Origin of the sequence: Aestuariimicrobium sp. Y1814 (genome assembly GCF_050113895.1) — a bacterium.
GTDB lineage: Bacteria > Actinomycetota > Actinomycetes > Propionibacteriales > Propionibacteriaceae > Aestuariimicrobium.
Window position 1 is genome coordinate 1 of sequence record NZ_JBNJRW010000005.1, and the last position, 55,746, is coordinate 55,746.

A 55,746-nucleotide genomic window follows, 5' to 3' on the forward strand; every position below is an offset into this window, starting at 1 on the left:
GTATGAAAACACCCCCTGGTGTGTCCCGATCAGGGGACTCACCAGGGGGTGTGTTGAAGTCCGGCAGCGTCCTAGTCTCCCACAGGATCCCTCCTGCAGTACCATCGGCGCTGAAAGGCTTAACTTCCGGGTTCGGAATGGAGCCGGGTGTTTCCCTTTCGCCATGGCCACCGTAACACTATGGAGATATCAACCAGAACCCCTGCCAGCCAGACCCACAAGGGCCGGCCGGACCGGGTGCTTGGTTGTTCCTCGAGAACAACACAGTGGACGCGTAGCATCTTTGTAGACAAATTGAGTGTGAGGGACAAGCCCTCGGCCTATTAGTATCGGTCAGCTCCATGCCTCTCAGCACTTCCACATCCGACCTATCACCCGGTGGTCTGCCGGGGGCCTTACCAGATTCATCTGTGGGAACCCTCATCTTGAAGCGTGCTTCCCGCTTAGATGCTTTCAGCGGTTATCACTCCCCAACGTAGCCAACCAGCCGTGCCCTTGGCAGGACAACTGGCACACCAGAGGTTGGTCCGTCCCGGTCCTCTCGTACTAAGGACAGCCCTTCTCAAGATTCCTACGCGCGCAGCGGATAGGGACCGAACTGTCTCACGACGTTCTGAACCCAGCTCGCGTGCCGCTTTAATGGGCGAACAGCCCAACCCTTGGGACCGACTACAGCCCCAGGATGCGACGAGCCGACATCGAGGTGCCAAACCATGCCGTCGCTGTGAGCGCTCGGGCAAGATCAGCCTGTTATCCCCGGGGTACCTTTTATCCGTTGAGCGACGGCGCTTCCATGTGCCACCGTCGGATCACTAGTCCCGACTTTCGTCCCTGCTCGAGGTGTCCCTCTCACAGTCAAGCTCCCTTGTGCACTTACACTCAACACCTGATTGCCAACCAGGCTGAGGGAACCTTTGGGCGCCTCCGTTACCTTTTGGGAGGCGACCGCCCCAGTCAAACTACCCATCAGGCACTGTCCCTGATCCAGATAATGGACCTAGGTTAGATAACCAGAACGACCAGAGTGGTATTTCAACGATGACTCCACGAACACTGGCGTGCCCGCTTCAAAGTCTCCCACCTATCCTACACAAGTCGTCCCAATCACCAATACCAAACTATAGTAAAGGTCCCGGGGTCTTTCCGTCCTGCTGCGCGTAACGAGCATCTTTACTCGTAATGCAATTTCGCCGAGTTCATGGTGGAGACAGCGCCCAAGTCGTTACTCCATTCGTGCAGGTCGGAACTTACCCGACAAGGAATTTCGCTACCTTAGGATGGTTATAGTTACCACCGCCGTTTACTGGGGCTTAAGTTCAGTGCTTCGCTCACGCTGACACTTCCCCTTAACCTTCCAGCACCGGGCAGGAGTCAGTCCGTATACATCGTCTTACGACTTGGCACGGACCTGTGTTTTTGGTAAACAGTCGCTTGGGCCTGGTCTCTGCGACTTTCAACGCATCAGCCAGCAAGTGGCATCACGTATCCAGTCCCCCTTATCCCGAAGTTACGGGGGCATTTTGCCGAGTTCCTTCACCATGATTATCTCGATCGCCTTGGTATTCTCTACCTATCCACCTGTGTCGGTTTGGGGTACGGGCGGCTAAACAATACTCACGAAGCTTTTCTAGGCAGCATAGGATCACCCAGTCACAGACCAAAGTCTGCTCCCCCTCATGTCTCAGGCACACGCATGGCGGATTTACCTACCACACACCCTACACACTTAGCCCGGGACAACCATCGCCCGGGATGGGCTACCTTCCTGCGTCCCTCCGCAGCTTGCCTACTAAAGCATTGGGTCAGAGAGTCAGCACCATCACCCCGAAGGGATCAAATGCCTTCCGTCCTTAGCATCAACTCATTCGACACTTGCTCGTTTTCGCCGGTACGGGAATATCAACCCGTTGTCCATCGACTACGCCTGTCGGCCTCGCCTTAGGTCCCGACTTACCCAGGGCAGATTAGCTTGACCCTGGAACCCTTGGATATTCGGCGGACGGGTTTCTCACCCGTCATTCGCTACTCATGCCTGCATTCTCACTCGTGTGCACTCCACCACCAGGTCACCCCGCAGCTTCACCGCACACACGACGCTCCCCTACCCATCCACACACCTGGACCCAAAAGGGTCAGGTACACGCGTGAATGCCACAGCTTCGGCGGATAACTTGAGCCCCGCTAAATTGTCGGCGCAGAATCACTTGACCAGTGAGCTATTACGCACTCTTTCAAGGATGGCTGCTTCCAAGCCAACCTCCTGGTTGTCTCCGCGACTCCACATCCTTTTCCACTTAGTTACCACTTAGGGGCCTTAGCTGATGATCTGGGCTGTTTCCCTCTCGACTACGAACCTTATCGCCCGCAGTCTCACTGCTGCGCTCTCACTTACCGGCATTCGGAGTTTGGTTGATTTCGGTAAGCTTGTGGGCCCCCTAGACCATCCAGTGCTCTACCTCCGGCAAGAAACACGCAACGCTGCACCTATATGCATTTCGGGGAGAACCAGCTATCACGTAGTTTGATTGGCCTTTCACCCCTATCCACAGCTCATCCCCTCGGTTTTCAACCCAAGTGGGTTCGGGCCTCCACGAGGTCTTACCCTCGCTTCACCCTGGCCATGGATAGATCACTACGCTTCGGGTCTAGAGCATGCGACTCAACGCCCTGTTCGGACTCGCTTTCGCTACGGCTCCCCCACACGGGTTAACCTCGCCACACACCACTAACTCGCAGGCTCATTCTTCAAAAGGCACGCCGTCACCCCGAAAGGCTCCGACGGATTGTATGCGATCGGTTTCAGGTACTATTTCACTCCCCTCCCGGGGTACTTTTCACCTTTCCCTCACGGTACTTGTCCGCTATCGGTCACCAAGGAGTATTTAGGCTTAGCGGATGGTCCCGCCAGATTCACACGGAATTTCAGGGGTTCCGTGCTACTTGGGAAAACACTCAGGAGTGACGAACTTACGTTTACGGGAGTCTCACCCTCTACGCTCGGCCTTCCCAGACCGTTCAACTTCACCCATCATTTCTAACTCCCTGCCAGGATGACAGTCCCGACTGAATGCTCCCACAACCCCGCACATGCAACGCCTGCCAGCTCTCACACACGCACGGTTTGGCCTCTTCCGCTTTCGCTCGCCACTACTCACGGAATCACTATTGTTTTCTCTTCCTGTGGGTACTGAGATGTTTCACTTCCCCACGTTCCCTCCAACTGCCCTATATATTCAGGCAGAGGTCGCCGGACATGACTCCGGTATTCCAGGTTTCCCCATTCGGAAATCCTCGGATCACAGCTCGTTTACCAGCTCCCCAAGGCTTATCGCAGGTTACAACGTCCTTCATCGGCTCTTGGTGCCTAGGCATCCACCGATCGCACTTAGTAGCTTGTCCAACAAAAAACAAAAATCTACAAAGATGCTCGCGTCCACTGTGAAGTTCTCAAACAACAACCGAGCCCACCCCCACACCCCCCAACAACCAGGGACGTGCAGACCATGGTCCGCCAAGAAACACAACCACACACACCCACAAGAAGTGTGAACGGTCGGCCCCTCAGGACCCAACAACGTGTCCAGGACCCATAACTGACACCGTCGACTTCCACACCCAAACCCACCAGCGTCCGAAGACGAAACGAGTTGGGCAGTACTGAACGAACAGCATCACCACAGATCCGCAGGTCAATGCTCCACAAAGTGCCTGCGCCGGCCGGGAACACACGCCCCGGAACCAGCACTTGGACCAAACACCCCTCAAGAGGTGGTGCCGGCCAAACAGACTCCTTAGAAAGGAGGTGATCCAGCCGCACCTTCCGGTACGGCTACCTTGTTACGACTTAGTCCTAATTACCAGTCCCACCTTCGACGGCTCCCTCCACAAGGGTTGGGCCACCGGCTTCGGGTGTTACCGACTTTCATGACTTGACGGGCGGTGTGTACAAGCCCCGGGAACGTATTCACCGCAGCGTTGCTGATCTGCGATTACTAGCGACTCCGACTTCATGGGGTCGAGTTGCAGACCCCAATCCGAACTGAGACTGGCTTTTTGGGATTCGCTCACCCTTACAGGTTCGCAGCCCTTTGTACCAGCCATTGTAGCATGCGTGAAGCCCTGGACATAAGGGGCATGATGACTTGACCTCATCCCCACCTTCCTCCGAGTTGGCCCCGGCGGTCTCCCATGAGTCCCCGGCATTACCCGCTGGCAACATAGGACGAGGGTTGCGCTCGTTGCGGGACTTAACCCAACATCTCACGACACGAGCTGACGACAGCCATGCACCACCTGTATACCGACCCAAAAGGGGGCACCCATCTCTGAATGTTTCCGGTACATGTCAAACCCAGGTAAGGTTCTTCGCGTTGCATCGAATTAATCCGCATGCTCCGCCGCTTGTGCGGGGCCCCGTCAATTCCTTTGAGTTTTAGCCTTGCGGCCGTACTCCCCAGGCGGGGTACTTAATGCGTTAGCTACGGCACGGAGAACGTGGAAGTCCCCCACACCTAGTACCCACCGTTTACGGCGTGGACTACCAGGGTATCTAAGCCTGTTTGCTCCCCACGCTTTCGCTTCTCAGCGTCAGGAAAAGTCCAGAGAACCGCCTTCGCCACCGGTGTTCCTCCTGATATCTGCGCATTCCACCGCTCCACCAGGAATTCCGTTCTCCCCTACTTCCCTCTAGTCAACCCGTATCAGAAGCAGGCTCAGGGTTAAGCCCTGAGTTTTCACTTCTGACGCAATCAACCGCCTACAAGCTCTTTACGCCCAATAATTCCGGACAACGCTCGCACCCTACGTATCACCGCGGCTGCTGGCACGTAGTTGGCCGGTGCTTCTTCTCCTACTACCGTCACAAAAAGCTTCGTCATAGGTGAAAGCGGTTTACAACCCGAAGGCCGTCATCCCGCACGCGGCGTTGCTGCATCAGGCTTGCGCCCATTGTGCAATATTCCCCACTGCTGCCTCCCGTAGGAGTCTGGGCCGTATCTCAGTCCCAGTGTGGCCGGTCGCCCTCTCAGGCCGGCTACCCGTCGAAGCCTTGGTGAGCCACTACCTCACCAACAAGCTGATAGGCCGCGAGTTGATCCAAGACCGCAAAAGCTTTCCACCCAACCCCATGCAGGACCAGGTCATATCCGGTATTAGCAGCTGTTTCCAACTGTTATCCCAGAGTCAAGGGCACATTACTCACGTGTTACTCACCCGTTCGCCACTCGTGTACCCCGAAGGGCCTTACCGTTCGACTTGCATGTGTTAAGCACGCCGCCAGCGTTCGTCCTGAGCCAGGATCAAACTCTCCGTTGAAAAATATCGCCAAACACCAACCACCCAAAGGCAGCCAGCATCACGACGTCAACAAGTTCGATGCCCAGCAAAAGAAAACCAAGCTGGTCTTCAACTGTCCATCAATCAAAGGAACCCAAACCACACCCAAAAGGCATGGCACGGGAAAAAACACACCCCAACCCCACCACCACAAAGATGGCACAGTCAGGATGCAAAAATAAAACTATGCATTGACTTTAGACACGCTGTTGAGTTCTCAAGATCCGACCGCGTCCCACACCTCAACCCTCAAATCCGAGAGCCTCAGCAAGGGGCAACCTGAAAAACACTACCGATCCACCCGCAGGCTGTCAAACCCACCGGCCCACCGGCCACCCCCAACCCCGAGCCACTGAAAACCAGTGAAACCCCTAGCCAGGAGCTACTTCCGCTGCCTCGCGACAACCTCAGCAACACTACCCGGGCCCCCCACCAGAGTCAAATCCGGCTTCCGACCCACACCATCCGGTGTCGCCAACTTCGAGACCTCAAGTGGGTTCTGTCCTGAACGCACACTCTGCCCCGCATGGGTGACTGGTGGTGTTCCCCGGGGTTCGTCCAGAGCCTCTCGGCCTGTCCGTTGCACCCTCAGGGCTTCGTAAACATTACGCGCGTCGCCCCGACTTCGCAAATCGGCGCGACGTGATCTGTGTCACACCAGCGAACACCCTAGTCACAGCAGTGTTGGTCAGGCCTGTGCGGCAGTGGCACCGCGGCGAAGCACCCCGACGGTCTTCTTGCCGCGGCGCAGCACTGCGTGCCCGCCGGCCAGGAAGTCGTCCTCACCCAGCCGGGCCTCCACGTCGGTGACCTTCTGGTTGTTCAGGTAAGCGCCCCCCTCCTGAATGGCGCGCCGGCCGGCAGAGCGTGACTCCACGACGCCGGCAAGCCTGAGGGCCTCGGCCACGTCGGGCAGCTCGGTCCCCGGCTCCAGCAACGCTCCCCCGACTTCGGCGGCGACATGGCTGAGCGTGCTCGACGGCAGGTCGGCGAGTTCACCGCGCCCGAACAGGGCGGCCGCAGCAGCGGTGGCGGCCTCCCGTTCAGCCACTCCGTGGACCAGGTCGGTCAGGTCGTCGGCCAACGCCCGCTGGGCTGCCCGACGATGCGGTTCCTGGAGCGTCAGCTGCTCCAGTTCGTCGATCTCGGCGCGGGTGCGGGGGCTGAACACCTTGATGTACTCGATGACCTTGCTGTCCTCGGCGTTCAGGAAGAACTGGTGGAAGGCGTAGGGAGAGGTGAGTTCGGGGTCGATCCAGACTGTGCCGCCTTCGGTCTTGCCGAACTTCGTGCCGTCCGCCTTGGTCAGCAGTGGGGTGGCCAGGGCGTGGACGTGGGTTCCCTCCACGCGGCGGATCAGGTCGGCGCCGGCGGTGATGTTGCCCCACTGGTCCGACCCACCGGTCTGCAGCACCACGTCGTGGCGACGGTGCAGTTCCAGGAAGTCCATCGACTGCAGCAGGACGTAGCTGAACTCCGTGTACGAGATGCCCTGCTCGAGCCGCTTGGCCACCACGTCACGGGCCAGCATCCGGTTGACCGGGAAGTGCTTGCCGATGTCGCGCAGGAACTCGACGACGTTCATCGAGCCGGTCCAGTCCAGGTTGTTGACGATGGTGGCGGCGTTGTCCCCGTTGAAGGTGACGTAGCGGGCCACCTGCCCGCGCAGCCGGTCGACCCAGCCGGCGACCACCTCTGGTGAGTTCATCACCCGCTCGCCGCTCTCCTTCGGGTCACCGATCATGCCGGTGGCCCCACCCACCAGGAGGACGGGCCGGTGCCCGGCGTCCTGCAGGCGACGTGCGGTGATGAGTTGGATCAGGTGGCCGATGTGCAGTGAGGGGGCGGTGGGGTCGAAACCGACGTAGAAGCGCACCGGGCCCTTGTCCAGCTCGGCCCCGAGCTCCTCGAGGTCGGTCGAGTGCGCGATCAGGCCGCGCCAGGCAAGTTCGTCCAGGACTTCATTCATGCGGCAAGCGTAGCGATCAGGGCGTGCTGGACGAGAACTCGCGGGCGGTGGCCAGGGCGGCGGCCACCTCGTCCAACTGGGCGCGGACCTGCGTGGGCGCGGTGCCCCCGCGACCGTCGCGGGAGGCGACCGACCCTTCGACGGTCAACACCTCGAGGACGCCCGGCTGCAGCAGCGGGTCGATCTCGCTGAGCTGCTCGGGGGTCAGGTCGGACAGTTCGGTGCCGGCGCTCTCGCAGTAGCGCACGGCATGGCCGGCGATCTCGTGGGCCTGGGCGAAAGGCACCCGCTGGCGCACCAACCAGTCGGCGACGTCGGTAGCCAGGGAGAAGCCGCGCGGTGCCAGGCTCGCCATCCGGTCGTGGTGGAAGGTGAGGGTGCCCACCATGCCCGCCACGGCCGGCAGCAGCACCACGAGCTGGTCGACCCCGTCGAAGAGGGGCTCCTTGTCCTCCTGCAGGTCCCTGTTGTAGGCCAGCGGCAGCCCCTTGAAGGTGGCCAGCAGCCCGGACAGGTTCCCGATCAGGCGACCGGCCTTGCCGCGGGCGAGCTCGGCCACGTCGGGGTTCTTCTTCTGCGGCATGATGCTTGAGCCCGTCGACCAGGCGTCGTCCAGAGTGGCGAAGCCGAACTCGTGGGTGCACCACAGGATGACGTCTTCACTCAGCCGGGACAGGTCGACGCCGATCTGTGCCAGCACGTAGGCGGCCTCGCTGACCAGGTCACGGGCGGCAGTGCCGTCGATCGAGTTGGGCACCGAGTCAGCAAAGCCCAGTTCACGGGCCACCAGCTGCGGGTCGAGTCCTAGTGAGGTGCCGGCCAGCGCACCGGAGCCATAGGGGCTGATGGCCAGCCGTTCGTCGAGGCTGACCAGCCGCTGGACGTCGCGCAGCAGCGGCCAGGCGTGGGCCAGCAGGTGGTGGCTGAGCAGCACCGGCTGGGCCGACTGCAGATGGGTGCGCCCGGGCATGATGGCGGTGATGTTGCTGCTCGCCTGGGCATGCAGGGCGGCCACGACCTCGGCCACCTCTCCGGCGATCAGGCGCACCTGCTGGCGCAGCCAGGCCCGGATGAGGGTGGCGATCTGGTCATTGCGGGAACGCCCGGCGCGCAGTCGTCCGCCCAGTTGTGGGCCGACGATCTCGGTCAGGCCGCGTTCGAGGGCGCCGTGGACGTCTTCGTCGCTGGGGGCGGGGCCGAATCGTCCGTCAGCGACCCGGGCGTCGAGCTCAGCGATGCCGGCCTGCATGTCGGCGAGTTCCTGGTCGGTGAGCAGCCCGGCAGTGTGCAGGGCCAGGGCGTGGGCGCTGGAGCCGGCCAGGTCGAGGCGGGCGAGCCGCCAGTCGAACTGGGTCGACTTCGACAGCGCGAACATCGCCTCGGCGGGGCCGCCCTCGAACCGGCCGCCCCAGAGCTTGCCCTCGTGCTCGGCCTCGTGCTGGGTCTGCTCGGCCTGTTCGTTGCTCATTCGGTGTCCCTTCTCCTGCCGTGGAGCGGCCAGTCGTACACGGTGCCGCGTAGCGGCCAGTCTTGCGCAGTGGGGCTGGTCGGGCCAGCTCGGTCATCGGGTCGGACTGCTCAATCGGGTCGGCTGCCGGCGGCCAGGTCACGCAGCCGGTCGGCGACCGCCGTGCCCTGGTCGGCATCGGCGGCGATCAGCAGCACGGTGTCGTCGCCGGCGATGGTGCCGACCACCCCCGGCAAGGAGGCCTTGTCGATCGCCGAGGCGAAGTACTGGGCCGCCCCGGCGGGCGTGTGGGCCACCACCAGTCCCCCGGCCGGCACCGCGTCGAGCAGCATCTCGGTGCACAGCCGCTGCAGCCGGGCCAGGTGGTTCTGGTCACCGACCGGTTCCTCGTCGGGGATGACGTAGCGCAGTGCCCCCTCGCTGTCGCGTTGGCGCACGGCCCGCAGGTCGAGCAGGTCCTTCGAGATGGTGCCCTGGGTGACCTGGACGCCCTCCTCGGCCAGCAGTTCGGCCAGCTCGGTCTGGGAAGAGACCGGGTGGTTCTCGATCAGCGACTGCACCAGCGCCCGGCGGGCGGCCCGGGACAGCCCTCGCTCAGCTGCTGCCATCGCCGTCGTCCCAGCGGGGGTCGGACAGGACCTCGCCGAGGGCCTCGACGAACCCGAGGGCCTGGGCCTCGGTGATCACCAGCGGCGGGGCCACCCGCAGCACGTGCGGCCGCGGGGCATTCGAGATGAAGCCGCGCTGCAGCAGTTCGGCGTTGACCGCGGCGGCGAAGTCACCGTCGAGGTTGACCCCGCGCAGCAGGCCCGCGCCGCTGACGTGGGTGACGTGCGGCAGGGCGGCGAGGCGTTCGGCGAGCAGGTCACCCAGGTCGAGGGTGTTCTGCAGCAGCCCGTCGCGTTCGATCACGGCGATCACGGCCAGGCCGGCGATGGCGGCCACCGGGTTGCCGCCGAAGGTGGTGCCGTGCTGGCCGGGTTGCAGCAGGTTGGCGGCCTCGCCGCGGGCCAGGACGGCCCCGATCGGGAAGCCGTTGCCCAGTCCCTTGGCCAGGGTGACCAGGTCGGCGTCGACGTCGCCGCCGGCCAGCCAGCGGCCGGTGCGACCCATGCCCGTCTGGACCTCGTCGAACCACAGCAGCGCACCGTGGGCGCGCGTGGCCCGCCGGACGGCCTGCAGGTATCCCTCGGGTGGGTTCACCACCCCGTTCTCGCCCTGAATCGGTTCGACGATGACCGCCGCGACGGTGTCGTCCAGTGCTGCGGAGAGGGCGTCGATGTCGCCGTAGGGGACGAAGGTGACCTCGCCGGGCAGCGGCTCGAACGGGGCGCGGTACTTCTCGTTCCAGGTCAGCGCCAGGGCTGCGGCGGTGCGGCCGTGGAAGCTGCCCTCCATGGCGATGATCCGGGTGCGGCCGGTGAGCCGGGTCAGTTTCCAGGCGGCCTCGTTGGCCTCGGTGCCGGAGTTGGTGAAGAACACCCGGGCGCTGCCGGGCTCGGCGCCCAGCACGGTGCCGACCAGCTTCTCGGCCAGCGCGACCTGGGCCGGGGTGGCGAAGAAGTTCGACACGTGGCCGAGCGTCATCAGCTGGCTGGTGATGGCCTGCAGCACCGCCGGGTGGGCGTGGCCCAGGGCGGTGACGGCCAGGCCCGAGAGCATGTCCTGGTAGCGGTTGCCGTCGGCGTCCCAGACATGGATGCCCTCGCCGCGGACGAAGACCCGCTGGGGGGCGCCGAAGGCGTTCATCATCACCCGGGAGTACCGCTCGCCCAGGTCGGCCTGGGCGCCGGGGGCGGACTGGAGGTGGGTGAGTTCGGTGCTGCTGTACTCGCTCATGCGTCAGTGTCCTGGCCAAGGTCGGGAATGGTGATGGCCCGCTGTTCGCGGGTGGTGTCGGCGTCGCCGTAGACCATGGTGCCGACGCCGGCGTCGGTGAAGATCTCGAGCAGCAGGCAGTGCTTGACGCGGCCGTCGATGATGGTCGCGCGGGGCACGCCCTGGGTGACCGCCCGCAGGCAGGCCTCCATCTTGGGGACCATGCCGCTCGACAGGCTCGGCAACATCTCTTCGAGTTCCTGGGCGCTGATCTGGGTGATCACGTCCTCCGACTCGGGCCAGTTGGCGTACAGGCCGGCGACGTCGGTGAGCATCACCAGGCGTTCGGCGCGCAGGGCGCTGGCCAGCGCGGCGGCGGCGGTGTCGGCGTTGATGTTGTGCACCTGGCCGGCCTCGTCGGGGGCGACGCTGGCGATCACGGGGATCCGGCCGGCCTCGAGCAGGTCGCGGATCGAGTCGGGACGCACGTGGGCGACGTCGCCGACCAGTCCGATGTCGAGGTCCTCACCGTCGACGTGGACGCTGCGCTTGGTGGCGGTGAACAGGCCTCCGTCCTCACCGGACATGCCGATCGCCAGTGGCCCGTGGGCGTTGATGAGCCCGACCAGGTCGCGACCGACCTTGCCGACCAGCACCATCCGGACGACGTCCATCGCTTCGGCGGTGGTGACCCGGAAGCCACCCTTGAACTCCGAATCGATGTCGAGGCGCTCGAGCATGCTCGAGATCTGCGGTCCGCCGCCGTGCACGACCACCGGCAGCACGCCACAGCGCCGCAGGAAGACAATGTCTTCGGCGAAGGCCTTCTTGAGGTCCTCGTCGACCATGGCGTTGCCGCCGTACTTGATGACGACGACCTTGCCGGCGTACTCGGTCAGCCAGGGCAGCGCCTCGATGAGGGTGGAGGCCTTGCTGATCAACTGGGCCTGGTCGTCCTTGCGTGTGGTGCTCATGAGGAGTAGTCCGCGTTCTCGGTGATGTAGCCGTGGGTCAGGTCACTGGTCAGGATGGTGGCGGTCTCGGTGCCGGCGTGCAGGTCGACCAGCACGTGCACCTCGCGGCCGGTCAGGTCGACGTTCTCACGGGGTTCACCGATGCCGCCGCCGGTGCAGACCTGGACGCCGTTGAAGCTGACGTCGAGCCGGTCGGGGTCGAACTCGGCGGCGGTGGTGCCGATCTGGGCCAGCACACGGCCCCAGTTCGGGTCGTTGCCGGCCACGGCGGTCTTGAACAGGTTGCTGCGCGAGATGGCGCGGCCCACCTCGAGGGCGTCCTCCACCGAGTCGGCGTTGACCACCTCGATGGTGATGTCATGCTCGGCGCCCTCGGCGTCGGCCATCATCTGCCGGGCCAGGTCGGCGCAGATGGCCACCAGCACGTCGGCCAGTTCGGGTTCGTCGACGGCCACGCCCGAGGCGCCCGAAGCCATCGCCACCACTGTGTCGTTGGTCGACATGCAGCCGTCGGTGTCAAGGCGGTCGAAGGTGAGCCGGCAGGCGGTGCGCAGGGCCTTGTCGAGCACGTGGGGTTCGACGACGGCGTCGGTGGTGATGACGCACAGCATCGTGGCGAGCCCGGGCGCGATCATGCCGGCACCCTTGGTCATGCCGCCGGCGGTCCAGCCGTTGTCGGTGGTGATCTCGGCCTGCTTGGCGCGGGTGTCGGTGGTCATGATGGCCGCAGCGGCGTCTGGGCCGCCCTGCGGAGAGAGCTCCTGGGCGGCCTGCTTCACCCCGGCCACCAGCCGGTCCATCGGCAGGCGGACCCCGATGAGCCCGGTGGAGGCCACGGCAACCTCGTCGGCGGGAATGTCCAGGGCCGCGGCGGTGGCCGCGCTGGTCTCGCGGGCGTCGGTCAGCCCGCCCTCACCGGTACAGGCGTTCGCCCCACCGGAGTTCAGCACGATCGCGCGGGCGGTGTTGTTGGTCAGGACGACGCGGCTGTGCACCACGGGGGCGGCGGTGACGCGGTTGCTGGTGAACACCCCGGCGGCGGTGTACTGGGGCCCAAGGTTGCGCACCAGCGCGACGTCGGGCTTGCCGCTGGTCTTGAGGCCGGCGGCCACGCCGCTGGCGGTGAAGCCCTGGGCTGCGGTGACGCCCCGGCCGTCACGGATCAGGTAGTACTCACTCACGGCGCGACTCCCACAGTGGTCAGCCCGGTGGTCTCCTCGATCCCCAGGGCGATGTTCATGGACTGGATGGCACCACCGGCGGTGCCCTTGGTCAGGTTGTCGAGGGTCGAGACCGCGACCAGACGGTTGACCGACTCGTCGACAGTGACCTGCATCTGGACGGCGTTCGACCCGACCACCGACTGGCTCATCGGCCACTGCCCCTCGGGCAGCAGGTGGACGAAGGGCTCGCCTGCCCAGGCCTGTTCGTAGGCCGGTCGGACGGCGGCGGCCTCGACGCCGGCGGCCAGGGGTGCGGTGCACACGGCCAGGATGCCGCGTGCCATCGGCACCAGCATGGGGGTGAAGCTGATGCTGGGGTCGACCGCGCCCAGGACGCGCAGGTTCTGGGTGATTTCGGGGGTGTGACGGTGCACACCACCGACGCCGTAGGCGCTGGCCGAGCCGAACAGTTCGGCGCCGAGCAGGTGCGGTTTGGCGGCCTTGCCGGCCCCGGACGAGCCGCTGGCGGCGGCAATGGTGATGTCGCGGCCGTCGATCAGGCCGGCGCTCACCGCCGGCGCCAGCGCGAGGGTGGCCGTCGTGGGGTAGCAGCCGGGCACCGCGACCCGCTTGGCGCCGGCCAGCCGGGCACGTGCGCCGGGCAGTTCGGGCAGCCCGTAGGGCCAAGTGCCGGCGTGGTCGCAGTGGTAGAAGCGCTGCCAGTCCTCGGCGCTCTCGAGGCGGTGGTCGGCCCCGGCGTCGATGACGAGCACGTCGTCACCCAGCTGGGCGGCGATCTCGGCGCTGGCGCCGTGCGGCAGGGCCAGGAAGACGACGTCGTGCCCGGCCAGGTTCTCCGCCGTGGTGGGCAGGATCTCGCGGTCGGCCAGCGGCACCAGGTGCGGGTGGTGGGCACCCAGCTTCGAGCCTGCGCTGGAGTGGGCGGTCAGGTTGCCCAGCCGGACCTCGGGATGGCCCAGCAGCAGCCGGAGCACCTCTCCCCCGGCGTAACCGGTGCACCCGGCCACGGAAACTGTGATCATGGAATAACTATTGCACAGTCGGAATGGTTATTCGAATCCTCGGACGGTCCGTGGCCGTGCGCCGGGCACAGTCCCCGGGGTCAGGAGCGAAGCACCGCGCCGAACCGCTCGGACGCCACGGCCACCGCCGCGTCCCGCGCGGCCGCGGCCTCGGCATCGGTGAGGGTCGTGGCACCGCGGAACCGCAGCGCGAACGCCAGCGACTTCTTGCCCTGGCCGACCTGCGGGCCAGTGTAGACGTCGAACAGGTGGATCTGCTCGAGCAGCTCGCCAGCACCTTCGGCCAGCGCCTGCTGCACGTCACCGGCGGCCACCTCGGCGTCGACCACCAGGGCGACGTCCTCCTTGGCGAGCGGGAACGGGCTGAGCGGGGCGATCGTCCCCGGCCCGGGCACGGCATCGAGCAGGCGGTCCAGGTCGAGCTCCAGGGCGGCGGTGCGCTCCGGCAGGTCGAAGGCCTCGACCACGCTCGGGTGCAGTTCACCGGCGACACCGATCACCACGCCGTCGACCAGGAGCTCGGCGCATCGTCCGGGGTGCCAGGACGCCGCCTGGGCGCTGCGCCGCTGCAGGCGAATGCCCACGGCGGCCGCGACCCGGTCGGCCAGGTCGACGACCTGGGCCCAGCCGGCCTTCGGGCCGGGAGCGAGCCGCTCACCGTTCCAAGCCGGCGCATGCCACTCACCGGTGACCACGGCGGCCAGCAGTCGGGGCTGGTCGGGCAGGGAGTCGGCCAGCGCCTGCAGTTCCTCGTCGCTCGGGCGCTGGGCCACCGTCACGGTAGGCGCCGCCGGACGATCGGCACCGCGGAAAACACGGCCGCACTCGAACAGGGCCAGGTCGTCATTGCTGCGGCTGGTGTTCCTGGTCACGGCGGCGAACAGGCCCGGCAGCAGGGTGGTCCGCAGGTAGCCGTGGGTTTCGTCGAGCGGGTTGGCGAGCTTGACGGCGTCGCGGCGCGGGTCACCCTCGGGCAGGCCCAGCGCTTCGAGCTGGTCGGCGCCGAGGAACGGCAGAGTGATCTGTTCGACGAAACCGGCTGCCACCGCGGCGGCGAGCGCGTCGCGGCGTCCCCGCAGGCGGGCGTCCAGCCCCCGACCGGCGCCCAGCGGGGGGCTGACCGACGGGATGTTGGCGTAGCCGAGCTTGGTGCCGACCTCTTCGACATAGTCGTAGGCATCGACCAGGTCGGGGCGCCACGTCGGCGGCACCACGGTCAGGCTGTCGCCGATGGCGGTCACGTGGACACCGGAGGTCTCCAGGACCTTGATCACCTGCTCACGGCTGATCGGGAAGCCCATGACCCGGCCGGGCAGGTCGGCGGCCAGCACCTGGCGCGGCATCGGGGGCACACCGCCGGTGATGGTGACCTGTTCGGCGACGGCGCCACCGGCGTACTGGGCGAGCAGGTCGGCGGCACGCTTGCCGGCGGCGACAGCCAGAGCGGTGTCGACGCCACGGTCGTAACGTTTGGACGCCTCCGAGGGCAGGCGGTGGCGGCGGAAGGCTCGTCCGATCGTGGCCGCGTCGAAGTGGGCGGCCTCCAGCACGACGGTGGTGGTCTGGTCAGACACCCCGGTGTGCTCGCCACCCATGACGCCGGCCAGGCCGATGATCCCCGAGTCGTCGGTGATCAGCAGGTCGTCGGCAGCCAGGGCGCGGTTCACGCCGTCAAGGGTGACCAGGGTTTCGCCCTCGGTGGCCTTGCGGACGACGATGGGGCCGCTGAGCTTGTCACCGTCGTAGGCGTGCAGGGGCTGGCCGGACTCGAGCATGACGTAGTTGGTGACGTCGACGACCACCGAGATGGGGCGCATGCCGGCCTGGGTGAGGCGCTTGGCCATCCAGTCGGGGGTGGGTGCGGTGGCGTCGAGGCCGGTGATCGTCCGGGTGACGAACAGGCCGCAGGCCGGGTCCTGGACGACCACGGGGTAGCCGCCCTCCACGGGCTCGACGGGTTCGGGGGCCGGCTTGTAGGGGTCGACGAAGCGCACGTCGAAGGCCTGCGCGGTCTCACGGGCGATGCCGCGCAGCGACAGGCAGTAGCCGATGTCGGTGGTGATCTCCGTCTCGAGCACCTCGGCGCGGGCCTGCAGCACCTCCATGGCGTCGGCGCCGGGGACCGCGCCGGGGGTGGTGGGGTCGATGACCATGATCCCGGAGTGGTCCTCACCCAGGCCCAGTTCGTCCTCGGCGCAGATCATGCCGTCGGAGATGTGGCCGTAGGTCTTGCGGGCGGCGATCTGGAAGTCGCCGGGCAGGGTGGCGCCGGGCAGGGCGACCACGACCAGGTCGCCGGCCTCGAAGTTGTCGGCCCCGCAGATGACGCCTCGTCCGGTTTCGCCCTCGACCTCGTTGCGTGGGTCCTGCTCGGCGACGAAGTCGGGGCCGACGTCGACGCGGCACCAGTTGATGGTCTTGCCGTTCTTCTGTGGCTCGGCCTGCTTCGACAGCACCCTGCCGATCACCACGGGTCCACTGACCTCAGCGCCCAGGGTGACGATCTTCTCGACGGTGACCCCGACCTCGGTGAGGCGGTCGGCGACCTGGGTGGTCGTGACCTCCTCGGGCAGGGCGACCAGGTCACGCAACCAGGAAACGGGAACCTTCATCGGGCACCTCCGAGCAGGGAACGGCTGAAGCGGATGTCGCCCTCGACGAAGTCACGCAGGTCGGTGGCGGAGTTGCGGTTCATCACGGAGCGCTCGACGCCCATGCCGAAGGCGAACCCGGAGTAGACTTCCGGGTCGATCCCGGCGGCGACGAGGACGCGGGGGTTGACCACGCCGCAGCCACCCCATTCGATCCATCCTTCGGAGCGGCAGGTGCGGCAGGGACGGGCGGGGTTGCCGACCGACTCACCGTGGCAGACGAAGCATTCGAGGTCGACCTCGGCGCTGGGTTCGGTGAACGGGAAGTAGTGCGGGCGCAACCGGGTGCGCACATCGCCGAACAGGGCGCGCGCGAAGTGGTCGAGAGTGCCGCGCAGGTGGGCCATGCCGATGCCCTTGTCGATGCACAGGCCCTCGATCTGGTGGAAGACCGGCAGGTGGGTGGCGTCGTACTCGTCGGCGCGGAAGACCTTGCCGGGGCTCACCACGTGGATCGGGGGCTCACGGCGTTCCAGCATGGTGTGCAGCTGGGTCGGTGAGGTCGAGGTACGCAGGCACTTGCCGTCGGCGACGGGGTCGATCCACAGGGTGTCCTGCAGGGCGCGCGCCGGGTGGTCGGGGCCCAGGTTCAGGGCGTCGAAGTTGAACCACTCCGATTCCAGCTCGGGGCCTTCGACGACCTCCCAGCCCAGGGCGAGGAACACCTCGGACATCTTGTCCATCAGCGCGGTCACCGGGTGCGGTGCGCCGACCGGGGCGGTGGCGACCGGCACGGTCACGTCGACGGCTTCGGCGGCCAGCTGTGATTCCAGCTCGGCGGCCTTCAGCTCGGCCTCGCGCCGGGCGATGGCGGCGTTGATCTCGCCGCGGGCACGACCGACGCGCTGGCCGGCCTCCTTGCGGGCCTGCGGCGGCAGGGCACCGATCTCACGGTTGGCCAGGGCGATCGGGGAACGGTCCCCCGCGTGGGCGATCCGGGCCTGCTTCAGGTCGGTGGTGTTGCCGGCCGCCTCGATCGCGGCCAGCGCCTCGGCGAGCATCGCCTCGACCTGGTCGGCGTTCAGTGGCGTCACCTGCACCGGGTCAAAGTTGGTGTTCGGCCCGCTCATGGACTTTCCCTCTTTTCAGGTCTTCAGATTCTGTATTCCGGCCCGGCGGGGTTGGGCCCGCGCTGGGCGCTGGCCGTGGCGTACAGGCACACGGCCGCGGCGGTCGACAGGTTCAAGGACTCGGCCTGGCCCCACATGGGCACACCGACGACGCGGTCTGCCAGGGAGCGTTCCAGCTCCGGAAGCCCCCACGCCTCGTTGCCCATGATCCAGGCGGTCGGACGAGACAGTTGGTCGAGTTTGGCCATCTCGTCGAGGCTCGCTCCCCCGCCATCGGCGGCCAGCACCTGCAGGCCCTGGCCGCGCAGCTGGTCGACGGCCTCGGCCAGGTCGACGCCGGTGACCACGGGGACGTGGAAGATGCTGCCGACGCTCGAGCGGACCGTCTTCGGGTTGTGGAGTTCCACCGAGCCCTTGGTGAGCACCACCGCGTCGGCCCCGAAGGCGTCGGCGCAGCGGATGACGGTGCCGGCATTGCCGGGGTCACGCACCTGGGCGCAGATCACCACCAGCTTGGGTGAGACCACGTCCGCCCAGGTGGACTGCACCTGGCGGGCCACCGCGAAGACGCCCTGGCTGGTGACGGTGTCACTGAGCTGGGCGGCGTCCTCGTCGTCGGCGCGCCAGACCTCGGCGGGCCGGCCGATGTCAAGAAGCTCGGCGTGGCGGGTCGGGTCGGTGGTGATCAGTGCCCCGACCTCGCCGTGCAGCAGGGCCTCCCGCACGGCCTGGACCCCCTCGACGAGGAACCTGCCCGACTCCTCACGCCCACGGCGTTGCAGCAGACGACGGGCCGACCGCAACTGGGTACGCGGAATCGGCTCGAGGTCCGCAGTACCAGTGTCGGTCGGCCCGGTCATGTCCACTGTGGCGACTGCGCGGCTCAGGCCGCAGCTGCAGTCTGGTTGTCCTTCGCGGTCTGGACGAGCGCGGCAAAGGTCGCCGGGTCGCTGACGGCCAGGTCAGCCAGGATCTTGCGGTCGACCTCGACCCCGGCGTTCTTCAGGCCGTTGATGAACCTGTTGTAGGTCATGCCCTCGGCGCGAGCGGCAGCGTTGATGCGCTGGATCCACAGGGCGCGGAAATCACCCTTCTTGGCACGACGGTCACGGTAGGAGTAGGTCATCGAGTGGAGGACCTGCTCCTTGGCCTTGCGGTACAGGCGCGAACGCTGGCCGCGGTAGCCCGCCGCCTGCTCGAGGACCTCGCGGCGCTTCTTGTGGGCATTCACAGAACGCTTGACGCGTGCCATGGTGTATCTCCTTGTTCTGGCGACCCGGACGGGTCAGGTATGGGGGTGGGTGCCAGCGGGGCTGGCTGCGGGCCCTGCAGGCACCGCCGGAAGATCAGCGGGTCTTGTAGTTCCCGAGCAGCTTCATGACCTTCTGCGCGTCACCCTTCTCGAGGGCGGCGTCACCGGCAAGGCGACGGGTGCGGGTCGAGGTCTTGTTCTCCAGCAGGTGCTTGCGGCCAGCCTGGCGGCGCATGACCTTGCCCGAGGCGGTCACGCGGAACCGCTTCTTGGCACCCGAGTGGGTCTTCATCTTCGGCATGTTGCCGCTCCTGTCATTTCGTGGCTCCGCGGCACGGAGTCATGTGGTGCATGGTGGTGCTCCGCGAGCGGAGCGGGTGGGCCGCTGGGAGGCCCGGTAGGTCACCGGCAGGTGTGCCGGGTGGCCTGGGGAACTGGTGACCCGGGGCGGTGTCGCCCGCGGGTCAGGGGCTCACAGGTCGATGTCGGGGTCCATGTTGTCGGCCGGCCCCTTCTTCTTCTTGGTCGAGGGCTGGTGCTCTGCGCGTAGCTTGGCCTCCGCTGCCCGGTCGGCCTCCTGGTTGGCGGCCCGCTCAGCGATCCGGCGGTCACGCTCGGCGGCGAGGTCCTTGCTGGCCTCGGTCTTCTTGCGCACGGGCGCCAGAACCATCAGCATGTTGCGGCCGTCCAGCTTGGGAGCCGACTCGACGAAACCGAACTCGACCACGTCCTCGGCGAGCTTGTTGAGCAGGTTGACACCCAGTTCGGGGCGCGACTGCTCGCGTCCGCGGAACATGATGGTGATCTTGACCTTGTCGCCGCCCTTGAGGAAGCGCACGACGTGACCCTTCTTGGTGTCGTAGTCGTGCTGGTCGATCTTGGGACGAAGCTTCATCTCCTTGATGATGGTGTTCGTCTGGTTTCGGCGTGACTCACGGGCCTTCTGCGCGTTCTCGTACTTGAACTTGCCGTAGTCCATGAGCTTGGCAACCGGCGGACGCGCCTCGGCAGCGACCTCGACCAGATCCAGGTCATGCTCCCGGGCAAGCTGCAGCGCCTGCTCGATCCTGACGATGCCGACCTGTTCGCCGGCGGGGCCGACCAGTCGAACTTCGGGAACTCGAATCCGGTCGTTGATGCGCGGTTCGGTGCTGATGGTGCCTCCAAGGTTGAAATCAGTGCTGTGTGCCGGCCCCCTGCCGCCCAGCACTCTCCCCTGAACCCAAGGTCACTCAAACACAAAGGCCCTCGCGGGGACGCGAAGGCCTGACACACCTGCTCGACGATGCGAGCACGCAACCATGGGTGAACATGGTTGCCCACCACCACGGGGGTGGTGCGGTACCGACCCGTCGAGTTGACCCGATCAGGTGGGAGGTCAGGCCTCCACTTGGCTGGACGAGGCAGATTGCCCGGTCACGGTCACCCACATTACCCGACGACCCCCGTGGCCGTGAAATCGCGGGTGAGCATCATTCCTGGGCGAACATCCAGCCGAAGCCCCCGTCGTCCAGTTCGACCAGGCGTCGGCCCTGGGCAAGTTCCGAGACCAGGTCGGCGCCGACCAGCAGCGGCGCCGGCCCGGCGGCGTCGACGAGCAGCAGCTGGCAACCGGTCTCGGCGGCGGTGGCCGCCACCTCGGACAGGTCCCCAGGCACCGGCCGGGCACCGCTCTGCCAGGCGTTCATGGAGTCCAGCCCGGTGAACGCGAGCAGCGCCTCCTCACCGGCGGCGTTGCGCACACTGACCGCCGCCAGCTCGGCGTGCCGGTCGGGGTCGGGGCCGTCCATCGTCTCATCCCCGCTGGCGGCAATCGGCATCAGCAGCCTGGCCCCACCGAGTGCCACGACGGCACGCAGGTAGCCGGTGCGCGGGTCGGGCACCTCGGCCCGGGCCAGCGCTGCCCGGACCGCCGGGTCGGCCTCACCGGTGTCCCCCAGCCACCGGGCATTCGGTTGGGCGAGGGTGCGCCCGGAGCCGAGCAGGTGCTCGGGCAGGGCGGCGGGGTGGGCATCGTCGTGGGCCATGCGGCAAAGGTTAGCGGTCCGGCCGCGGGGCGGATTCGGGGGGCAGTTCAGGGCCGAAGACCTCGGGAAGTCGCGAGGAAATGCGGGGTGGATGTGGAAGGCTTGGGCCCATGGACAACTCCACGATCGCGATCATTGTCACAGTTGTGCTCAGCCTCGCCGCCCTCGGCTGGACGATGCTGGGCGTGCAGCGGATGCGCGGCACCCGCCACCTGCTGCAGGGCATCGGACTGGTGCTGCTGCCGGTGGGCCTGTGGCTGCTCGGCGTGATGGAACTGCTGGTGGACGGCGCCCAGGCGATCTACCGGTTCTTCGCCGACGGCACCCTCGACTCGATGGCGATCGCCGGCCTGGTGGTCGGCGGGCTCGGTGTGCTGGTCTTCCTGTCCTCGGCCGCGGTCAAGCCGGTGACCCGCGCCGATTCGAAGGAGCGTCGCGTCGCCCGCAAGCAGGCCAAGCAGCAGCTGTTGCAGGCACAGGCCGCCCAGGAACAGCGTGCCGTCGGGGCCGGGTCCCCGAGTCGTCCGGCTGCCCAGGAACCTGCCCGCACACGTCCCCAGCAGCCGACCGGCACCGCCAAGGGCGGCGGCCTGTCCAGTGAGGACGCCGAGATCGAGGCGCTGCTGAAGAAGCGTGGGATCGAGTAGGCCTCAGGCCTCGGCTACCGCGTGGTGGGCCAGGATGTAGGCGCGCACCTCACGCACCCGCTCCGCGGCGGCCGGACCCTCCTGGCGCTGGATGCCGAGCACCATGCGGCTGCGGCGTTCCTGGTCGTCCGGCCCGGGGACGAGCTGCAGGTAGGCCCAGGTGTCACCGGGGCCGTAGGTGGCGTCGATGATTTCGTCCCAGGGGTGGAACTTGCTGACCACCCCGTTGCGCAGCCGGGCGCCCTCGCTGGTCAGGGTCAGGTGGGACAGTGCGGTGCCCATCATGAACGCAATCATGAACACCAGGAAGAACAGCAGGGTGCCGATCTGCGGCCAGGTGAACATCTGGCGGATCTCTCGTTCCAGCAGGAACCACAGGCCCAGGAAGCACACCGCCAGGCTGATGCTGAGCATGGTCGCCATCCGCAGCACCGGGGCTGAGCGGTAGACCTTGCGCTCACCGGGTTGCAGGGGTTCGACCTGCGGCAGGGGTGGCTGCTTGCGGGCGCGTTCCTCGAACTCCGGCAACAGCGATTCCGGGACGGCGCCCTCATGGGGCTTGGGGTGCTGCTGGTCCATGGTCACCACCTCACAGGCGGCAGGCGGCCAGGTCGGTCAGCAGGATGCCGCGGGCACCGACCTGGTAGAGGTCGTCCAGCAGGCGCTGGCTGTCGGCCCGGGGCACCAGGGAGCGGACCGCCACCCAGCCCTCCTTGGCCAGCTGCGAGACGGTGGGACCGGACAGTCCGGGGGTCAGTTCGCAGGCGGCCTCGAGGTCGGCCTGGGCGACGTTGTAGTCGACCATCACGTAGCTGCGGGCCACCAGGACCCCGTCGAGGCGGCGCAGCAGTTGCTGCACCGAGGCATTGTCCAGCGACAGGTCGTGGTGGCGGATGACGATCGCCTCGGACTCGCAGATGGCCTCACCGAAGACGGCCAGGCCGGCCTTGCGCAGGGTGGAGCCGGTTTCGACGACGTCGGCGATGGCATCGGCCACACCGAGCCGGATCGCCGACTCGACCGCACCGTCCAGCGGGATCAGCCGGGCCGACAGGTTCTTGCCGGCCAGGTACTGCTCGACCAGTCCGGGGTAGGAGGTGGCGATGCGGCGCCCGTGAAGGTGCTCGATCTCGTTGATCCCACCGTCGGCGGGGGCGGCGAAGCGGAAACGGCTGCGTCCGAAGCCCAGTGCGGTGACCTCGACGGCGCTGGTGTGCGAGTCGATCAGCATGTCACGCCCGGTGATGCCCAGGTGCAGGGTGCCCTCCCCGACGTAGACCGCGATGTCGCGGGGCCGCAGGTAGTAGAACTCGACCCCGTTGGCCTCGTCGGTCAGGACGAGTTCCTTGGGGTCGGTGCGCTGCCGGTAGCCGGCCTCGCGCAGCATGACGGCGGCAGCCTCGCTCAGGGCACCCTTGTTGGGCACGGCAATCTTGATCGGCCCACCATTGGGGGTGGTGGACGCGGTGGGGGTCTGGGTCATTGCTCTCTCACAGGTAGCGGTAGACGTCGTCAAGGTCGAGGTCGAGGGCCAGCATCATCACCTGCAGGTGGTACAGCAGCTGGCTGATCTCTTCGGCGGCAGCTTCCTTGGACTCGTGCTCGCTGGCCATCCACACCTCGGCGGCCTCTTCTACGATCTTCTTGCCGATGGCATGGACGCCGGCATCGAGTCGCGCCACGGTTCCCGACCCCTCGGGGCGGTCACGGGCGGTCTGCGTCAGTTGGGCGAAGAGCTCTTCGAACGACTTGCTCACCGGGCCACCCTACCCGTCACGGGCGGGGGTCGACCCCACCGGCCACCGCCACGGACGACGCCGCGGCGCCGCGTTGCACCTTGACCCACTGGGTGAAACCCCAGATGACGAAGGCGCCGTAGATGGCGTACATGATCGCCGAGGGGTAGAAACCGGCCACCAGCAGCAGCGGCACACCGACGAGGTCGACGGCCAACCAGATCAGCCAGAACTCGGTCCAGCCGCGGGCCATGCCGTAGGTGGCCAGGATTGACCCGGTCAGGATCCAGGCATCGGCCGCCGGGCCCCAGGAGCCCAGGGCGTCCAGGGCCAGGTAGAACACGACGAAACCGACCACGGCCATGGCCAGCAACTGCAGGCGGCCCCGGGCGCCGGCCCAGCGGGGTTCGACGGCGACCCCGCCCTGGTCGCGGTGGGTGTGGCGGTAGCGGGCCCACAACACCCAGCCGTAGACGCTGGTGACCAGGAAGAAGACCTGCCGCCCGGCCTGGCCCCACAGGTCGAGGTTCTGGGGTGTGTTGAACACCCCACCCAGGAAGACGGTGAACAGGATGATGTTGCCGGCGATGCCGATGGGCCAGGCCCAGACCCGACGTCGGGCGCCGAGCAGCGCCGAGGCCAGGCCGAAGCCGTTGCCGATGATTTCACGCCACAGCACCGGCGCCCCGAAACCGAGGTCGAGCTGAGCATTCAGCAGGCGGGTCAGCAGGTCGAGCATGGCCCTGCCTCAGCGGGTCACAGCTGGACGCCCAGCAACGCGTCGACCAGGTCGACGAACTGCCCCGCGCCGTCGTCGTCACCCTCGATGTTCAGGCTGGCACCGGCCCAGGCATCGATCGCGGCGATCGCGGCCGGCGCGTCCAGGTCGGTGCGCAGGTGGGTGCGCACCTCACTGACCAGGGCGGCCACATCCAGGGTCTGGGCCAGTCCGGCGGCTTCGCGCCAGCGGGCCAGGCGTTCGGTGGCGGCATCGAGCTGGTCGGGGGTCCACTCCCAGTTCTCGCGCCAGTGGTGGGTGAGCATGGCCAGGCGCACGGCCATCGGGTCGGCACCCTGCTCGCCGACCAGCCGCGACACCAGTTCGAGGTTGCCCTTGGACTTGCTCATCTTCTCGCCGTGGAGGCCGACCAGCCCGGAGTGCAGGTAGGTCCTGGCGAAGGGGGCGCCGGTGGCGGCGTGGGCCTGGGTGGCGCATATCTCGTGGTGGGGGAAGACGAGGTCGGCTCCCCCGCCCTGCACGTCGAAGGACTCACCCAGGTGCTGCAGCGCGATGGCGGTGCACTCGATGTGCCAGCCGGGTCGTCCGGTGCCCAGGGACGACTCCCAGCTCGGCTCACCGGGGCGGGCCTGCATCCAGACCAGGCAGTCCATCGGGTTGCGCTTGCCCGGGCGCTCGGGGTCCCCGCCGAACTCGACGAACCGGGCCAGGGCCGCCTGCTCGTCGAGTCCCGAGACCGCCATGAAGGTGTCGTCGCTGGACACGTCGAAGTACCAGTCCGGGTACTGCTCGTCGTCGAGCTGGTAGACCTTGCCCGCCGCGACCAGCGGTTCGATCAGGTTGACGACCAGGTCGATCGTCTCGGTGGCCCCCACGTAGTGGGCCGGCGGCAGCACCCGCAGGTTGGTCATGTCGTCGCGGAACAGGTCGGTCTGCGACCGGGCCAGGTCACGCCAGTCGACGCCGTCGCGTTCAGCCCGTTCCAGCAGCGGGTCGTCGACGTCGGTGATGTTCTGGACGTAGTTGACCTCCAGCCCGAGGTCACGCCAGACCCGGTTGACCAGGTCGAAGCTGAGGTAGGTGTTGGCGTGGCCCAGGTGGGTCGCATCGTAGGGGGTGATCCCGCAGACGTACATCCGCGCCGTGCCGTGGTCCGGGCCGGTCTCGACCAGGGCCCCGGTGGCCGAGTCGTACACGCGCAACCGGGTGGGTGCCTCGGGGGTCTCGACATCAAGCCGGGGAACGGTGGGGTGGGGCCACGAGTGCATGGGGTTCAGGCTAGCCGCCCGACCGGGAACACTGCCCACCTGCCGACGATTGTTGAGACCACGACGACCTGCGGTACTGGGACGTGCTGGTGGGTGGCCCGGGTCACAGCGGCGGCCAGGGGATCACCGGCCACCGGTCCCCCGGCGAGGGGAACTGGCCGGCCTCGAGCAGGGCCATGGCGCGCAGCCTGGTGGCGACGACCTCAGCGGGGTCGAGCCATTCGTCCAACACCTCGACCGATTCGATCGCGGCCGACACCAGGGCGAGTTCGTCGGTGTCCAGATCGTCGCCCGACCAGCCCCACAGCACGGTCCGCAGCTTGTTCTCGATGTGGAAGGTGAGGCCGTGATCGACCCCGAGGACGAGCCCGGACGCCACACCCGGCTCGGCCCCCTCGGTCTCGTCGGCCTCGTCCTCGTCGGCCCCGGGCTGGGCGTGGATGATGTGGGCGCCCTTGCGGTCGGCGTTGTTGGCGATGACGTCGAAGATGGCCATCCGTCGCAGGGGCGCAGCGTCGGCATGCACCAGGACGACCTCGCGTTCCTCCTGGTCGAGGCCCACGACGATGCCGAACCAGTCGTCCGGGATGTCGTGGCGTGCGACCAGGTCGACCAGGTCGGTCTGGGACCCCTCGATCCAGGCCTGCACCGACCCGGGGCCGTAGGGGCCCTCCAGGAACCAGGTCGGGGGGACGACGTCGAAGCCCGCGGCCCGCGACAGTTCCCAGGCCGCGACCTCGCGGCGTCCCAGTGTGTTGTCGGGGAAGTCCCACAGGGGCCGTTCCCCGGCGACGGGCTTGTAGATGAACCGGGCACCGTCCTGGTCCTCGGCCAGGAAGGTGGCGTTGCTGGCCTGGACGAGCCGCCCGACAAGCGTCAGTTCGCCGGCCGGTGGGCCGGGCTCATTCGAACCCATCGGAGTCATCGTCGTCGGGGTCATCGTCGTCGGGGTCATCGAACAAGGGGGCCCGGTACCCGTTGGCGCGGGGACACAGGTGCCCCTCGGGGTTGATGGGCTGTTCGCAGAAGGGGCACTCGGGTCGGCCCGAGACGATCAGGGCGCGGGCGCGGCTGATGAACTGCCGGGCATCGGCGGGGGTGAGCCGCACGTGCATGGAGATCTCGGCGTTCTCGACCGTCTGTTCGACCGCGTCGGACTCGTCGTCGGCGTCCATGTCGACAACGCTGAAAAGTTCGATGGCGATGCATTCCTGGGCGGTGTCCCAGGCCAGGGTCATGGTGCCGACCCGGAACTCCTCGTCCAGCGGCTGGTCCAGCGGGCCGAGGTCGTCGGCGCGGGAGACCGGGCCGGGGATCGCGTCGGCACCCAGCTTGGTCAGCTCGTCGAGGATGCGTTCGAGGTGGTCGGCCAGGATCGAGACCTGCTGCTTCTCGCAGACGACGCTGACCAGGCGGCTGGCCGAGCGGGCCTGCAGGTAGAAGGTGCGCTGTCCGGGCGTCCCGATCGTCCCGGCGACGAACCGGTCGGGGAAACTGAAGCGATGGGTCACGCGGGCCATGGCCCCAGACTAACGGCTCGGTCCAGCAGCCCGGTCCAGCGGCGCCGCCCAGCGCCTCAGTCCTGTGGCTCGGTCCCCTGGCCCGGTCCGGCGGCGCCGCCCACCACGGGTTGGCGCTCCGGTAAGGTGGTCCACCGGGTGAGGGCTCCTTCCACGGAGTTCATGGTGAGGATGCGGGGTTGCTTGGGCGATGGCTTGGTGTCGTCCGGGGATGGCTGCGCGCCGGGCAAGAGGATGACGCTTGCCGAGGCTGGTTCGACGCCCAGTCGTTGGACGTGGCGGAAGTCGGCGCCGCAGGCCCAGTTCAGCAGGGCCGCCAACGGGTCGCCGTGGCTGGTCAGCAGCCACACGTCGTGGTCGCCGAGCCGGGAGTTCCAGTCGAGGACGGCATCGACCACGCGGGTCCGGACGTCGGCCATCGCCTCCCCGCCGGGGAAGCGGGCCCGGTCGGGTGAGCCCTGCACGGTGACCCACAGCGGCTCGTCGGCGAGGTCCTTCAGCAGCTTGCCCGACCACTGTCCGTAGTCGGTCTCGATGACCCGTTCGTCGACCTCGGGGGTGAGGTCCAGCCCGGCGGACTCAAGCACCAGCCGGGTGGTCTGCAGGCACCGCTCCAGGGGTGAGGTGATGGCGCGGGTGACCGGCACACCGGCCAGCCGCCGACCCAGGGCGCGGGCCTGCTCGACCCCGGTGTCGTCCAGTTCGACCCCCGGCGTGCGGCCGGCGAGGGTGCCGGCGGAGTTGGAGGTGCTGCGGCCGTGACGGATGGCGATCAGGATGCTCACCGGTTCAGGCTATGTCACGGGTGATCGACAGGTCCGGTCGACGACGGACGAGGGCGATGAGGGGTCGGGGCGATGACAGGGCATTGGGCTCTGGGGCAGGATGGCCACCATGCCCTCGTCCTGTGCCTGCTCCCGGTGAGCCGCGCCGCCGAACCCGTTGAGAGCTTCGGTGCCCTGGTGCGCCAGCTCGGGTTGCCGGTGTACCTGCCCACCCTGTCGCAGGCCTCCGGGTTCACCGCGCTGGCGCCGGTGTTGCCGCTGATCGCGCTCGACCTCGGTTTCGGGGTCGCCGCGGCGGCAGCGCTCGGTTTGATCACCGGGGTGCTGGGGGTGCTCGGACCGGTGCCGGCCGGGCGGGTGATCGCCTGGCTGGGTGAACGGGTCGCCATGGTGATCACCGGCGTGCTGGTCACGTGCGCGCTGCTGGGAGGCTGGTTGATCGTCGGCCACAGTGAGGCGAACGGCGCCGGATCCGCCCACCGCTACGGGCTGGTGGCAGCGTTGATCGGGGTCGGCGTCGGCCAGCAGGTGTGGATCCTGGGACGGCAGTCCTATGTCGGGTCTGCGGTGCACCCCCGGCTGCGGGCCCGGGCGATGTCGAGCTTCGGCGGCATGATGCGGATCGGGCAGGTGATCGGCCCCGCCCTGGGCGCCGTGGCCGCCGCCGCGTCGGGCATGGCCGCGGTGTTCCTGCTGTCGGCCGGGCTGATGACGCTCGCCACGCTGCTGGTGACCGTGTTCCTGGTGCCGCGGGCCCAGGCCGGTCCCGCCCCGGACGAGGCATCCGGCGGGACCGGGGACCAGCCGGGGGTTGCGGCGGGGTTGGACGGGGCCTGGTGGCGTGACCCGCGGGTGGTGACCATGGCCAAGGTGGCGATGGGCACCGCTCCCCTGCAGATGGCGCGGGTGGTGCGGCCCACGCTGCTGCCGCTGGTCGGGGCCGGGTTGGGGCTGGGCGCTGAGACCATTTCGCTGGTCTTCGCGGTCGCGGCCGCGGTGGAGATCCTGCTGTTCCTGCCCGCCGGCTCCTACATGGACAAGTTCGGTCGCACCGCGGTGCTGGTGCCCTGCCTGCTGACGCTGGGTGTGGGTTACGTGGTGCTGGCGGTATTGGCGGTGACGGTGGGTGAGTCCTCCCCCACGATGGCGTTGGTGACCGTGGGCGGGGTGGCGCTGCTGCTGGCGCTGGGCAACGGGTTGGGGGCCGGGATCGTGATGACCCTGGGCCTGGACCTGACCCCCGAGCAGGACCGCGCCCGCCACCTGGCCCGCTGGATGACGATGACCGGGGTGGGCCCGCTGGCGGGGCCGCTGCTGGTCTCCCTGGTCAGCCTGGTGGCGCCGATCGCCCTGGCCGGGGGCGTGCTGGGCAGCCTGTGCCTGGCCGCCGGGGTGTGGATCCTGAGGATCCTGCCCGGGGTGACCCCGAACCCGCCTGCCGGGCCGTTCCACCGGCCCGAGCCGCAGCAACAGCACTAGGCTTTCCGAAGAGCCGCTGTCCCCGCAGACGCTGTCCCCGCAGCGGCACTGACCGCAGACCCATCGTCCAGACACCCCAGGAGGCCCCACATGCAGACCCGCCGAGCCGGATCGAGCGGTTTGCAGGTGTCCCGGTTGGGGCTGGGGACCCTGACGTGGGGCCGCGACACCCAGCCCGCCGAGGCGCGGGCGATGGTGCGGCGCTTCAGGGAAGCCGGTGGGACCCTGGTCGACACGGCCCCGGCCTACGGCAACGGGGTCGCCGAGAAGATCCTGGGCAAGCTGGTCCACACCGATGTGCCCCGGTCGGAGCTGGTGATCGCCACCAAGGGCGGTTTCGGGGTGCGCAACGGACGACGGGTGGTGGACACCTCACGCTCGGCCCTGCTCAATGACCTGGCGGCCTCCCTGCGGCGCCTGGCCACCGACCATGTCGACTTGTGGCAGGTGCATGCCTGGGGGGACGCGCCCCTGGAGGAGACGCTCGGCGCGCTCGACCAGGCCGTCCGCTCGGGGATGGCCCGCTATGTGGGGGTGTCCAACTTCATCGGCTGGCAGACCGCCCGGGCCGCGACCTGGCAGGAGGCCATTCCCGGGCGGGCGCGGCTGGTCAGTTCCCAGGTGGAGTACTCGCTGCTGGCGCGCCGCTCCGAGATCGAGGTGATCCCGGCGCTGCGGGCGATGGGCATGGGGTTGTTCCCGTGGTCGCCGATCGGGCGCGGGGTGCTGACCGGCAAGTACCGCCACCAGGTGCCCAGGGGCAGCCGTGGGGCCAGCGACCACTTCTCCTGGTTCGTCGAGCCGTACCTGGAGGAGAAGTCGCGGGCCATCACGGACGCGGTGGCGAAGGCCGCCGAGGGGCTGGGCATGTCACCCGAACAGGTGGCGCTGCTGTGGGTGCGTGATGCTCCCGGGGTCACCGCCCCCCTGCTCGGGGCCCGCACGGGGGAGCAGTTGGAGTCGTACCTGGGACTGGACGAGATGTCGCTGCCCGACGAGATCACCGCAGCCCTGGACGATGTCTCGGGCGGCCCGAACCTGGGCCGGGGGACGAACCGCGTGCTCGATTCGTAGGGCGCGTCCGGTCGGTGCTATAGTCCAATGGCTGTCCGAGCGATCGGGCACCCACTCGTCCGGGTGGCGGAATAGGTAGACGCGCTAGCTTGAGGTGCTAGTGGCCGTAAAGGCTGTGGAGGTTCAAGTCCTCTCTCGGACACACACAATGTGAAGTCCCGGGACATCGTTGACGGATGTCTCGGGACTTCGTTGCATTTCGGGCGCTGGTGGTGGTCCTGGCTGGCGCCGAGCGGCTGGGACCGTGTGGCTGACGAGCGGCTGGGACCGTGTGGCTGGTCGGGCTGGGGCACTGGGCTCAGGTTTGCAGCGCGGCCCCCGTCTACAACGCCGCCCCACGTCTGCAGCCCCAATCCGCGTCTGCAGCCCGGGCGCTGGCCTGCGGCCTATCGCTTGCTGGTGCCGGCGAGGCGTGCGGAAATCAGGCGGTTGAGGGAGACATTTTGTTCAGCGGCCGCAATCGCGAGCTCACGATGAGCCTCAGGAGTGAGTCGCAGCATGAAGTTACCCGAGTACTCCCGATCAGCCATCGCCTCCGGCGGAGTCTCACCGCCTGCCTGCATGTCCTCCAGAACGTCGTCGACGAGCGTTCGCAAGCCCGCCAGTGCGTCACCATGGCTGTCTGCGGCCCAGGACAGCGACGGCATCTCCGCCACGGTGGCGATGTAGGCCTCGTCCTCGGCCGACCAGCGCACGCGGTAGGTGTAGTGGTCACCGTTCAAAGTCACAATCCTTCTCCCTCCAGCCTGTCGATCGCCGCCAGCACCTGCCGCACTTGGTACGGCTTGGCCTCGCCGCGGTCATCTTGGATATTCACTCGCGGGTCGCCCCGCCAGGGCATTCGATAGACCCGGTGCGAAGAGCCCTGCTGTCGTGGCTCGCCGAAGTAGTGATCGCACACCTTCGCCAGGTCCGCAAACCTCACCCCCTTCGGGGTGCTGCGCATCTGGTCGACGAGCTTCTCTCTCCGAGCCACGAAGCCATGGTATCAATAATGATACCGCTGTGGGCATGGACAGGGAACGCTTCGACGGGGGGGCGACTCCTGGCGGCCGTACACTCGGGGCCATGATGCCCCCCGTTGAGCCGGCTCCACCGCCCAGGCGCTCCAGACTGCTCACGGTCTCCTGGGGCCTGATCATCACCGCGATCCTGCTCGGCCTCTACGCCAACAGCATCATGACGCCCTACCGCAGCGGCTTCAGTGCACCGCCGAAGTGCTACGTGGAGGAGACCTGCACCTCGGCGGACATCCGGTCGGCCGAAGACCTGTCCGACCGGTGGTTGTTGGCGGCCTTCATCGTGTTCCTGGTGGCGATCGTGCTGCACTTCATCGCCACCCCCAGCCGGGTCACCCCACGCCAGCCGCTCACCGTGCCGTGGCTGCGGGCGTTCATGTCGTCGGTGATCGGCGCCGCTCTGGTGGTCGCGCTGGTGGTGCCGTTCATCGTGCTGGCATTCTCGGGCCAGACCGCAGCGCTGATCCTGCTGGTGATGGTGGGGACCTTCCTGCTGGCAGCGGTGCCCTCGCTGTCACATGTCGGCACCTGGGCGCGACCGCGGATGGCCAAGCTGGTGGTGGCCCTGGTGACCCTGGCAGCGCCGGCGGCGGCCATGGCGGTGAACCTGGTGCTGGCAGCGCTGCCGGTGCCCGACACCGACACCATGCAGACCGTGGGCGGCGCGCTGATGGTGGTGGCGACGGTGGCGGCCCACACCGCCGGCCACCGGCTCGCCATCCTCGTCGGGGGTGGCACGCCGGCACTGCCCACCGCGCCACTCGCAGCCGGCTAGAGCCACTCCCCCGACCCGAAGCCTTCCTGACCCGGCAGCCGCTCAGGACCGGGGCCGGGCCAGCGCCCACGTCCCATCCGGGAGCCGCTTGACCAGGCCCTGCAGTTCCAACGCCGCCAACGCCCCCAGCACCTCGGGCACCGTCATGCCGGTGTGCCCGGCGACCATCGGTGCCGGCAGCGACCCCCTGCCCGGCAGCGCCTCCCGCACCGCGAGCTCGTCATCATCCAGACCGTCCAGCAGCCGTGGCTGGGCCGGTGGACGCGGTTGGTCGGGTTCGATCACCAGGTCATGGACGACCTGGGCTGCCGTGCACACGAGAGTGGCTTGCCCGTTGCGCAGCAGGTCGTTGGGTCCCTGGGACAGTGCGGAAGTCACCGGGCCCGGGATGGCCATCACCGTCCGCACCATCTCGTGGGCCCAGCCCACGGTGTTGAGCGCACCGGAGCGGTGGGCGGCCTCCACCAGCACGGTGACCCTCCCACCGGCGGCGAGCAGGCGGTTGCGCGCGAGGAACCCCTTCTTGGTCGGCCGCACCCCCGGCGCCACCTCACTGATCACCAGGTGATTGTCGGCCACCTGCTCGAGCAGGGACGAGTTGCCCCGCGGGTACCACTCGTCCAGGCCGCCGGCGAGCACGGCCACCGTGGCGCCGTCGACCGTCAGGGCCCCGCGGTGGGCGCTGGCGTCGATGCCATAGGCGCCCCCGGACAGCACCGTCCACCCCAGTTCGGCCAGGTCGGCGCCCAGCCCGCCAGCGACGTGGGTGCCGTAGCGGGTGGCGGCCCGGGAGCCGACGACGGTGATGCTGCGGTCGATCAACCGGGCGGGGTCGGCCGGGCCGGTGACCCAGATCCCAACGGGGCTGCCCCCCATCCCCCGGTGGCTGACGTCCCCGTCCAGCACCTGCCAGCTGGTCGGCCACCCGGGGTCCCCCGGGACCAGGAAACGCAGGTCGGCGTGCCTGACCAGTGACAGGCTGCGGTCGAGGTCGAAGGCCTCGGCGCGCCGCTGCCAAGGGGTCTTGCCGCCTGCGGCGCGCAGCGCCTCCCACACCGCCGGAGCACCCTCCTTGCGGAGCAGGCCGACCAGGCGCGGGTCGGCAGGGTCGACCACCCCGGTCAGGCAGGCCCGGGCGGTGCGGTCCTCGCCCCAGTCGCCGCGGATGCTGCCCACCGGATGCCCGCTCATGCCGCGGCCTGGTCGGTGCGCATGCCCAGGGCCTGGGCCAGGTGGCTCTTGGTGATCCGATCGCTCCCCGCGAGGTCGGCAACCGACCACGCCAGCCGCCAGACCTTGTCAACCCCACGAGGGCTCAGCTGGCCGTTGCGCAGGGACCGTTCCAGGATCTCGACCCCCTGCGGGATCGGCAGGTCACGCAGGGCCGGGCCGGGCACTTCGGCGTTGGTTGTCCACGGGGTGGCCGCCAACCGCCGGGCCTGCCGCTGCCGGGCCTCCATGACCCGCGCCAGGATCGCGGCCGATGGCTCCCCCTCGGCGCGTTTTCGCATCACCCTCGGGGGCTGCTGAAACAGGGTCTGGTGGATGTCAATCCGGTCGAGCATGGGTCCACTGAGCCTTTCCTGGTAGCGCCGCACGGTGTAGGGAGCACACCGACATTCCTGCTGCACCGCACCCCAGTGCCCGCACGGGCAGGGATTCGCAGCCATGACGAGTTGGAAGCGGGCCGGGAACCTCGCCCTGGCCTCGGCGCGGGCGATCATCACCTCACCGGACTCCAAAGGTGTGCGCAGCGACTCCAGCACCCGGGTCGGGAACTCCGGGGCCTCGTCGAGGAAGAGCACTCCCCGGTGCGCCAGCGAGATCTGCCCCGGACGCAGGGTCCGGGAACCACCGCCGATCATCGAAACCAACGAGGCCCCGCGGTGGGGGTCGGCGAACGGCGGGACGTGGCTGATGCCGTCGACCCGGTTGCCGTGCAGCGACTGGATGCTCGCCACTTCCAGGGCCTCGGAGTGGGTCAGCGGCGGCAGGATGCTGGGCAGCCGTGAGGCGAGCATCGTCTTGCCGACCCCCGGCGGACCCTGCAGCAACACGTGGTGTCGTCCGGCGGCCGCCACTTCGAGTGCCCAGCGGGCTTCCTCCTGCCCGCTGACCTCGGCGAAGTCGGGCGCTTCGGGGTTGACCACCACCGGACGCGGGACCGGTCTGGCGGCGGCACCGGGACCACCCTTCAGCACCGCCATCAGCTCGGCCAGGGAGTCCACCCCGAACAGTTGCAGGCCCTCCACCAGCGCCGCCTCGGCCAGTTGCTCGGCCGGCACCACCGCCGTGGTGAACCCGGCCGCCCGCGCTGCCTGCAGCGCTGGCAACAACCCGCTGGCCCGCCGCACGGCCCCGCTGAGGCCCAGTTCGCCCAGCAGGACGGCCCGCGTGGTGAAGTCACCGGTGACCAGGCCCTGGGCGGCCATGATCGCCGCGACGATCGCCAAGTCGTAGTGGCTGCCGCTCTTGGGCAGGGTCGCGGGGCTGAGGTTGATGGTCAGCAGCCGGTCCGGCCAGGGCCCACCCGAGGCCGAGACCGCCGCCTTGCACCGGTCACGCGCCTCGTACAGGGACGCGTCGGGCAGGCCCACCAGCACCGTGCGCGGCAGCCCACCCCCGACCGCGGCCTCGACCTGGACCACGGTGCCGTCGATGCCGACCATGGCGACCGAGTAGGCGCAGCTCGAGACGGTGGCTTCGGCTTCGGCCTTGTCGTCGGGTTCTTCCGGCCCGGTCACAGCGCACCCCGCAGGTGCGTGATCTCGACGCCGGTGCGGGTGCGCAGCACACCGATGGCGTCAACCCGGACGGGTGCGGCGACGGGGTGTTCGCGCCGCCACCAGTGCACCAGTTCACGCAGCTTGGCCTGTTTGGCGCGGGTGATCGATTCCAGGGGTGTGCCGTAGCCCAGGCCGCTGCGGGTCCTGACCTCGACCAGCACGATGGTGCCGTCCGGTTCGCGGGCCACGAGGTCGACCTCCCCGACCCGGCAGCGCCAGTTGTGTTCCAAGACCTGCCAGCCGAGTCGTTCCAGGAACGCGCACGCCTGGGCCTCACCCCAGGCACCCACCGCCAGCCGTCGTCGTTTGACCACCATCCGCTCACCACCTCCACCACGAACATGAGTCACGGACCGGCGTTCTGCTCAGTTGTCCACAGGCCGATGTGTAACGGTTGGTCGACAGCGTGTAACTGTTGGATTGTCCACAGGCGCGCACGGCAGCATCGGGCGGGGCAAGGCAGTATGTTGACCCCCATGGAGGGTCTCTACGACGGTTATCCCGTGCGCGACGACATCTACGACGAGATGGTCGCCGACGAGCTCGGCAGTGTCCGCGCACCCTACGAGGGCATGCGCCGCATGTTCGACAACATGTCGATTGAAGACCTGCAGCAACGCGCCGACTACGTCTCCAACGCCTACCGCAACCAGGGCGTCACCTTCGACATCGGCGGCGAGGAACGGCCCTTCCCGCTCGACATCGTGCCCCGCATCATCGCCGAGGACGACTGGGCGGTCGCCGAGGAGGGCGTCAAGCAGCGGGTCAGGGCCCTGGAGATGTTCCTCGACGACATCTACGGTGCCGGGCGCTGCTTCATCGACGGGGTCATCCCCCGGCACGTGGTCACCTCGTCGCGCTACTTCTACCGGCAGGCCTTCGGCATCCAGGCCCACAACGGGGTGCGCATCCACGTCTCCGGCATCGACCTCGTCCGGGACGGCAACGGCACCTTCCGGGTGCTCGAGGACAATGTCCGCATCCCGTCCGGCGTGTCCTACGTGCTCACCAACCGGCGCGCGATGGGCACCGGCATGCCGGAACTGACCAGCAGCCACGCGGTGCGCCCGGTCCACGACTACCCCCAACGGCTGCTGCAGGCCCTCATCGCCGCCGCCCCCGGCGGGGTGTCCAACCCGACCATCGCGGTGCTCACCCCGGGCCCCTACAACTCGGCCTACTTCGAACACTCCCTGCTGGCCCGCATGATGGGCTGCGAGCTGGTCGAGGGTCGTGACCTGGTCGCCCGCGGCGGCCGGGTGATGATCCGCACCACCCGCGGCCTGCGGCCGGTCCACGTGATCTACCGGCGCGTCGACGACGACTTCCTCGACCCGGTGTACTTCCGTTCCGACTCGGTGCTGGGTTGCGCCGGCATCCTCAATGCGGCCCGGGCGGGCAACATCACCATCGCGAATGCGGTCGGCAACGGGGTCGCCGACGACAAGCTGCTGTACACCTACGTGCCCGACCTGATCCGCTACTACCTCCACGAGGAACCGCTGGTCCCCAACGTCGACACCTGGCGCCTGGAGGAACCCGATGCCCGCGAAGAGGTCCTGGACCGGCTCAATGAACTGGTGGTCAAGCCGGTCGACGGCTCCGGCGGCAAGGGCATCGTCATCGGGCCCTCGGCCAGCGCCAAGGAACTCGACGAACTGCGCGCCACCGTGCTGGCCAAGCCGCGCGGGTGGATCGCCCAGCCGGTCGTCCAGTTGTCGACGGTGCCGACGATGACCGAGCAGGGCCTGCGCCCACGCCACGTCGACCTTCGTCCGTTCGCGATCAACTCCGGTGAGGACGTCTGGGTGCTGCCCGGTGGGCTGACCCGGGTGGCGCTGGCCGAGGGCGAACTGATCGTGAACTCCAGCCAGGGCGGCGGGTCGAAGGACACCTGGGTGCTGCGCGGCGACGGCCGGCGTGCCCGCTACGAGATGCGCCGACCGACCGGGCCCATCGGCCTGTCCGACCCGCAGGTGCAGCAGCGCCGTGCGGTCGCCGAGAAGCAGGAGCAGAAGCAGCCCCAGCAGCAGACCCGCACCCAGCAGACCCGCATCGAGGAGGAGCCGTGCTGAGCCGCATCGCCGAGTCGCTGTACTGGATCGGGCGCTACCTGGAGCGGGCGGAGGTCACCGCGCGGATGCTCGAGGTGCACGTCCAGACCCTGCTCGAGGACCCGATGACAGACGAGGGTACCGCCACCGGCAACCTGCTGGCAGTGCTCGGTGTCGAGACCGAGGACGACCTGTCCCACGAGACGCTGGTGAAGGTGCTCGGCTGGGACGCCGCCTCGCCCGCCTCGATGGTCAGCTCGATCTGGAACGCCCGGGAGAGTGCCCGCCGCTCGCGTGAAGTGGTCTCCGCCGAGCTGTGGGAGGTGATCAACACCACCTGGAACCTGGTCCGCAACAACCGGCTGCAGCGCCAGCGCATCGCTGATGCCTGCCACCTGATCAGGGAACGCTGCGCCACCATCACCGGGCTGGTCGATGCCACCATGACCCACGACCAGGGCTGGCAGTTCCTGGTGCTGGGCCGCAACCTGGAACGCATCGACCTGACCGCCCGCATCATCGAGTCGGCAATGTTCATGCCGAACGAGGACGCGTCCTGGATCCACTCCCTGCGCGCCTGCAACGCCTACCACGCGTTCCGACTGACCCACAAGGGCTCAGAGTCCCCCAGCGACGCGGCCGAGTTCCTGCTGCTGGACAGGCTGTTCCCCCGGTCGGTGGTCTTCTGCCTCGACCAGGCCGAACGGATCGTGCGCCGGTTGGAGCCCGGGGAGAGCATCCAGCAGCTCGACCACCTGGTCAAGGTGCTCGGCGCAGCCCGGGCCGACCTGGAGTACCGCCCGCACCGGCTGCTCCTTGAGGGGGTCCGAGGGCGGATGAAGTCCCTCCAGAAGACGTGCATCGAGGTGAACGAGGCGGTCTCTGCCCGCTACTTCGATGCCGCCGACACGCTGACGTGGCAGGCAGGAGAGCGCTGATGTTGCTGCGAATCACCCACCGGACCGGCTACACCTACGAGGGTGGCGCCGAGTCGTCGTTCAACGAGGCCCGGATGGCTCCCCGCTCGACGCTGGAGCAGCAGGTGCTGCACACCAGGGTGGACATCTCCCCCACAGCATGGACGCTGCACTGGACCGACTACTGGGGCACGTCGGTGACCACCTTCGAGGTGCACGAGCGACACACCGAGTTGGTGGTGACCTCGTCGTCGACCGTGGACGTGCGGCGGGCGGCCACCGAGGGCCAGGGCATCAGCTGGGAACAGATGCGCTCGGACGAGGTGGCTGAGACCCACGCCGAGTACCTCGCCATCTCACCGACGGTGCGCCTGCCCAATGACCTGGCCGACCAGGTCACGGCCCTGGCCGAGCAGTCGGCGACCCCGATGGAGGCGGCGCTGAAGGTGGTCGACCTGATCACCAGCGAGGTGCGCTACGTCCCCGGTTCCACCGGTGTGCACACCCTGGCCGCGGACTCGTGGCAGGTGCGTGCCGGGGTCTGCCAAGACATGGCGCACCTGGTGATCGGTTGCCTGCGCTACCTGGGCATTCCTGCCTGCTACGTGTCGGGCTACCTGATGCCCCACAACGAACCTGAGGTGGGTCGCAGCTACAGCGGTGAGTCCCATGCGTGGGCGCGGTTCTGGGACGGTGAGTGGATCGACATCGACCCGGCGAACGGTTCCCGGCCCGGTGACCAGCATGTCGAGGTGGCCCGTGGCCGCGAGTACGCCGATGTGGCCCCGCTGCGCGGCATCTTCACCGGCTCGGGCGACTCCCAGATGTTCGTGGAGGTTGAACTCACCCGCCTCGCCTGACAGGCCACGGACGCAGCAGGCACCCACGCACCAAACGTCCCGGGGGGGTGCAGGGGGTCCTCCCCCGCAAACTACTTCGAGTCGGGCACCTGCAGGTCGGAGTGGACGATCTCCTCGATGGAGACGTCACGGAAGGTGAGCACCTTGGCGGACTTCACGAACCGTGCGGGCCGGTACATGTCCCAGACCCAGGCGTCGCCCATGGAGACCTCGTAGTAGACGTCCCCGCCCTCGGTGCGTACCTTCAGGTCGACCTGGTTGCACAGGTAGAAGCGCCGCTCGGTCTCCACCGCGTAGGAGAAGATGCCCACGACGTCCTTGTACTCGCGGTACAGCTCCAGTTCCAGGCGGGACTCGTAGGCTTCCAGGTCTTCTGTGCTCATGATGCAGTCACTCTAGCCGTTCGCCGGACGTTCTCGAATCGCATGCGGTGGATGGCGCAGGGCCCGAACTCGTCGAGCTTGGCCTGGTGCTCGGCGGTGCAGTAACCCTTGTGGACGTCGAAGTCGTAGCGGGGGTACTGGTCGGCGTAGTCGTTCATCATCCGGTCTCGGGTGACCTTGGCGACCACACTCGCGGCAGCGACGCAGGCAGCGACCCGGTCGCCCTTCCACATGGCCAGACCGGGCACGGGCAGCCCGTCGACGCTGAACCCGTCGGTGAGCACGAACCCCGGTGGGGTGCCCAGCCGGACGACGGCGCGGCGCAGCGCCTGCAGGTCGGCCACGTGCATGCCGAGCCGGTCACATTCGTCGGCCTCGATGGCCACCACGGCGACGTCGACGGCCTTGGCCATGATCTCGTCGTAGCAGCGTTCCCGCTGCCGAATGGTGAGCAGCTTGGAGTCGGCCAGGCCGGTGATCCGTCGCGCGGGCGTGTCGGCCAGGATCACCGCGGCGGCCACCAGGGGGCCGGCGCAGGCGCCGCGGCCGGCTTCGTCGGCCCCGGCGACCGGGGTCAGGCCGGCCCGGGCCAGTGCCCGTTCATAGCCGTAGAGGCCCTTGCCCGGACGAATCATGGTCAGCAGCCCACCCCGACGGGGTCGATCACCGGTTTCGCGGGTGCCGGGGAGCTGGGGTCGGGCACCTGGTCGAAGACGGCCGGGCGGCCCAGCGTCCCCATGCGGCTCAGCGGCGCCACCCGCAACTTGGCCGGGCCGACGATGTCGGCCATCGGGACGAAGGCGATCATGCCCTGCGGCTGCCCGTCATTGGTGATGGTGGCCAGGTGGCAGCGGGAGTCGCGGGAGGCGTTGCGGTTGTCTCCGAGGACGAAGACCCGGTCGGCGGGCACCACGACCCGGAACTCGATGGTCGCCGGGTCCGACCCGGGCCTCAGGTAGCTGGTCTCGTCGAGGGAGTAGCCGTTGATGACCAGCCGGCCCTCGGCATCGCAGCAGACCACCTCGTCGCCGGGCATCCCGATGATGCGTTTGAGCAGGTGGTTGGTGGAGGTGTCGGGCAGCAGCCCGATGAACTGCAGCACCCGACCGACGCCCTCACGGGGTGCCGGTGGGGCCTCGAGCCAGCCGCCCGGGTCCTGGAAGACGATGATGTCGCCACGCTGGGGGGTGAAGGGTTTGACCGCGACCACCCGGTCGCTGACCTGGACGGTGTCGGCCATCGACGCCGAGGGGATCACGAAGACCTGTCCCAGGAAGGCCCTGACGCCGGCGGAGATGATCAGCGCGAGGACGACGACGATGGCCAGTTCCCGCACGCCACGGCCGAGGGCACCGAGCCCGGACCGGGACCCGGAGCTGCCGGGGGGATTGTCGTTCGGGGTGGCGTCGCCGGCCGGGGTGGTCTCCTGCTGGTCGGGGGTCACGTCCTTGTCAGGGGCGTCAGAACTGGTCAACAGGTCGGGTCCTTCCCGGCTTCAATGATCGGATCGACGGGGGCGGGGTTGCCGGGGATGCCGGTGTAGATCCGCTGGTCGGCCGACAGGTCTGTGGCAGCCCACGGCCACCCCACTCTAGCCACTCGGGCTTCGATCCGGTCCGCGGTGACCATCGCCTCGATTCCCAGGCTCGACAGGTAACACGCGCTCGACGCGGAGCTCGGGGAGTCGCTGGCGACGAACCAGCGGCCTTCCGGTACGACGACCCGGAAGTGGTTGCCCGGCATCGCCGCCGGCACCGGGTGCCCGTTGACCAGCGGGGAACCGTTGCCGTCGCAGCAGCGGACCTCGTCGCCGGGCACCCCGATGATGCGCACCATCATGCGGGAGCCTTCCGGGGGGCGGGCGATCCGCAGCCAGCGCAGCGCCTTGGTCACCGAGCCCGGGTCGTCGGCCACCACGGCGTGCCAGCGCAGGTCGGGGATGATCACCACGATGTCGCCGCGCTCGGGGGTGGTCGGCTGCACCAGCCAGACCCGCTGCCCCGCGCGGATCAGCGGCTCCATGGTGGCATCGGCGCGGCCCGGTCGTCCGGCCACCGACCCCAGCAGGCCGACGGCCAGCAGCGTGGCCACCACGACCGCGGTCACCTCGACGACCGTGCGTGCCCGGGAGCGTCCCCGGGCACCGGCAGGAGCCGCCTCGGCGGCGGTGCCGGCCCGCGTTGGGCGCTGCGACAGGGGCATGCAGTCAGGGTATCGGCCCCACCCCTGCGTCGGGCGTCGACATCGTGGCCGAACCTGTGGAGAAACGGACGAACCCCGGCACGGGGCCGGGGTTCGTCGGTGTGGTGATGCCGGGGCACGCTCAGTTTGCGCGCTTCTCCTTGATCTTGGCTGCCTTGCCGCGCAGGCCGCGCAGGTAGTACAGCTTGGCGCGGCGCACGTCACCGTGGCGCTCGACCTCGATCTTGTCGATGATCGGGGAGTGCAGCGGGAAGGTGCGCTCGACGCCGGTGCCGAAGGAGACCTTGCGGACGGTGAACGACTCACGCACACCGCCACCGGTGCGGGCCAGCACGACGCCGGCGAAGACCTGGACACGGGAGCGGTTGCCCTCGACGACCTTCACGTGGACCTTCACGGAGTCGCCGGCGCGGAAAGCGGGGATGTCGTCGCGCAGCGAGCCTGCGTCCACAACGTCAAGAACGTGGTTCATGTTGGTTCCTCGTCAGTGCCACAGGTCACCTCGTCAGTTTCTGGAGCCGTGCCGTCGAACGATCCCCCTGTGGCAGGTGTCGAGGACGCGGCCGGTCACGCATGGGCGCAACAGCGCACCATTTTGCCACAGGCCCTTTGCAGGCACCTAATCGGGCTGCGCCGCCAAATTCGTGGCCGGGCCGTGCAACCGGCCCGTCCGTGACAGCGTATGCAAGGTGACCGAACGGCACCAGCCGGGCGGACCACACATCAGGAAGGGAGGCAGCGGTGGACGAGGCAAGTTTCGACAACCTGTACCAGACCTCATTCAACCGTCTCGTGGCCCAGATCTATGCCATGTGCGGGAACCTCACCGAAGCCCAGGATTGCGTCCAGGAGGCCTTCATCAGGGCCTGGGACAAGCGCAAGAAGCTGGACCAGGCCCAGTCCCCCGAGGCCTGGGTACGCACCGTGGCCTACCGCTTGGCGGTGAGCCGCTGGCGCAAGAACCGCAAGGCCTATCGTGACCCGGACCGGGCGGTTGAGTCACCGGTCAGCCGGGAGCCCAATCCCGACCGGGTCGCCCTGGACCGGGCACTGGCCCAGATCTCACCCGAGCAGCGCCGGGTGATCGTGCTGCATCACTTCGCCGACCTCACCGTCGCCGAGATCGCCCAGGAGGTAGGTGCCCCAGCCGGAACGGTCAAGGCGCGCCTGTCCCGCGGGCGAGCGGCCCTCGCCCCCTTCCTCACCGACACTGCGGAGGTGCGTCATGCCTGACCAGAACCACAACCTCGATCCATTCCAGAGTTTCCAGAAGGAGGCGGACGACGTGCCCAAGCTGTCCCCCGACGAAGTGCGCCGCCTCGGTGACCGTCGCCGGACCACCCGGCGAGTGGGTGTCGTGGGCGGGGTGGCAGCAGCGGCTGTCGTCGCGGTGACCGCGGTGGCGCTGAACCTTCCCCGCAGCATCGATGCCGACCCTGAGATCGCGCACACGGCCACCCCATCCCCGACCGCGACCAGCCCCCGCACGACCACGCAGCCCACCCCGACGGCACCGAGCACCCCGGCGCCCACCAGTTCGGAACCCAGCACGACGACCCCGCCGAGCACCACCGAGACCTCAACCACCGGATCGCAGACCACGGCGCCGGTGATCACTGAGCAGAACCTGCCAAGCGAGCAGGAGATCTACCTGGAGGCGCCCGGTGACACCCCTGCCCCGCTGTACCTGGAGGGCCTGTCCACCGCGAGCGAGGAACAGACCTTCTTCATCTGCGATGACGGGCTGGCCGACCAGCCGGGCATTGTCGCCGCCCGCTCGGCGATCTACCAGAGTGGCGGGATGGGTAATCGCGCACACCTGCTGCAGCTGGACTCCCCCGAACGGGCCCTGGAACTCGCGGCCACCATTCGCGAGTGGAACGCGACCTGCCCGTCACGGGTGCAGGGCAATACTGGCCAGCCGGCCCGGGCCGAGAACGAGACGACGATCACCGTCAATGGCGCTCAGGTCGATTTCTCGGTGCAGACCTTCAATGTCACCGAGGAGGAAGGGCTGTGGAACGGCATCCTGGTGATCGTCTCCGGTGACCGGGTGCTGATCATCGGCGACTTCGTCCGCGGTCAGGATTACAACTCAGTCGGCCCCTACCTGCATGGTCAGGACGAGAACCTGCCACTGGTGCCCACCGCGCGTGAGCTCGAAACGATCATTGAGCGGATGAACGGCTGAGCAGGCGGACGAGTCCCTCACGCACCGGGCCCCCGGAACCTTGGCTGGTTCCGGGGGCCGGTGCGTGGCAGTGCTGACGATCTACTTGCCGTCGGCCTTGAACAGCGACTTCATCAGTTCACGGTTCAGCGTGCTGATCGACGCCAGCGGGATGCCCTTCGGGCAGACCTGGGCGCACTCACCGATATTGGTGCAGCCGCCGAAACCTTCATCGTCGTGCTGGGCAACCATGGACTTCACGCGGCTGTAGCGCTCGGGCTGGCCCTGGGGAAGCATCGCCAGATGGGTGATCTTCGCCGAGGTGAACAGCATCGCCGACCCGTTGGGGCAGGCAGCCACGCACGCCCCGCAGCCGATGCAGGTGGCGTTGTCGAAGGCAACGTCCGCCTGCCGCTTGGGGGCGGGGGTGGCGTGGGCGTCCGGCGCGGAACCGGTGTTCACCGAGATGTAGCCGCCGGCCTGGATGATCCGGTCGAGGGCCGTGCGGTCGACGACGAGGTCCTTGATGACCGGGAAGGCGCCGGCCTTCCAGGGCTCGATGTCGATCACGGCGCCGTCGGCGAACGAACGCATGTGCAGCTGGCAGGTGGTGGTGTGCTGGCCGCCGTGGGCGACGCCGTTGATCACCACGCCGCAGGCACCGCAGATGCCCTCGCGGCAGTCATGGTCGAAGGCGACCGGTTCCTCGTCGCGCTCGGTGAGGTGCTCGTTGAGCAGGTCGAGCATCTCCAGGAAGGACATGTCCTCCGAGACCCCGTCGAGCGGGTAGGACACCATCTTGCCGGGCGTCTTGGCGTTCGGCTGGCGCCAGATTCGCAGTGTGACCTTCACTTGTAACTCCTCTGCTTCAGCTCGATCGCCTTGTAGTTCAGCTCTTCCTTGTGCAGGATCGGCTTGGCGTCCTCCCCGGCCCATTCCCAGGCACCGACGTAGAGGAACTGGTCGTCGTGACGCAGCGCCTCGCCTTCCTCGGTCTGCGACTCACCACGGAAGTGACCGCCGCAGGACTCGCGCCGGTGCAGGGCATCGATGCACATGAGCTCGCCCAGCTCGAAGAAGTCGGCCAGTCGGCCGGCCCGCTCGAGGGTCTGGTTGAAGTCCTCGTTCACACCGGTGACCTTGACGTTGCTCCAGAACTCCTGCTTGAGCGCGCGGATCTTCTCGATCGCGAGCTTCAGGCCGTCCTCCCAGCGCTCCATGCCGCAGTACTCCCACATGATGCTGCCGAGTTCCTTGTGGAAGGAGTCGACGGTGCGGGTGCCCTTGATCGACAGCAGCTTGTCGATGCGGCCCTTGGCCGACTCGAGCGCCTCGACGGCAGCCGGGTGGCTGGCGTCGATCTTCTCGAAGGGGGCATCGGCCAGGTAGTCGTTGATGGTGTTCGGCAGGACGAAGTAGCCGTCAGCCAGACCCTGCATCAGCGCCGAGGCACCCAGTCGGTTCGCACCGTGGTCGGAGAAGTTGGCCTCACCGGTGACGTACAGGCCGGTGATCGAGGACTGCAGGTCGTAGTCAACCCACAGGCCACCCATGGTGTAGTGGACCGCCGGGTAGATGCGCATCGGCACCTCGTAGGGGTCCTCACCGGTGATCTGCTTGTACATGTCGAACAGGTTGCCGTACTTGGCCTCGACGGCATCCTTGCCCAGTCGTCCGATGGCCTCGGCGAAGTCGAGGTAGACACCACGACGCATCTCACGCTCGTTGCCGTCGTGGTCGCGTTCCTTGACCGCAGGGCCGACACCGCGGCCGTCGTCACACATGTACTTGGCCTGCCGCGAGGCGATGTCACGAGGCACCAGGTTGCCGAAGGACGGGTAGATCCGCTCCAGGTAGTAGTCGCGGTCCTCCTCGGGAATCTGGCGGGGGTCCTTGTCACAGTCCTCGGCCCGCTTGGGCACCCAGATGCGACCGTCGTTGCGCAGCGACTCCGACATCAGCGTCAGCTTCGACTGGGTCTCGCCGTGCACGGGGATGCAGGTGGGGTGGATCTGCGTGTAGCAGGGGTTGCCGAAGTAGGCACCCTTGCGGTGTGCCCGCCAGGTGGCGGTCACGTTGCAGCCCATGGCGTTGGTCGACAGGAAGAACACGTTGCCGTAGCCACCGGTGGCGAGCACCACGGCGTCGGCGAAGTGCGCCTCGATCTTGCCGGTGACCATGTCACGGGTCACGATGCCGCGCGCCCGGTCGTCGACGACGATCAGCTCGATCATCTCGTGACGGGTGTGCATCTTCACCGTGCCGGCCGCGACCTGGCGCTCCAGCGCCTGGTAGGCACCGATCAGCAGCTGCTGGCCGGTCTGGCCGCGGGCGTAGAAGGTGCGCTGCACCTGCACGCCACCGAACGAGCGGGTGTCCAGCAGGCCGCCGTACTCGCGGGCGAAGGGAACTCCCTGGGCGACGCACTGGTCGATGATGTTGGCGCTGACCTCGGCGAGCCGGTAGACGTTGGTCTCGCGGGCGCGGTAGTCGCCGCCCTTGACCGTGTCGTAGAACAGCCGGTAGGTCGAGTCACCGTCGTTGCGGTAGTTCTTCGCCGCGTTGATGCCGCCCTGGGCAGCGATCGAGTGGGCGCGCCGCGGGCTGTCCTGGTAGCAGAAGTTCAGCACGTTGTAGCCGGCCTCGCCCAGGGTTGCGGCAGCCGCACCACCGGCCAGGCCCGTGCCGACGATGATGACGCTCAGCTTGCGTCGGTTCGCCGGGTTGACCAGCTTGGCCGAGAACACGCGGTTCTTCCACATGTTCTCGATGGGCTGGCTCAGGTCTGCCTTGGTGTCAGCGATGTCCGCGCCGACCTCCCAGTACTCCTGGGCGGCGGGCTGGGTGTTCTCGGTGAGGGTGTCGGTCACGGGATGACTCCAATCAGGATCAGCACGGGCGGGATCATGAAGCCCACGAACAACAGGCCGGCGACAATGTTCGCCAGGGCCTTCAACAGCTTGCGGGCCCCCTTGCTGGTGTTCGCGCCGAGGGTCGTGAAGGCGCTGTGGAATCCGTGCGCGACGTGCATGCAGACCGCGATCATCGCGATGGCGTAGGCCAGCACGACCCACCACTCGCTGAACCCGGCCAGCACACGGTCGTAGGGGGCCAGGGTGGTGACGCCCTCGTCGTAGCCGAAGCGCAGCACCTCAGCGGTGTACTGCAGGATGTGCATCACCACGAACAGCACGATGATGATGCCGCCCCAGATCATGGTGCGGGCAGCGTAGCTGCGCTCCATGCGACGGGAGCGGGCGTAGCGCACGGAACCGGCGCTCTGCCGCGCACGGTTGCGCAGCTTGAACGCCGACCACATGTGCAGGATGACCGAAGCCAGCAGGACGATCCGGAACAGCCAGAGGAACACGCCTTCCGGCAGCGCCGGGTACAGCAGCGTGCGCAGCCAGTGCGAGTACTCGTTGAACTCCAGGCCGTCGTCAGGCAGCAGCATCTTGAAGTTGCCGAACATGTGCGCGAGCAGGAAGGCGACCAGAATCAGTCCCGTGATGGCCATGATGACCTTCGACGCCACTGTCGATCGCGTGGCTCGCTGATGGGTAGTTAGTGTCGTTGCCACGCACCACACACTAGCCACTGACGAGCACCGATAATCCTCGGCACCACGAAAGTCGAGGAATGTACCCGCGTCCGTTTGATAACGCAACGAGCCAGTGCGCAAAATCACGTTGGATTCGTGACATTCCTCACAGCGAACCCGTCAGAACGCTGAGAACCGTTCAGCCGACGCAGGAGGGGCGCTGCGCCGGCGAGGAGCAGTAGGCCCTGCCGAAACGCCAGTCAGCGGGGGCCAGTTCGGCCATGGTGACCAGGGTGTAGCCCTTCTCCCGCAGCTGGTTGACCACCGCGGTGGTGGCGGCCCGGGAGTTGCCGTGGATGTCGTGCATCAGGATCACACCGCCGTCGTCGACCTGCTTGTTGACTGCGGCCAGGATCGCGTTCTGTGCCCCCTGGGGTGAGGCCTTGGAATGCTTCCAGTCCTCGGTGTCGACGCTCCACAGGGCCACGGCCATGCCCTGCTTGCCGGTGATGCCGTCGGAGGACTTGTTGCGCGCCCCGTAGGGCGGGCGCAGGAACAGCGGGTCGGCACCGGTCAGTTCGCGGATGTTGTCGGCCGACATGGTGACCTGCCTGGTCAGCAACTCGCCACCGGTGCGGCTCATCTGGTTGTGCACCTGGTTGTGGGAGGCGATCTCCATGCCGTTGGCGGCGGTGGCGGTGAGCATCTTCGGGAAGTTGTCGACCGAGGTGCCGAGCACGAAGAAGGTGGCCGGCGCCTTCAGCGCGTTCAGCTGGTCGAGGACGTCCTGGGTCTGCGGGACGGGGCCGTCGTCGAAGGTCAGCGCCACGCACTTGGCGACCTGGCAGTCGGTGCCCAGCACCAGCTGGGGCCGCTTGTCGACGACCGGCGCCGGGGTCGACGATGCCGTGGACGAGGGGCTGGACGAAGAGCCCGAGGTGGTGGTGGCCGTCGGGGTGGCGCTGGGCGACGGCGTCGTCGTGGATGGCTTCCCGACCACGGTCGGGTCGAAGGGCAGGAACCTCTCGGGGGTGGCGGCTGCGGTCGGGTATCGCGCAGCCGCCCGGGCGTGGGTGCCGAACTGGGAGAGCATGCCCGCCGCCTGGTCACCGGGGACGACCACCGGCGCGATGGTGCTGCCGTCGACCACCTGGAAGTGGACGACCAGGTCACCGGAGGCCGAGAACCCGATCGCCGGTCCGGCCCCGTTGGGGAATGTGGGTTCGGCGAGTTGGGTGGCGGCCTGGTCCCCGGATTCACCGGCCAGTTCGCGCACCGCGGCGACGAAGCCTTCCCACTGGGCCGGGGCGATCAGGGCGGGTGAGGCGAAGGAGTGGTTGGTCTGCGGGTCGTAGTGGACGATCGCCGTGTTCGTCCCGGCCGGGGTGGTGGCCTTCAGCGCGACCGCCAGGGCCTTGGTCGAGCTGGCGACCAGGGTGGGGGTCACCGTGAGCTGGCCGCCGCCGTCCCAGTGGTGTTGGCGCACGACCTGGCCGCGGACGATGTCGAGGCTGTAGGCCAGACCGGGCATCTCGTGGGTGACCAGCAGGTTGGTCACCGTCAGCCCCTCATGGGTCAGGGTGCCCCGGCCGGCGTCGAGCAGGGCCTGGTCGACGGTGGCGAACTCGGCGTCCTGCGCGGGCTCGGTCGGGGTGGCCTCGGCATCGGTGGAGATCCCGGTCGGGTTGCTGGTCGGGTCGTCCGCCCCGATCGTCGAGCAACCGGTCACCAGTGCCACCGACGCGACCAGCGCGAGCAGCGGGGTGAACCAGCGGGCGGGGAAGGAGGTGGCGCGCGCCATGGCAACGATTCCGATCTCGGGACTGCGATTCACCAACATCATCACATTGTTGTGAATCAGCTCAGGGGACCATCCCATGCTACGCCCGAGGGGCTCACCGGCCCGCAGGATGTGCTTCCCGGCGTGCCTCGCCCCATCGGCCGGCACCGGGCGCCGAGTTGCGCAGGTCAGTCCCGGAGCAGGTCGGGGCGACGCTGCCGGGTCAACTCCAGGGCCTGTTCGCGGCGCCAGGCCGCGATTCGGGCGTGGTGACCGCTGAAGAGCACCTCGGGGACGTCCAGCCCGCGCCACTGCGGCGGCTTGGTGTAGACGGGGTATTCCAGCAGTCCGTCGTTGCCCTCGGAGTGGGACTCCTCCTGCAGGGATTCCGGGTTGCCGATCACCCCGGGGACCAGTCGCACGACGGCCTCGACCATGGCCAGGGTGGCGACCTCTCCCCCGTTGAGGACGTAGTCGCCCAGGCTGAGTTCGCGCACCTGGACCCGCCCCCGGGCGTGCTCGACCACCCGCCGGTCGATGCCTTCGTAGCGGCCGCAGGCGAAGACGAGCCGCTGCCGGGTCGACAGGTCGGTGGCGATCGGTTGGCTGAACCGTTCCCCGCTCGGGCTCGGGAACACCAGCACGGTGTCCTCGTCGGGCACGCTGTCGCCGAGCAGGTGGTCCAGGGCCTCACCCCACGGCTCGGGCTTCATCACCATGCCGGCGCCCCCGCCATAGGGGGTGTCGTCGACGGTGTGGTGGCGGTCATGGGTCCACTGGCGCAGGTCGTGCACGTCGACCTGCAGCAGCCCCGCCTCGATGGCCTTGCCGACCAGGCTCAGGCCGAGCGGGGCGAAGTAGTCGGGGAAGATGGAGACGACATCGATCCTCACGGGGCGCCCCGTTCCGCGTCCTCGTCGTGACCTTTGGCTTCGTCGTCACCGTCGTCGTCACCCTCGTCGGCCAGCAGGCCGGGCTGGGCGACCAGTTCGACCTCACCGGCGGCCAGGTCGACCCGGGGCACCAGTTCGGTGACGAAGGGGACCATGCGTTCCTCGCCATCGACGTCGATGACCAGCAGGTCCTGGGCGGGCAGGTGGACGACCTGGCTGACCTCGCCGACCACGGTGCCGTCGGCCAGGACGGCCTGCAGCCCGACCAGCTGCCGGTCGTAGTACTCGTCGTCCTCCTCGGGCAGTTCGGCAGGGTCCACGTCGCAGACCAGCACCGTGCCGCGGGCGGCCTCAGCGGCGTTGCGGTCGTCCATGCCCTGGAAGTGGACCATCAGCCGGCCACCGTGCCAGGCCGATTTGGTAACCGTGAGGGTGCGCCGCGACCCCTCGACCCGGACGACCGCCCCGGTCGCGAAGCGGCGTTCAGGTTCGTCGGTGCGCAGGTCGATCATCACGTCACCGCGGATGCCGTGCGCGCGACCCACCACCCCGATGGTGACCTCGATCGAGCGTGGCATGGGGTCCTCCCGGGTGTCTCAGGTGTGTCAGGTTTCGTGTACCGACGGCGACACCCCGCCCGGACTGGACCGAACGGGGTGTCTCGTGGTGTTGCCTCAGCGGCGGGGGCCGCGCCGGTCGACGTCGACGAAGTCGACGCGAACCTGCTCACGGCCGGCCAGTGCACTGATGACGGTGCGCAGGGCCTGCGCGGTGCGCCCTTGGCGCCCGATCACCTTCCCGATGTCCTCGGGGTGGACGTGCACCTCGAGCATGCGGCCACGGCGCAGGTCCTTGTCCTTGACCCGCACGTCATCGGGGTGCAGGACGATGCCACGGACCAGGTGCTCCAGCGCTTCACTCAGCACGATCAGGCCTCGTCGGCCGGGGCCTCGGCCTCGGCGGTGTCCTCAGCAGCGGCTTCCTCGGCAGCGGGCTCCTCAGCCGGGGCGTCCTCGGCGGGGGCGTCCTCGTCGGCAGCCTCCTCCTTGGCCTTCTTGGTGGTGATGGCTGCGGTCTTGGGAGCAGCATCGTCCTCGGCCAGGGCGGCGTTGAACAGGTCGAGCTTGTTGGGCTTCTCGGGCTGCGGGTCGACGCCCGACGGCGAGGTGTCGCCGCTGAACTGCTGCCAGTCACCGGTGCGCTTGAGGATGGCCACGACGGCCTCGGTCGGCTGGGCGCCGACGCCCAGCCAGTACTGCACGCGCTCGGAGTTGACCTGAATGACCGACGGGTCGTTCTTCGGGTGGTAGATGCCCACCTCTTCGATCGCCTTGCCGTTGCGCTTGGCGCGCTCATCGATGACGATGATGCGGTAGTGGGGCGAGCGGATCTTGCCGAGGCGCTTCAAACGAATCTTGGTTGCCACGTTTGTGGTTCTCCTGTTGGGATGTCCGGGTTGTCCGGTACGAGCTGGTGGGGGCGCCGTCCACGTGTGGGGCACATGTCGGCAACTCCCGAGGAATCATCGCCACAGCACGGTGAGAGGGCATGCAGGGGCAGAAGACGCATCGACCAGTCTGCCAGATACCGGCCCCGGGAGCGAAACCGGACGATGCGGCTCAGCGCGCCGGGACGAGCTTGCCGCGCAGCAGGATGAACTTCGGGTGCTTGACCGCGGTCATGTCGTCCAGCGGATTGGTCTCGAAAATGACCAGGTCGGCGCTGGCGCCCTCCTCGATGCCGGGCACCCCCAGCCATTCGCGGGCACGCCAGCTCGCCGCACCCAGCGCGAACTCGGTGTCACCGATGCGGGTCAGTTGTTCCACCTCGTCGGCCACCAGCCCGTGGGCCATCACCCCGCCGGCGTCGGTGCCGGCGAAGATCGGCACGCCCGCCTCGCGGGCCTTGCCGAGCACATCGAGCCGGGTGGCGTACAGCTGCCGCATGTGGGCGGCGTAGGCGGGAAACTTCGACTCCCCCGCGGCGGCGATGTCCGGGAAGTTCTCCAGGTTGATCATGGTCGGCACCAGCGCCACCTGCCGCTCGGCCATCTGTTCGATCACCTCGTCGCTCATCCCGGTGCCGTGCTCGATGCCGTCGATGCCGGCCTCGACCAGCTCGGCCACCGACTGTTCCTCGAAGCAGTGCGCGGTCACCCTGGCGCCGAGTTCGTGGGCGCGTTCGATGGCCTGCTGGGCCACCGCCGGCGGCCACAGCGGGGCCAGGTCACCGGTGTCGCGGTCGATCCAGTCCCCCACGAGCTTCACCCAGCCATCACCGTTGGCGACCTGCTTCTCGACGGTCGCGACGAGCTCTTCGGGGTCGACCTCGTCGGCGAAGTTGCGGATGTAGCGCCTCGGCCGGGCGATGTGGCGCCCGGCCCGGATGACGCGGGGCAGGTCCTCGCGCTCGTCGATCCAGTGGGTGTCGGCCGGTGACCCGGCGTCCCTGATCAGCAGGGTGCCGGCGTCGCGGTCGGCGAGCGCCTGCTGCTCGGCCTCCTCCGGGCTGACCTCACCGCCGTGCCCGAGCCCGATGTGGCAGTGGGCATCGACCAGTCCTGCGACGATGAAGCAGTCCTCGGCGATCGTCACCGCGTCGGCGACCGGCTCGGTTCGGATCACCCCCTCGCTGATCCACAGGTCGCGTGGCTCAGTGCCGGGCAGCACCACGCCGCGCACGTGCAGGGCACCGTGGAAGTGTGGCTGGTCGCCGGCGACGTGGGTGTGCACCACCCCACCGTGGCTGTGGGTGTGGAACAGTTCGGCGCCCGGGGAGGCCAGGTCATGGGGGTGCTGGTGGTCGTGGCCCATGGGGCGAGTCAATCAGATTTGCTAGGATTTCACGCGGAGTCGACAACCCGACTCGCGGACGAGGGAGCAGTACCCGCACCACGACAAGACTGACTCATGGAGGAGTTCGTCATGGCCTGGTTCGTCCTGGTCCTGTCCGGAATGCTGGAGGCCGTGTGGGCCACCGCGCTTGATGCTTCGGACGGTTTGCGTCGTCGTGGCCCCGTGATCGTGTTCCTGGTGGCCGTCACCCTCAGCATGGCTGGTCTCGCGTGGGCGATGACCTCACTCCCCACGGGCACTGCCTATGCGGTGTGGGTCGGCATCGGTGCCACGCTGACGGTGCTGTGGGGTTTCATCACCGGCCAGGAGGCCGCGACCTGGTTGCGGGTGCTGCTGCTGGTGGTGCTGATCGGCTCGGTGGTCGGCCTGAAGGCGGTGAGCTGAGATGCCGTGGCTGATCCTGTTGGCCAGCGCCGTGCTGGAGGCGGTCTGGGCGACTGCCCTGGGCCAGTCGGAGGGGTTCACCCGCGTCGGGCCGACGATCCTGTTCGCCGTGGCCGTGGTGCTCAGCATGCTCGGGCTGAGCCGCGCCATGAAGGACATCCCGATCGGGACGGCCTATGCCGTGTGGACCGGGGTCGGGGCCGCGCTGACGGTCACGTGGGCCCTGCTCACCGGCGCCGAGTCGGCCTCGGTGTGGAAGGTCGTCTTCCTGGTCGGCATCATCGGGGCGGTGGTCGGGCTCAAGCTGGCACCCGACCCGCGTCCGGTGGCCGCCGACGAGGAAGCCGGCTGAGGCACCCGGACCCGGGTCAGCGGGGACCCTTGTTCTGCTGGTTGAACATCTGCTGCAGCTGCGGCGGCAGTTCGAAGTCCTGCATCGCGGCCGACAGGTCTGCCGGGTCGGGCTGGCCACCGCCGAACCCGAACGCGCTGGCCGGGTCGACCGGCGGCGCGGCCTCGGGACGACCGCTGGCCTGGGCGGCGCGCTTGGCGGGGTTGCCCGAGGTGCCCTTCTTGTTCTTGGAGCCCTTCTTGGCCTGCTGCTTCTTCGGTCGTCCGCCGCCGAGGCCACCCATGCCGGGCATGCCCGGCATCCCGGGCATGCCGCCGCTGGCCATCGACTGCATCATCTTGCGGGCCTCGACGAAGCGGGTGACCAGCTGGTTGACGTCACTGACCTGGACGCCGGCGCCCTTGGCGATGCGGGCCCGGCGTGAGCCGTTGAGGATGCCGACGTCGGCGCGTTCGGCCGGGGTCATCGAGTAGATGATGGCCTCGACGCGGTCGACCTCCTTCTCGTCGATGTTGGCGATCTGGTCCTTCATCGCCCCCATGCCGGGCAGCATGCCGAAGATCTTCGACAGCGGGCCCATCTTGCGCATCTGCTGCATCTGGCCCAGGAAGTCACCCAGGGTGAAGGTGCCCTTGCCGGCCAGCAGTTTCTCGGCGGCCAGCTTCGACTGCTCCTGATCGAAGGTCTTCTCGGCCTGCTCGATCAGGGTGAGCATGTCGCCCATGCCGAGGATGCGGCTGGCCATCCGCTCGGGGTGGAAGACGTCGAAGTCCTTCAGCCCCTCACCGGAGGAGGCGAACATGATCGGCTTGCCGACCACCTTGGCGATCGACAGGGCGGCACCGCCGCGGGCGTCGCCGTCCAGCTTGGTCAGCACGACACCGTCGAAACCGACGCCCTCCTGGAAGGCGATGGCGGTGTTGACCGCGTCCTGGCCGATCATGGCGTCGACCACGAACAGCACCTCGTCCGGGTTGACGGCGGCCTTGATGTCAGCGGCCTGCTGCATCAGTTCGGCATCGATGCCGAGGCGGCCGGCGGTGTCGACGATCACGACGTCGTAGAGGCGCTGGGTGGCGACCTGCATGGCCGAGTGGGCCACCTGGATGGGGTCGCCGACGCCGTTGCCGGGTTCGGGGGCGTGGACGTGCACCCCGGCGCGCTGGCCGACCACCTGCAGCTGGTTGACCGCGTTGGGGCGCTGCAGGTCGGCGGCGACCAGCAGCGGGGAATGGCCCTCGGACTTCAACCAGTGGGCGAGCTTGCCGGCCAGGGTGGTCTTGCCGGCACCCTGCAGGCCGGCCAGCATGATGACGGTCGGCCGGGGAGGCTTGGCGAAGCGGATGGTGCGGGTGTCACCACCGAGGATCTCGATGAGTTCCTCGTTGACGATCTTGATGATCTGCTGGGCGGGGTTGAGCACCTGCGACAGTTCGAGGCCCAGGCAGCGTTCCCGGACGTTGGCGATGAACTCCTTGACCACCGACAGGTTGACGTCGGCCTCGAGCAGCGCGATGCGGATCTCACGCATGGTCTGGTCAATGTCGGCCTCGGTGAGCCGGCCCTTGCCACGCAGGCCCTTGAAGGTGGCGGCAAGCCGGTCCTGGAGATTCTCGAACACGGTGTCCTCTTCGGTCGCGGGGCACCGGGACGAGCACGTCAGCCGGGCCGCCTGAACGGTCAGGGACCCATGTTACTGCCTCACCCCGACACCCCGGTGATTCCTCCTCGCGAGGGTGCCGGTACGGGGTGCCGGTGGGCGTGCCTCGGTGTGGCGTGCGGCGGTAGTTACTCGCCGAGGATGCCGGCGACGAAGCCCTCGGTGTCGAACGGTGCGAGGTCGTCGACGCCCTCACCGAGCCCGATCAGCTTGACCGGCACGCCCAGTTCGCGCTGCACGGCGACGACAATGCCGCCCTTGGCCGACCCGTCGAGCTTGGTCAGCACGATGCCGCTCACGTCGACCACGTCACCGAAGATGCGGGCCTGGGTGAGCCCGTTCTGACCGGTGGTGGCATCGAGCACGAGCAGCACCTCGGTGACCGGCGCCTTGCGTTCGATGACCCGCTTGACCTTGCCGAGCTCGTCCATCAGGCCGGTCTTGGTGTGCAGGCGCCCGGCGGTGTCGATGATGACCACGTCAACCCCCTGGGCGATGCCGGTCTCGACGGCCTGGAAGGCCACCGAGGCGGGGTCGGAGCCCTCGGGGCCGCGGACGGTCTCGACGCCGACCCGCTCACCCCAGGTGGTCAGCTGCTCGGCGGCAGCGGCGCGGAAGGTGTCGGCGGCGCCGAGCAGCACGGTCTTGCCCTCGGCGACCAGCACGCGGGCCAGCTTGCCGACGGTGGTGGTCTTTCCGGTGCCGTTGACGCCGACCACCAGCACGATCGCGGGCAGGCCGTCGCTGCCGGTCAGGTTGAGGTGCCGGTCGAGGTCGGGGTTGACCAGCTTCACCAGTTCGCGGCGCAGCACGCCACGGGCCTGGGCGGGGTCGGAGATGCCGTCGACGGCCAGTTCCTTGCGCAGGGTGGTGACCAGTTCGGTCGAGGGCCCCACGCCGAGGTCGGAGCTGATCAGGGTCGCTTCGAAGTCGTCCCACGTGTCGGCATCGATCTTGTCACTGGACAGCAGGTCGGCCAGGCCACGGGCCAGCACGTTGTTGGAGCTGGCCAGGCGGCGGCGCAGGCGGGCCAGCCGGGAGCCGGCGGCCTCGGGGACCTCCAGGCCGCGCTCCGGGGTCGTGGTCGGGGTCGGCCCG

54 protein-coding genes, 1 tRNA gene, 3 rRNA genes and 1 riboswitch (1 of these 59 only partly in view) are annotated in these 55,746 nt (G+C 68.1%); of the genes, 12 read left to right on the plus strand and 46 right to left on the minus strand.

Features of this window, described 5'->3' with window-relative positions:
- Window positions 1-58 precede the first annotated feature (58 nt).
- The 17 genes from rrf to ACQE3C_RS07175 form a co-directional block, all read right to left on the minus strand.
- Window positions 59-175: ribosomal RNA gene (gene rrf, locus ACQE3C_RS07095) — 5S ribosomal RNA — on the minus strand.
- Between the two features lie 128 nt (window positions 176-303).
- Window positions 304-3,399: ribosomal RNA gene (locus ACQE3C_RS07100) — 23S ribosomal RNA — on the minus strand.
- A 396-nt stretch (window positions 3,400-3,795) separates the two neighbouring features.
- Window positions 3,796-5,313 (minus strand): 16S ribosomal RNA (locus ACQE3C_RS07105).
- Together the 16S, 23S and 5S rRNA genes form the textbook arrangement of a ribosomal RNA operon.
- A gap of 709 nt (window positions 5,314-6,022) precedes the next feature.
- Entirely contained in the window at window positions 6,023-7,303 is a 1,281-nt protein-coding gene (gene tyrS / locus ACQE3C_RS07110; protein WP_434538485.1) for a tyrosine--tRNA ligase, read from the minus strand.
- 16 nt (window positions 7,304-7,319) lie between these two features.
- Window positions 7,320-8,771, minus strand: a complete 1,452-nt coding sequence (argH, locus tag ACQE3C_RS07115; RefSeq protein ID WP_434538486.1) for an argininosuccinate lyase — start codon at window positions 8,769-8,771, stop codon at window positions 7,320-7,322.
- A gap of 110 nt (window positions 8,772-8,881) precedes the next feature.
- Complete coding sequence (locus ACQE3C_RS07120; RefSeq protein ID WP_434538487.1) at window positions 8,882-9,379, minus strand: arginine repressor; 498 nt, start codon at window positions 9,377-9,379, stop codon at window positions 8,882-8,884.
- A complete protein-coding gene (locus ACQE3C_RS07125) occupies window positions 9,366-10,610 on the minus strand; it encodes an acetylornithine transaminase (protein WP_434538488.1) in 1,245 nt (414 codons plus the stop codon). Before ACQE3C_RS07125 ends, ACQE3C_RS07120 begins: the two co-directional genes overlap by 14 nt.
- The gene (gene argB, locus ACQE3C_RS07130; protein ID WP_434538489.1) at window positions 10,607-11,563 is read right to left on the minus strand and encodes an acetylglutamate kinase; all 957 of its coding nucleotides are present in this window, start codon (window positions 11,561-11,563) and stop codon (window positions 10,607-10,609) included. Before argB ends, ACQE3C_RS07125 begins: the two co-directional genes overlap by 4 nt.
- Window positions 11,560-12,744, minus strand: a complete 1,185-nt coding sequence (argJ, locus tag ACQE3C_RS07135; RefSeq protein WP_434538490.1) for a bifunctional glutamate N-acetyltransferase/amino-acid acetyltransferase ArgJ — start codon at window positions 12,742-12,744, stop codon at window positions 11,560-11,562. The genes argB and argJ overlap by 4 nt, the downstream gene beginning before the upstream one ends.
- On the minus strand, window positions 12,741-13,769 hold the full coding sequence (argC, locus tag ACQE3C_RS07140) for an N-acetyl-gamma-glutamyl-phosphate reductase (protein ID WP_434538491.1): 1,029 nt from the start codon (window positions 13,767-13,769) through the stop codon (window positions 12,741-12,743). The genes argJ and argC overlap by 4 nt, the downstream gene beginning before the upstream one ends.
- A gap of 80 nt (window positions 13,770-13,849) precedes the next feature.
- Window positions 13,850-16,381, minus strand: coding sequence for a phenylalanine--tRNA ligase subunit beta (gene pheT / locus ACQE3C_RS07145; RefSeq protein WP_434538492.1), 2,532 nt, complete (start codon window positions 16,379-16,381; stop codon window positions 13,850-13,852).
- Window positions 16,378-17,490 (minus strand): phenylalanine--tRNA ligase subunit alpha, encoded by a 1,113-nt coding sequence (pheS, locus tag ACQE3C_RS07150; RefSeq protein ID WP_434538493.1) that lies wholly within the window; start codon window positions 17,488-17,490, stop codon window positions 16,378-16,380. The genes pheT and pheS overlap by 4 nt, the downstream gene beginning before the upstream one ends.
- A gap of 23 nt (window positions 17,491-17,513) precedes the next feature.
- Window positions 17,514-18,356 (minus strand): TrmH family RNA methyltransferase, encoded by an 843-nt coding sequence (locus ACQE3C_RS07155; RefSeq protein ID WP_434538494.1) that lies wholly within the window; start codon window positions 18,354-18,356, stop codon window positions 17,514-17,516.
- Window positions 18,357-18,373: 17 nt separating this feature from the next.
- Window positions 18,374-18,742, minus strand: a complete 369-nt coding sequence (rplT, locus tag ACQE3C_RS07160) for a 50S ribosomal protein L20 (RefSeq protein WP_434538495.1) — start codon at window positions 18,740-18,742, stop codon at window positions 18,374-18,376.
- Between the two features lie 94 nt (window positions 18,743-18,836).
- On the minus strand, window positions 18,837-19,043 hold the full coding sequence (rpmI, locus tag ACQE3C_RS07165; RefSeq protein ID WP_434538496.1) for a 50S ribosomal protein L35: 207 nt from the start codon (window positions 19,041-19,043) through the stop codon (window positions 18,837-18,839).
- A gap of 171 nt (window positions 19,044-19,214) precedes the next feature.
- Entirely contained in the window at window positions 19,215-19,952 is a 738-nt protein-coding gene (gene infC, locus ACQE3C_RS07170) for a translation initiation factor IF-3 (protein WP_434538497.1), read from the minus strand.
- A gap of 262 nt (window positions 19,953-20,214) precedes the next feature.
- Window positions 20,215-20,769 (minus strand): SseB family protein, encoded by a 555-nt coding sequence (locus ACQE3C_RS07175; RefSeq protein WP_434538498.1) that lies wholly within the window; start codon window positions 20,767-20,769, stop codon window positions 20,215-20,217.
- Window positions 20,770-20,879: 110 nt separating this feature from the next.
- Between ACQE3C_RS07175 and ACQE3C_RS07180 the strand changes: the two genes are divergently transcribed.
- Window positions 20,880-21,416, plus strand: coding sequence for a hypothetical protein (locus ACQE3C_RS07180; protein WP_434538499.1), 537 nt, complete (start codon window positions 20,880-20,882; stop codon window positions 21,414-21,416).
- Window positions 21,417-21,419: 3 nt separating this feature from the next.
- Here the strand turns inward: ACQE3C_RS07180 and ACQE3C_RS07185 are convergent, their stop codons facing one another.
- From ACQE3C_RS07185 to ACQE3C_RS07220, 8 genes are all read right to left on the minus strand, one after another.
- On the minus strand, window positions 21,420-21,995 hold the full coding sequence (locus tag ACQE3C_RS07185) for a PH domain-containing protein (protein ID WP_434538500.1): 576 nt from the start codon (window positions 21,993-21,995) through the stop codon (window positions 21,420-21,422).
- A gap of 10 nt (window positions 21,996-22,005) precedes the next feature.
- Window positions 22,006-22,899, minus strand: coding sequence for an ATP phosphoribosyltransferase (gene hisG, locus ACQE3C_RS07190; protein WP_434538501.1), 894 nt, complete (start codon window positions 22,897-22,899; stop codon window positions 22,006-22,008).
- Between the two features lie 7 nt (window positions 22,900-22,906).
- Window positions 22,907-23,173 carry a phosphoribosyl-ATP diphosphatase gene (locus tag ACQE3C_RS07195; protein ID WP_434538502.1) on the minus strand — a complete coding sequence of 89 codons (267 nt, stop codon included), beginning with the start codon at window positions 23,171-23,173 and terminating at the stop codon, window positions 22,907-22,909.
- Window positions 23,174-23,189: 16 nt separating this feature from the next.
- On the minus strand, window positions 23,190-23,891 hold the full coding sequence (gene pnuC / locus ACQE3C_RS07200) for a nicotinamide riboside transporter PnuC (protein ID WP_434538503.1): 702 nt from the start codon (window positions 23,889-23,891) through the stop codon (window positions 23,190-23,192).
- A 17-nt stretch (window positions 23,892-23,908) separates the two neighbouring features.
- On the minus strand, window positions 23,909-25,159 hold the full coding sequence (gene mshC, locus ACQE3C_RS07205; protein ID WP_434538504.1) for a cysteine--1-D-myo-inosityl 2-amino-2-deoxy-alpha-D-glucopyranoside ligase: 1,251 nt from the start codon (window positions 25,157-25,159) through the stop codon (window positions 23,909-23,911).
- Window positions 25,160-25,262: 103 nt separating this feature from the next.
- Window positions 25,263-26,075, minus strand: a complete 813-nt coding sequence (locus tag ACQE3C_RS07210) for an SCO1664 family protein (protein ID WP_434538505.1) — start codon at window positions 26,073-26,075, stop codon at window positions 25,263-25,265.
- Window positions 26,062-26,679 carry a DUF3090 domain-containing protein gene (locus tag ACQE3C_RS07215; RefSeq protein WP_434538506.1) on the minus strand — a complete coding sequence of 206 codons (618 nt, stop codon included), beginning with the start codon at window positions 26,677-26,679 and terminating at the stop codon, window positions 26,062-26,064. The genes ACQE3C_RS07210 and ACQE3C_RS07215 overlap by 14 nt, the downstream gene beginning before the upstream one ends.
- A 56-nt stretch (window positions 26,680-26,735) precedes the next feature.
- Window positions 26,736-27,464, minus strand: a complete 729-nt coding sequence (locus tag ACQE3C_RS07220; RefSeq protein WP_434538507.1) for a histidine phosphatase family protein — start codon at window positions 27,462-27,464, stop codon at window positions 26,736-26,738.
- Window positions 27,465-27,536: 72 nt separating this feature from the next.
- Between ACQE3C_RS07220 and ACQE3C_RS07225 the strand changes: the two genes are divergently transcribed.
- The 3 genes from ACQE3C_RS07225 (at window position 27,537) to ACQE3C_RS07235 (ending at window position 30,159) form a co-directional block, all read left to right on the plus strand.
- Window positions 27,537-28,943, plus strand: a complete 1,407-nt coding sequence (locus ACQE3C_RS07225) for an MFS transporter (RefSeq protein WP_434538508.1) — start codon at window positions 27,537-27,539, stop codon at window positions 28,941-28,943.
- A 90-nt stretch (window positions 28,944-29,033) separates the two neighbouring features.
- The gene (locus ACQE3C_RS07230) at window positions 29,034-30,017 is read left to right on the plus strand and encodes an aldo/keto reductase (RefSeq protein ID WP_434538509.1); all 984 of its coding nucleotides are present in this window, start codon (window positions 29,034-29,036) and stop codon (window positions 30,015-30,017) included.
- Window positions 30,018-30,074: 57 nt separating this feature from the next.
- Window positions 30,075-30,159: transfer RNA gene (locus ACQE3C_RS07235), tRNA-Leu, on the plus strand.
- Window positions 30,160-30,403: 244 nt separating this feature from the next.
- Here the strand turns inward: ACQE3C_RS07235 and ACQE3C_RS07240 are convergent.
- Window positions 30,404-30,739: a type II toxin-antitoxin system HicB family antitoxin gene (locus ACQE3C_RS07240; RefSeq protein WP_434538510.1), complete on the minus strand. Its 336-nt coding sequence runs from the start codon at window positions 30,737-30,739 to the stop codon at window positions 30,404-30,406.
- A gap of 2 nt (window positions 30,740-30,741) precedes the next feature.
- On the minus strand, window positions 30,742-30,993 hold the full coding sequence (locus ACQE3C_RS07245; RefSeq protein ID WP_434538511.1) for a toxin HicA: 252 nt from the start codon (window positions 30,991-30,993) through the stop codon (window positions 30,742-30,744).
- Between the two features lie 92 nt (window positions 30,994-31,085).
- On the opposite strand from ACQE3C_RS07245, the gene ACQE3C_RS07250 reads away from it, so the two are divergent.
- Window positions 31,086-31,811, plus strand: coding sequence for a hypothetical protein (locus tag ACQE3C_RS07250; RefSeq protein ID WP_434538512.1), 726 nt, complete (start codon window positions 31,086-31,088; stop codon window positions 31,809-31,811).
- Between the two features lie 42 nt (window positions 31,812-31,853).
- On the opposite strand, the gene ACQE3C_RS07255 is transcribed toward ACQE3C_RS07250, so the two are convergent.
- The 3 genes from ACQE3C_RS07255 to ACQE3C_RS07265 all read right to left on the minus strand — a co-directional run bounded on the left by ACQE3C_RS07255 (window position 31,854) and on the right by ACQE3C_RS07265 (window position 34,914).
- A complete protein-coding gene (locus tag ACQE3C_RS07255; protein WP_434538513.1) occupies window positions 31,854-33,002 on the minus strand; it encodes a DNA-processing protein DprA in 1,149 nt (382 codons plus the stop codon).
- On the minus strand, window positions 32,999-34,480 hold the full coding sequence (locus ACQE3C_RS07260) for a YifB family Mg chelatase-like AAA ATPase (RefSeq protein WP_434538699.1): 1,482 nt from the start codon (window positions 34,478-34,480) through the stop codon (window positions 32,999-33,001). Before ACQE3C_RS07260 ends, ACQE3C_RS07255 begins: the two co-directional genes overlap by 4 nt.
- A gap of 71 nt (window positions 34,481-34,551) precedes the next feature.
- Window positions 34,552-34,914, minus strand: coding sequence for a YraN family protein (locus ACQE3C_RS07265; RefSeq protein ID WP_434538514.1), 363 nt, complete (start codon window positions 34,912-34,914; stop codon window positions 34,552-34,554).
- Window positions 34,915-35,073: 159 nt separating this feature from the next.
- On the opposite strand from ACQE3C_RS07265, the gene ACQE3C_RS07270 reads away from it, so the two are divergent.
- The 3 genes from ACQE3C_RS07270 to ACQE3C_RS07280 are packed head-to-tail and all read left to right on the plus strand — an operon-like array spanning window position 35,074 to window position 38,428.
- Window positions 35,074-36,672 carry a circularly permuted type 2 ATP-grasp protein gene (locus ACQE3C_RS07270; protein ID WP_434538515.1) on the plus strand — a complete coding sequence of 533 codons (1,599 nt, stop codon included), beginning with the start codon at window positions 35,074-35,076 and terminating at the stop codon, window positions 36,670-36,672.
- Window positions 36,666-37,589 carry an alpha-E domain-containing protein gene (locus ACQE3C_RS07275; protein WP_434538516.1) on the plus strand — a complete coding sequence of 308 codons (924 nt, stop codon included), beginning with the start codon at window positions 36,666-36,668 and terminating at the stop codon, window positions 37,587-37,589. Before ACQE3C_RS07270 ends, ACQE3C_RS07275 begins: the two co-directional genes overlap by 7 nt.
- Window positions 37,589-38,428, plus strand: coding sequence for a transglutaminase family protein (locus tag ACQE3C_RS07280; protein WP_434538517.1), 840 nt, complete (start codon window positions 37,589-37,591; stop codon window positions 38,426-38,428). Before ACQE3C_RS07275 ends, ACQE3C_RS07280 begins: the two co-directional genes overlap by 1 nt.
- 71 nt (window positions 38,429-38,499) lie before the next feature.
- On the opposite strand, the gene ACQE3C_RS07285 is transcribed toward ACQE3C_RS07280, so the two are convergent.
- The 5 genes from ACQE3C_RS07285 to rplS form a co-directional block, all read right to left on the minus strand.
- Window positions 38,500-38,811 (minus strand): DUF2469 domain-containing protein, encoded by a 312-nt coding sequence (locus ACQE3C_RS07285; protein WP_434538518.1) that lies wholly within the window; start codon window positions 38,809-38,811, stop codon window positions 38,500-38,502.
- Window positions 38,808-39,446, minus strand: a complete 639-nt coding sequence (locus ACQE3C_RS07290) for a ribonuclease HII (RefSeq protein ID WP_434538519.1) — start codon at window positions 39,444-39,446, stop codon at window positions 38,808-38,810. The genes ACQE3C_RS07285 and ACQE3C_RS07290 overlap by 4 nt, the downstream gene beginning before the upstream one ends.
- A gap of 2 nt (window positions 39,447-39,448) precedes the next feature.
- The gene (gene lepB / locus ACQE3C_RS07295; protein ID WP_434538520.1) at window positions 39,449-40,285 is read right to left on the minus strand and encodes a signal peptidase I; all 837 of its coding nucleotides are present in this window, start codon (window positions 40,283-40,285) and stop codon (window positions 39,449-39,451) included.
- Window positions 40,282-41,013, minus strand: a complete 732-nt coding sequence (locus ACQE3C_RS07300) for a S26 family signal peptidase (RefSeq protein ID WP_434538521.1) — start codon at window positions 41,011-41,013, stop codon at window positions 40,282-40,284. Before ACQE3C_RS07300 ends, lepB begins: the two co-directional genes overlap by 4 nt.
- 121 nt (window positions 41,014-41,134) lie before the next feature.
- Window positions 41,135-41,485: a 50S ribosomal protein L19 gene (gene rplS / locus ACQE3C_RS07305; protein ID WP_434538522.1), complete on the minus strand. Its 351-nt coding sequence runs from the start codon at window positions 41,483-41,485 to the stop codon at window positions 41,135-41,137.
- 269 nt (window positions 41,486-41,754) lie between these two features.
- Between rplS and ACQE3C_RS07310 the strand changes: the two genes are divergently transcribed.
- Both ACQE3C_RS07310 and ACQE3C_RS07315 read left to right on the plus strand, forming a co-directional pair.
- Window positions 41,755-42,246: an RNA polymerase sigma factor gene (locus ACQE3C_RS07310; protein ID WP_434538523.1), complete on the plus strand. Its 492-nt coding sequence runs from the start codon at window positions 41,755-41,757 to the stop codon at window positions 42,244-42,246.
- On the plus strand, window positions 42,239-43,204 hold the full coding sequence (locus ACQE3C_RS07315; RefSeq protein WP_434538524.1) for a hypothetical protein: 966 nt from the start codon (window positions 42,239-42,241) through the stop codon (window positions 43,202-43,204). Before ACQE3C_RS07310 ends, ACQE3C_RS07315 begins: the two co-directional genes overlap by 8 nt.
- Window positions 43,205-43,285: 81 nt before the next feature.
- On the opposite strand, the gene ACQE3C_RS07320 is transcribed toward ACQE3C_RS07315, so the two are convergent.
- From ACQE3C_RS07320 to ACQE3C_RS07360, 9 genes are all read right to left on the minus strand, one after another.
- Window positions 43,286-44,035: a succinate dehydrogenase/fumarate reductase iron-sulfur subunit gene (locus tag ACQE3C_RS07320; RefSeq protein WP_434538525.1), complete on the minus strand. Its 750-nt coding sequence runs from the start codon at window positions 44,033-44,035 to the stop codon at window positions 43,286-43,288.
- A complete protein-coding gene (locus ACQE3C_RS07325; protein ID WP_434538526.1) occupies window positions 44,032-46,053 on the minus strand; it encodes a fumarate reductase/succinate dehydrogenase flavoprotein subunit in 2,022 nt (673 codons plus the stop codon). The genes ACQE3C_RS07320 and ACQE3C_RS07325 overlap by 4 nt, the downstream gene beginning before the upstream one ends.
- Window positions 46,050-46,718, minus strand: coding sequence for a succinate dehydrogenase cytochrome b subunit (locus tag ACQE3C_RS07330; protein ID WP_434538527.1), 669 nt, complete (start codon window positions 46,716-46,718; stop codon window positions 46,050-46,052). The genes ACQE3C_RS07325 and ACQE3C_RS07330 overlap by 4 nt, the downstream gene beginning before the upstream one ends.
- 205 nt (window positions 46,719-46,923) lie before the next feature.
- Entirely contained in the window at window positions 46,924-48,525 is a 1,602-nt protein-coding gene (locus tag ACQE3C_RS07335) for a polysaccharide deacetylase family protein (RefSeq protein ID WP_434538528.1), read from the minus strand.
- Between the two features lie 167 nt (window positions 48,526-48,692).
- Window positions 48,693-49,397, minus strand: coding sequence for a tRNA (guanosine(37)-N1)-methyltransferase TrmD (gene trmD, locus ACQE3C_RS07340; RefSeq protein ID WP_434538529.1), 705 nt, complete (start codon window positions 49,395-49,397; stop codon window positions 48,693-48,695).
- Window positions 49,394-49,975, minus strand: a complete 582-nt coding sequence (rimM, locus tag ACQE3C_RS07345; RefSeq protein ID WP_434538530.1) for a ribosome maturation factor RimM — start codon at window positions 49,973-49,975, stop codon at window positions 49,394-49,396. Before rimM ends, trmD begins: the two co-directional genes overlap by 4 nt.
- Window positions 49,976-50,071: 96 nt before the next feature.
- Window positions 50,072-50,323, minus strand: coding sequence for an RNA-binding protein (locus ACQE3C_RS07350; RefSeq protein ID WP_434538531.1), 252 nt, complete (start codon window positions 50,321-50,323; stop codon window positions 50,072-50,074).
- Between the two features lie 2 nt (window positions 50,324-50,325).
- Window positions 50,326-50,823: a 30S ribosomal protein S16 gene (gene rpsP, locus ACQE3C_RS07355; protein WP_434538532.1), complete on the minus strand. Its 498-nt coding sequence runs from the start codon at window positions 50,821-50,823 to the stop codon at window positions 50,326-50,328.
- Window positions 50,824-51,016: 193 nt separating this feature from the next.
- Window positions 51,017-52,210, minus strand: a complete 1,194-nt coding sequence (locus ACQE3C_RS07360; RefSeq protein WP_434538533.1) for an amidohydrolase family protein — start codon at window positions 52,208-52,210, stop codon at window positions 51,017-51,019.
- Window positions 52,211-52,243: 33 nt separating this feature from the next.
- Window positions 52,244-52,309: riboswitch (guanidine-III (ykkC-III) riboswitch) on the plus strand.
- On the opposite strand from ACQE3C_RS07360, the gene ACQE3C_RS07365 reads away from it, so the two are divergent.
- Together ACQE3C_RS07365 and ACQE3C_RS07370 are read left to right on the plus strand one after the other, a co-directional pair.
- On the plus strand, window positions 52,307-52,636 hold the full coding sequence (locus tag ACQE3C_RS07365) for a DMT family transporter (RefSeq protein WP_434538534.1): 330 nt from the start codon (window positions 52,307-52,309) through the stop codon (window positions 52,634-52,636). It overlaps the preceding riboswitch by 3 nt.
- A gap of 1 nt (window position 52,637) precedes the next feature.
- Entirely contained in the window at window positions 52,638-52,988 is a 351-nt protein-coding gene (locus ACQE3C_RS07370; RefSeq protein WP_434538535.1) for a DMT family transporter, read from the plus strand.
- Window positions 52,989-53,004: 16 nt separating this feature from the next.
- On the opposite strand, the gene ffh is transcribed toward ACQE3C_RS07370, so the two are convergent.
- Entirely contained in the window at window positions 53,005-54,609 is a 1,605-nt protein-coding gene (gene ffh / locus ACQE3C_RS07375) for a signal recognition particle protein (protein ID WP_434538536.1), read from the minus strand.
- Between the two features lie 167 nt (window positions 54,610-54,776).
- A protein-coding gene (ftsY, locus tag ACQE3C_RS07380; protein WP_434538537.1) for a signal recognition particle-docking protein FtsY crosses the window boundary here: on the minus strand, window positions 54,777-55,746 show its 3' portion. 185 nt of this gene lie beyond the right edge of the window; 970 of the gene's 1,155 nt are visible here — the last part of the coding sequence; the start codon falls outside the window, past its right edge; it ends in the stop codon at window positions 54,777-54,779.

Bases quoted from the DNA above. Each gene is read 5' to 3' on its own strand.
- argH (WP_434538486.1), bottom strand. From the start codon at position 8,771: ATGAGCAACGAACAGGCCGAGCAGACCCAGCACGAGGCCGAGCACGAG.
- ACQE3C_RS07265 (WP_434538514.1), bottom strand. From the start codon at position 34,914: ATGGTGGTCAAACGACGACGGCTGGCGGTGGGTGCCTGGGGTGAGGCC.
- ACQE3C_RS07315 (WP_434538524.1), top strand. From the start codon at position 42,239: ATGCCTGACCAGAACCACAACCTCGATCCATTCCAGAGTTTCCAGAAG.
- ACQE3C_RS07125 (WP_434538488.1), bottom strand. From the start codon at position 10,610: ATGAGCGAGTACAGCAGCACCGAACTCACCCACCTCCAGTCCGCCCCC.
- pheT (WP_434538492.1), bottom strand. From the start codon at position 16,381: ATGAAGGTTCCCGTTTCCTGGTTGCGTGACCTGGTCGCCCTGCCCGAG.
- ACQE3C_RS07335 (WP_434538528.1), bottom strand. From the start codon at position 48,525: ATGGCGCGCGCCACCTCCTTCCCCGCCCGCTGGTTCACCCCGCTGCTC.
- ACQE3C_RS07230 (WP_434538509.1), top strand. From the start codon at position 29,034: ATGCAGACCCGCCGAGCCGGATCGAGCGGTTTGCAGGTGTCCCGGTTG.
- ACQE3C_RS07215 (WP_434538506.1), bottom strand. From the start codon at position 26,679: ATGGCCCGCGTGACCCATCGCTTCAGTTTCCCCGACCGGTTCGTCGCC.
- pnuC (WP_434538503.1), bottom strand. From the start codon at position 23,891: ATGCTCGACCTGCTGACCCGCCTGCTGAATGCTCAGCTCGACCTCGGT.
- ACQE3C_RS07180 (WP_434538499.1), top strand. From the start codon at position 20,880: ATGGACAACTCCACGATCGCGATCATTGTCACAGTTGTGCTCAGCCTC.
- hisG (WP_434538501.1), bottom strand. From the start codon at position 22,899: ATGACCCAGACCCCCACCGCGTCCACCACCCCCAATGGTGGGCCGATC.
- ACQE3C_RS07210 (WP_434538505.1), bottom strand. From the start codon at position 26,075: ATGGGTTCGAATGAGCCCGGCCCACCGGCCGGCGAACTGACGCTTGTC.
- ACQE3C_RS07300 (WP_434538521.1), bottom strand. From the start codon at position 41,013: ATGCCCCTGTCGCAGCGCCCAACGCGGGCCGGCACCGCCGCCGAGGCG.
- rplS (WP_434538522.1), bottom strand. From the start codon at position 41,485: ATGAACCACGTTCTTGACGTTGTGGACGCAGGCTCGCTGCGCGACGAC.
- tyrS (WP_434538485.1), bottom strand. From the start codon at position 7,303: ATGAATGAAGTCCTGGACGAACTTGCCTGGCGCGGCCTGATCGCGCAC.
- ACQE3C_RS07365 (WP_434538534.1), top strand. From the start codon at position 52,307: ATGGAGGAGTTCGTCATGGCCTGGTTCGTCCTGGTCCTGTCCGGAATG.
- ACQE3C_RS07185 (WP_434538500.1), bottom strand. From the start codon at position 21,995: ATGGACCAGCAGCACCCCAAGCCCCATGAGGGCGCCGTCCCGGAATCG.
- ACQE3C_RS07255 (WP_434538513.1), bottom strand. From the start codon at position 33,002: ATGAGCGGGCATCCGGTGGGCAGCATCCGCGGCGACTGGGGCGAGGAC.
- mshC (WP_434538504.1), bottom strand. From the start codon at position 25,159: ATGCACTCGTGGCCCCACCCCACCGTTCCCCGGCTTGATGTCGAGACC.
- ACQE3C_RS07260 (WP_434538699.1), bottom strand. From the start codon at position 34,480: ATGGTCGGCATCGACGGCACCGTGGTCCAGGTCGAGGCCGCGGTCGGG.
- pheS (WP_434538493.1), bottom strand. From the start codon at position 17,490: ATGAGCGGGCCGAACACCAACTTTGACCCGGTGCAGGTGACGCCACTG.
- ACQE3C_RS07120 (WP_434538487.1), bottom strand. From the start codon at position 9,379: ATGGCAGCAGCTGAGCGAGGGCTGTCCCGGGCCGCCCGCCGGGCGCTG.
- rimM (WP_434538530.1), bottom strand. From the start codon at position 49,975: ATGCCACGCTCGATCGAGGTCACCATCGGGGTGGTGGGTCGCGCGCAC.
- ACQE3C_RS07290 (WP_434538519.1), bottom strand. From the start codon at position 39,446: ATGATTCGTCCGGGCAAGGGCCTCTACGGCTATGAACGGGCACTGGCC.
- argB (WP_434538489.1), bottom strand. From the start codon at position 11,563: ATGAGCACCACACGCAAGGACGACCAGGCCCAGTTGATCAGCAAGGCC.
- ACQE3C_RS07280 (WP_434538517.1), top strand. From the start codon at position 37,589: ATGTTGCTGCGAATCACCCACCGGACCGGCTACACCTACGAGGGTGGC.
- rpmI (WP_434538496.1), bottom strand. From the start codon at position 19,043: ATGCCGAAGATGAAGACCCACTCGGGTGCCAAGAAGCGGTTCCGCGTG.
- ACQE3C_RS07175 (WP_434538498.1), bottom strand. From the start codon at position 20,769: ATGGCCCACGACGATGCCCACCCCGCCGCCCTGCCCGAGCACCTGCTC.
- ACQE3C_RS07285 (WP_434538518.1), bottom strand. From the start codon at position 38,811: ATGAGCACAGAAGACCTGGAAGCCTACGAGTCCCGCCTGGAACTGGAG.
- ACQE3C_RS07360 (WP_434538533.1), bottom strand. From the start codon at position 52,210: ATGGGCCACGACCACCAGCACCCCCATGACCTGGCCTCCCCGGGCGCC.
- ACQE3C_RS07225 (WP_434538508.1), top strand. From the start codon at position 27,537: ATGACAGGGCATTGGGCTCTGGGGCAGGATGGCCACCATGCCCTCGTC.
- ACQE3C_RS07270 (WP_434538515.1), top strand. From the start codon at position 35,074: ATGGAGGGTCTCTACGACGGTTATCCCGTGCGCGACGACATCTACGAC.
- ACQE3C_RS07370 (WP_434538535.1), top strand. From the start codon at position 52,638: ATGCCGTGGCTGATCCTGTTGGCCAGCGCCGTGCTGGAGGCGGTCTGG.
- argC (WP_434538491.1), bottom strand. From the start codon at position 13,769: ATGATCACAGTTTCCGTGGCCGGGTGCACCGGTTACGCCGGGGGAGAG.
- ACQE3C_RS07250 (WP_434538512.1), top strand. From the start codon at position 31,086: ATGATGCCCCCCGTTGAGCCGGCTCCACCGCCCAGGCGCTCCAGACTG.
- rplT (WP_434538495.1), bottom strand. From the start codon at position 18,742: ATGGCACGCGTCAAGCGTTCTGTGAATGCCCACAAGAAGCGCCGCGAG.